The sequence below is a fragment of the Micromonospora sp. KC213 genome (genome assembly GCF_004348325.1).
In the GTDB taxonomy this organism is placed as follows: domain Bacteria; phylum Actinomycetota; class Actinomycetes; order Mycobacteriales; family Micromonosporaceae; genus Micromonospora.
On record NZ_SMKF01000009.1, the window covers coordinates 1 to 57,348 of the forward strand.

Annotated in this window: 50 protein-coding genes and 3 tRNA genes (1 of these 53 only partly in view); 20 read left to right on the forward strand and 33 right to left on the reverse strand. The window is 72.7% G+C overall.

Translation table 11 applies throughout. The features are described 5' to 3' along the window. Positions 1–80: 80 nt before the first annotated feature. The 4 genes from E1166_RS04085 to E1166_RS04100 all read right to left on the reverse strand — a co-directional run bounded on the left by E1166_RS04085 (position 81) and on the right by E1166_RS04100 (position 3,985). A complete protein-coding gene (locus E1166_RS04085) occupies positions 81–869 on the reverse strand; it encodes a putative protein N(5)-glutamine methyltransferase (RefSeq protein ID WP_132335898.1) in 789 nt (262 codons plus the stop codon). A 135-nt stretch (positions 870–1,004) separates the two neighbouring features. Beyond that, positions 1,005–2,138: a cystathionine gamma-lyase gene (locus E1166_RS04090; protein ID WP_132335900.1), complete on the reverse strand. Its 1,134-nt coding sequence runs from the start codon at positions 2,136–2,138 to the stop codon at positions 1,005–1,007. Between the two features lie 46 nt (positions 2,139–2,184). Next, positions 2,185–3,189: an NAD(P)H-dependent glycerol-3-phosphate dehydrogenase gene (locus E1166_RS04095; protein ID WP_132335902.1), complete on the reverse strand. Its 1,005-nt coding sequence runs from the start codon at positions 3,187–3,189 to the stop codon at positions 2,185–2,187. 70 nt (positions 3,190–3,259) lie between these two features. Beyond that, a complete protein-coding gene (locus tag E1166_RS04100) occupies positions 3,260–3,985 on the reverse strand; it encodes a lysophospholipid acyltransferase family protein (RefSeq protein ID WP_132335904.1) in 726 nt (241 codons plus the stop codon). Positions 3,986–4,096: 111 nt separating this feature from the next. On the opposite strand from E1166_RS04100, the gene cofC reads away from it, so the two are divergent. Genes cofC through E1166_RS04120 form a run of 4 tightly spaced genes read left to right on the forward strand, consistent with a single transcriptional unit; the run spans position 4,097 to position 8,209 of the window. Beyond that, complete coding sequence (gene cofC / locus E1166_RS04105; RefSeq protein ID WP_132335906.1) at positions 4,097–4,720, forward strand: 2-phospho-L-lactate guanylyltransferase; 624 nt, start codon at positions 4,097–4,099, stop codon at positions 4,718–4,720. 23 nt (positions 4,721–4,743) lie between these two features. Continuing rightward, on the forward strand, positions 4,744–4,941 hold the full coding sequence (locus E1166_RS04110; protein WP_132268823.1) for a cold-shock protein: 198 nt from the start codon (positions 4,744–4,746) through the stop codon (positions 4,939–4,941). Between the two features lie 54 nt (positions 4,942–4,995). Then, on the forward strand, positions 4,996–7,287 hold the full coding sequence (locus tag E1166_RS04115) for an RNA degradosome polyphosphate kinase (RefSeq protein WP_132335908.1): 2,292 nt from the start codon (positions 4,996–4,998) through the stop codon (positions 7,285–7,287). A gap of 37 nt (positions 7,288–7,324) precedes the next feature. Continuing rightward, complete coding sequence (locus E1166_RS04120; protein WP_132335910.1) at positions 7,325–8,209, forward strand: NUDIX hydrolase; 885 nt, start codon at positions 7,325–7,327, stop codon at positions 8,207–8,209. 56 nt (positions 8,210–8,265) lie between these two features. Here E1166_RS04120 and E1166_RS04125 read toward each other — a convergent pair whose 3' ends face one another. From E1166_RS04125 to leuC, 3 genes are all read right to left on the reverse strand, one after another. Continuing rightward, positions 8,266–9,012, reverse strand: a complete 747-nt coding sequence (locus E1166_RS04125) for an HU family DNA-binding protein (RefSeq protein ID WP_207914001.1) — start codon at positions 9,010–9,012, stop codon at positions 8,266–8,268. A 172-nt stretch (positions 9,013–9,184) separates the two neighbouring features. Then, entirely contained in the window at positions 9,185–9,772 is a 588-nt protein-coding gene (gene leuD, locus E1166_RS04130) for a 3-isopropylmalate dehydratase small subunit (protein ID WP_132335914.1), read from the reverse strand. Between the two features lie 15 nt (positions 9,773–9,787). Further along, a complete protein-coding gene (gene leuC / locus E1166_RS04135) occupies positions 9,788–11,230 on the reverse strand; it encodes a 3-isopropylmalate dehydratase large subunit (protein ID WP_132335916.1) in 1,443 nt (480 codons plus the stop codon). 49 nt (positions 11,231–11,279) lie between these two features. Here leuC and E1166_RS04140 point away from each other — a divergent pair, with 49 nt between their 5' ends. Further along, positions 11,280–11,966, forward strand: a complete 687-nt coding sequence (locus E1166_RS04140; protein ID WP_013284529.1) for an IclR family transcriptional regulator — start codon at positions 11,280–11,282, stop codon at positions 11,964–11,966. A gap of 167 nt (positions 11,967–12,133) precedes the next feature. Here E1166_RS04140 and E1166_RS04145 read toward each other — a convergent pair. From E1166_RS04145 to E1166_RS04160, 4 genes are all read right to left on the reverse strand, one after another. Continuing rightward, positions 12,134–12,206, reverse strand: a tRNA-Glu gene (locus E1166_RS04145). A gap of 215 nt (positions 12,207–12,421) precedes the next feature. Further along, positions 12,422–12,494: transfer RNA gene (locus E1166_RS04150), tRNA-Glu, on the reverse strand. A gap of 139 nt (positions 12,495–12,633) precedes the next feature. After that, a tRNA-Gln gene (locus tag E1166_RS04155) sits at positions 12,634–12,705 on the reverse strand. 107 nt (positions 12,706–12,812) lie between these two features. After that, complete coding sequence (locus tag E1166_RS04160) at positions 12,813–13,616, reverse strand: fumarylacetoacetate hydrolase family protein (RefSeq protein ID WP_132335918.1); 804 nt, start codon at positions 13,614–13,616, stop codon at positions 12,813–12,815. Between the two features lie 163 nt (positions 13,617–13,779). On the opposite strand from E1166_RS04160, the gene E1166_RS04165 reads away from it, so the two are divergent. Together E1166_RS04165 and E1166_RS04170 are read left to right on the forward strand one after the other, a co-directional pair. Next, positions 13,780–15,222 carry a hypothetical protein gene (locus E1166_RS04165; protein WP_132335920.1) on the forward strand — a complete coding sequence of 481 codons (1,443 nt, stop codon included), beginning with the start codon at positions 13,780–13,782 and terminating at the stop codon, positions 15,220–15,222. 33 nt (positions 15,223–15,255) lie between these two features. Beyond that, positions 15,256–16,119 (forward strand): 3-methyladenine DNA glycosylase, encoded by an 864-nt coding sequence (locus tag E1166_RS04170; RefSeq protein ID WP_132335922.1) that lies wholly within the window; start codon positions 15,256–15,258, stop codon positions 16,117–16,119. A gap of 45 nt (positions 16,120–16,164) precedes the next feature. On the opposite strand, the gene arfB is transcribed toward E1166_RS04170, so the two are convergent. The 7 genes from arfB to E1166_RS04205 form a co-directional block, all read right to left on the reverse strand. Continuing rightward, complete coding sequence (gene arfB, locus E1166_RS04175) at positions 16,165–16,590, reverse strand: alternative ribosome rescue aminoacyl-tRNA hydrolase ArfB (RefSeq protein WP_132335924.1); 426 nt, start codon at positions 16,588–16,590, stop codon at positions 16,165–16,167. A 9-nt stretch (positions 16,591–16,599) separates the two neighbouring features. Then, positions 16,600–16,905 carry a hypothetical protein gene (locus tag E1166_RS04180; protein ID WP_132335926.1) on the reverse strand — a complete coding sequence of 102 codons (306 nt, stop codon included), beginning with the start codon at positions 16,903–16,905 and terminating at the stop codon, positions 16,600–16,602. 106 nt (positions 16,906–17,011) lie between these two features. After that, positions 17,012–17,872, reverse strand: coding sequence for a trypsin-like peptidase domain-containing protein (locus E1166_RS04185; RefSeq protein WP_132335928.1), 861 nt, complete (start codon positions 17,870–17,872; stop codon positions 17,012–17,014). A gap of 96 nt (positions 17,873–17,968) precedes the next feature. Further along, positions 17,969–18,928 carry a VWA domain-containing protein gene (locus tag E1166_RS04190; RefSeq protein WP_132335930.1) on the reverse strand — a complete coding sequence of 320 codons (960 nt, stop codon included), beginning with the start codon at positions 18,926–18,928 and terminating at the stop codon, positions 17,969–17,971. Further along, positions 18,925–19,920 carry a DUF58 domain-containing protein gene (locus E1166_RS04195; RefSeq protein WP_132335932.1) on the reverse strand — a complete coding sequence of 332 codons (996 nt, stop codon included), beginning with the start codon at positions 19,918–19,920 and terminating at the stop codon, positions 18,925–18,927. Before E1166_RS04195 ends, E1166_RS04190 begins: the two co-directional genes overlap by 4 nt. Then, the gene (locus E1166_RS04200; RefSeq protein WP_132335934.1) at positions 19,917–20,966 is read right to left on the reverse strand and encodes a MoxR family ATPase; all 1,050 of its coding nucleotides are present in this window, start codon (positions 20,964–20,966) and stop codon (positions 19,917–19,919) included. The genes E1166_RS04195 and E1166_RS04200 overlap by 4 nt, the downstream gene beginning before the upstream one ends. A 190-nt stretch (positions 20,967–21,156) precedes the next feature. After that, positions 21,157–21,678 carry a hypothetical protein gene (locus E1166_RS04205; protein WP_132335936.1) on the reverse strand — a complete coding sequence of 174 codons (522 nt, stop codon included), beginning with the start codon at positions 21,676–21,678 and terminating at the stop codon, positions 21,157–21,159. Between the two features lie 343 nt (positions 21,679–22,021). Here E1166_RS04205 and E1166_RS04210 point away from each other — a divergent pair, with 343 nt between their 5' ends. Continuing rightward, positions 22,022–23,005 carry an endonuclease/exonuclease/phosphatase family protein gene (locus E1166_RS04210; RefSeq protein ID WP_132335938.1) on the forward strand — a complete coding sequence of 328 codons (984 nt, stop codon included), beginning with the start codon at positions 22,022–22,024 and terminating at the stop codon, positions 23,003–23,005. A gap of 69 nt (positions 23,006–23,074) precedes the next feature. On the opposite strand, the gene cimA is transcribed toward E1166_RS04210, so the two are convergent. Next, positions 23,075–24,658 (reverse strand): citramalate synthase, encoded by a 1,584-nt coding sequence (gene cimA / locus E1166_RS04215; protein WP_132262514.1) that lies wholly within the window; start codon positions 24,656–24,658, stop codon positions 23,075–23,077. Between the two features lie 360 nt (positions 24,659–25,018). On the opposite strand from cimA, the gene E1166_RS04220 reads away from it, so the two are divergent. From E1166_RS04220 to E1166_RS04240, 5 genes are all read left to right on the forward strand, one after another. Continuing rightward, positions 25,019–25,579: a peroxiredoxin gene (locus E1166_RS04220; protein ID WP_132262516.1), complete on the forward strand. Its 561-nt coding sequence runs from the start codon at positions 25,019–25,021 to the stop codon at positions 25,577–25,579. 2 nt (positions 25,580–25,581) lie between these two features. Then, positions 25,582–26,112 (forward strand): carboxymuconolactone decarboxylase family protein, encoded by a 531-nt coding sequence (locus E1166_RS04225; protein WP_132335940.1) that lies wholly within the window; start codon positions 25,582–25,584, stop codon positions 26,110–26,112. Positions 26,113–26,329: 217 nt separating this feature from the next. Next, entirely contained in the window at positions 26,330–26,788 is a 459-nt protein-coding gene (locus E1166_RS04230) for a PRC-barrel domain containing protein (protein ID WP_132262520.1), read from the forward strand. 146 nt (positions 26,789–26,934) lie between these two features. After that, positions 26,935–27,624, forward strand: a complete 690-nt coding sequence (locus E1166_RS04235; RefSeq protein ID WP_132335987.1) for a tyrosine-protein phosphatase — start codon at positions 26,935–26,937, stop codon at positions 27,622–27,624. Between the two features lie 64 nt (positions 27,625–27,688). Further along, positions 27,689–28,072, forward strand: a complete 384-nt coding sequence (locus E1166_RS04240) for a VOC family protein (protein WP_132335942.1) — start codon at positions 27,689–27,691, stop codon at positions 28,070–28,072. A 102-nt stretch (positions 28,073–28,174) separates the two neighbouring features. On the opposite strand, the gene E1166_RS04245 is transcribed toward E1166_RS04240, so the two are convergent. Both E1166_RS04245 and E1166_RS04250 read right to left on the reverse strand, forming a co-directional pair. Further along, positions 28,175–29,272, reverse strand: a complete 1,098-nt coding sequence (locus E1166_RS04245) for a branched-chain amino acid aminotransferase (RefSeq protein WP_132335944.1) — start codon at positions 29,270–29,272, stop codon at positions 28,175–28,177. A gap of 219 nt (positions 29,273–29,491) precedes the next feature. Further along, positions 29,492–30,523, reverse strand: coding sequence for a 3-isopropylmalate dehydrogenase (locus tag E1166_RS04250; RefSeq protein ID WP_132262528.1), 1,032 nt, complete (start codon positions 30,521–30,523; stop codon positions 29,492–29,494). Positions 30,524–30,766: 243 nt separating this feature from the next. On the opposite strand from E1166_RS04250, the gene E1166_RS04255 reads away from it, so the two are divergent. Together E1166_RS04255 and E1166_RS04260 are read left to right on the forward strand one after the other, a co-directional pair. After that, entirely contained in the window at positions 30,767–31,618 is an 852-nt protein-coding gene (locus tag E1166_RS04255; RefSeq protein ID WP_243710147.1) for an FAD:protein FMN transferase, read from the forward strand. Positions 31,619–31,981: 363 nt separating this feature from the next. After that, positions 31,982–32,341, forward strand: coding sequence for a hypothetical protein (locus E1166_RS04260; RefSeq protein WP_132262532.1), 360 nt, complete (start codon positions 31,982–31,984; stop codon positions 32,339–32,341). A 202-nt stretch (positions 32,342–32,543) separates the two neighbouring features. Here the strand turns inward: E1166_RS04260 and serA are convergent, their stop codons facing one another. The 5 genes from serA to E1166_RS04285 all read right to left on the reverse strand — a co-directional run bounded on the left by serA (position 32,544) and on the right by E1166_RS04285 (position 40,977). Then, complete coding sequence (gene serA / locus E1166_RS04265; protein ID WP_132262534.1) at positions 32,544–34,142, reverse strand: phosphoglycerate dehydrogenase; 1,599 nt, start codon at positions 34,140–34,142, stop codon at positions 32,544–32,546. A 533-nt stretch (positions 34,143–34,675) separates the two neighbouring features. Beyond that, positions 34,676–35,689 (reverse strand): ketol-acid reductoisomerase, encoded by a 1,014-nt coding sequence (ilvC, locus tag E1166_RS04270; protein ID WP_132335948.1) that lies wholly within the window; start codon positions 35,687–35,689, stop codon positions 34,676–34,678. A gap of 55 nt (positions 35,690–35,744) precedes the next feature. Next, positions 35,745–36,260: an acetolactate synthase small subunit gene (gene ilvN / locus E1166_RS04275; protein ID WP_132335950.1), complete on the reverse strand. Its 516-nt coding sequence runs from the start codon at positions 36,258–36,260 to the stop codon at positions 35,745–35,747. A 179-nt stretch (positions 36,261–36,439) separates the two neighbouring features. Continuing rightward, positions 36,440–38,326, reverse strand: a complete 1,887-nt coding sequence (locus tag E1166_RS04280; RefSeq protein ID WP_132262540.1) for an acetolactate synthase large subunit — start codon at positions 38,324–38,326, stop codon at positions 36,440–36,442. 239 nt (positions 38,327–38,565) lie between these two features. Further along, positions 38,566–40,977: a bifunctional diguanylate cyclase/phosphodiesterase gene (locus E1166_RS04285; protein WP_132335952.1), complete on the reverse strand. Its 2,412-nt coding sequence runs from the start codon at positions 40,975–40,977 to the stop codon at positions 38,566–38,568. Between the two features lie 110 nt (positions 40,978–41,087). On the opposite strand from E1166_RS04285, the gene ilvD reads away from it, so the two are divergent. Continuing rightward, on the forward strand, positions 41,088–42,935 hold the full coding sequence (ilvD, locus tag E1166_RS04290; RefSeq protein ID WP_132335954.1) for a dihydroxy-acid dehydratase: 1,848 nt from the start codon (positions 41,088–41,090) through the stop codon (positions 42,933–42,935). Positions 42,936–43,004: 69 nt separating this feature from the next. On the opposite strand, the gene E1166_RS04295 is transcribed toward ilvD, so the two are convergent. Together E1166_RS04295 and E1166_RS30735 are read right to left on the reverse strand one after the other, a co-directional pair. Continuing rightward, on the reverse strand, positions 43,005–43,355 hold the full coding sequence (locus E1166_RS04295; protein WP_132335957.1) for a hypothetical protein: 351 nt from the start codon (positions 43,353–43,355) through the stop codon (positions 43,005–43,007). A gap of 79 nt (positions 43,356–43,434) precedes the next feature. Next, positions 43,435–43,572, reverse strand: a complete 138-nt coding sequence (locus tag E1166_RS30735) for a hypothetical protein (protein WP_165944230.1) — start codon at positions 43,570–43,572, stop codon at positions 43,435–43,437. 208 nt (positions 43,573–43,780) lie between these two features. On the opposite strand from E1166_RS30735, the gene E1166_RS04300 reads away from it, so the two are divergent. Beyond that, positions 43,781–45,733: a hypothetical protein gene (locus E1166_RS04300; RefSeq protein WP_132335959.1), complete on the forward strand. Its 1,953-nt coding sequence runs from the start codon at positions 43,781–43,783 to the stop codon at positions 45,731–45,733. Beyond that, positions 45,730–47,250 (forward strand): ABC transporter substrate-binding protein, encoded by a 1,521-nt coding sequence (locus E1166_RS04305; RefSeq protein ID WP_132335961.1) that lies wholly within the window; start codon positions 45,730–45,732, stop codon positions 47,248–47,250. Before E1166_RS04300 ends, E1166_RS04305 begins: the two co-directional genes overlap by 4 nt. Here the strand turns inward: E1166_RS04305 and E1166_RS04310 are convergent. The 4 genes from E1166_RS04310 to E1166_RS04325 all read right to left on the reverse strand — a co-directional run bounded on the left by E1166_RS04310 (position 47,240) and on the right by E1166_RS04325 (position 53,042). Then, positions 47,240–49,717, reverse strand: a complete 2,478-nt coding sequence (locus tag E1166_RS04310) for a glycoside hydrolase family 2 protein (protein WP_132335963.1) — start codon at positions 49,715–49,717, stop codon at positions 47,240–47,242. The genes E1166_RS04305 and E1166_RS04310 overlap by 11 nt on opposite strands. Continuing rightward, a complete protein-coding gene (locus tag E1166_RS04315; RefSeq protein ID WP_132335965.1) occupies positions 49,714–50,616 on the reverse strand; it encodes a carbohydrate ABC transporter permease in 903 nt (300 codons plus the stop codon). Before E1166_RS04315 ends, E1166_RS04310 begins: the two co-directional genes overlap by 4 nt. Continuing rightward, positions 50,613–51,623: a sugar ABC transporter permease gene (locus E1166_RS04320; protein ID WP_132335967.1), complete on the reverse strand. Its 1,011-nt coding sequence runs from the start codon at positions 51,621–51,623 to the stop codon at positions 50,613–50,615. Before E1166_RS04320 ends, E1166_RS04315 begins: the two co-directional genes overlap by 4 nt. 138 nt (positions 51,624–51,761) lie before the next feature. Next, positions 51,762–53,042 carry an extracellular solute-binding protein gene (locus tag E1166_RS04325; protein WP_132335969.1) on the reverse strand — a complete coding sequence of 427 codons (1,281 nt, stop codon included), beginning with the start codon at positions 53,040–53,042 and terminating at the stop codon, positions 51,762–51,764. Positions 53,043–53,426: 384 nt separating this feature from the next. Here E1166_RS04325 and E1166_RS04330 point away from each other — a divergent pair, with 384 nt between their 5' ends. Beyond that, positions 53,427–54,446: a LacI family DNA-binding transcriptional regulator gene (locus tag E1166_RS04330; protein ID WP_132335971.1), complete on the forward strand. Its 1,020-nt coding sequence runs from the start codon at positions 53,427–53,429 to the stop codon at positions 54,444–54,446. Between the two features lie 33 nt (positions 54,447–54,479). On the opposite strand, the gene E1166_RS04335 is transcribed toward E1166_RS04330, so the two are convergent. After that, the gene (locus E1166_RS04335; RefSeq protein ID WP_243710145.1) at positions 54,480–57,059 is read right to left on the reverse strand and encodes an EAL domain-containing protein; all 2,580 of its coding nucleotides are present in this window, start codon (positions 57,057–57,059) and stop codon (positions 54,480–54,482) included. A gap of 206 nt (positions 57,060–57,265) precedes the next feature. Here E1166_RS04335 and E1166_RS04340 point away from each other — a divergent pair, with 206 nt between their 5' ends. Further along, a protein-coding gene (locus E1166_RS04340; RefSeq protein WP_132270991.1) for a PH domain-containing protein crosses the window boundary here: on the forward strand, positions 57,266–57,348 show its beginning. It continues 292 nt past the right edge of the window; 83 of the gene's 375 nt are visible here — the first part of the coding sequence; its start codon is at positions 57,266–57,268; its stop codon lies beyond the right edge, outside the window.

Sequence of the window (57,348 nt, forward strand, 5' to 3'; positions counted from 1 at the left end):
CCCCACGCCTGCTGCGAAGGCTAGTTCCCCCGACGCCCGCCGTCACCGGCGATCGGTACGGCCGCCGGTGGCGGTGCGGGTCAGCCCGGACGGCGGGCGGTCATCGCGATGGCGTCCCACTCCCGCGCCCGGACCACCCGGGGACGCAGCCCCAGCGTGCGCAACTCGCCGTCCAGCGCGTCCACCTGGCTCTCCCCCACCTCGACCACCAACCGCCCGCCGGGGGCCAGCCAGTCCACCGCCCCGGCCGCCACCCGGCGCAGCACGGCCAGGCCGTCCGCCCCGCCGTCGAGGGCCACCAGCGCCTCGTACCGCCGTGCCTCGGCCGGCATCAGCGCCACCGCCTCCGTCGGCACGTACGGGGCGTTCGCCACCACCAGATCCAGCCGGCCCCGCCAGGCGGCTGGCAGCGGGTCGTACAAATCGCCGCGCAGTACCTCGACGGGCCGGCCGGCGAGGTTACGGCGGGCACAGGCCACGGCCGCCGGGTCCAGGTCCACGGCGGCGAGCCAGCGCGGAGCCAGCCGCGCGGCCAGCGCCAGGGTCGTCGCACCCGACCCGCAGCACAGGTCGACCACCGCCGGGGCGGGTCCGGCCAACGCCGCCGCGGCCGTCACCAGCAGGGCGGTACGCGCGCGGGGCACGAAGACGCCGGGCGCGACGGCGACCCGCAGCCCACAGAACTCGGCCCAGCCGAGCAGGTACTCCAGCGGCTCACCGGCGATCCGCCGGTCGACCAGGGTGGTCAACGCGGCCGGGGTGTCGACGGCGGCGATCAGCAGATCCGCCTCGTCCTCGGCATAGACGCAGCCGGCCGCGCGCAGCCGCGCGACGAGGGCGGGACGGTCGGGGTGGTACGACGATGCCATGGGATACCTTCCGGGAACGCTCGGCGGCGCTCCCGCCGTCGCTACCGTGGCGACAGCGACGCGGAGAGGAGCGCCGGCCCTGCTGGCTGCGGGATCGGTCTCACCTCCTCCGGTCGGGGCCCGTTCGGGCCGGCCTCACCATAGCGGACCGGCCGGCCCCGCGGCGTCCAGCGCGGCGGCCACGTCGGCCACCAGGTCGGCCGTGTCCTCCACCCCACAGGAGAGCCGGACGAAGCCCGGTGCCGTGTCGTCACCCCACTGTGCCCGCCGGTCCACGGTGGTGTGCAGACCGCCGAACGAGGTGGCAGCGGCGACCAGCCGGGACGCCTCGACGAACCGGGCGACCCGAGCGGCGTCGCCCAGGTCGAAGGAGAGCACCCCGGGCATCCGCCGCATCTGCGCCGACGCCACCCGGTACGCCCGGTCCGCCGGCCACCCCGGCCAGCGCAGCCCGGTCACGTCGGCCCGCCCGGCGAGCAACTCCGCGACGGCCGCCGCGTTCGCCGACTGGCGGGCCAGCCGCAGGTCCAGCGTGGCCAGCGACCGGTGCGCCAACCAGGCGTCGAACGCGCCGGGCACCGCGCCGGTGGTGGTACGCCAGGCGGTCAGCGTCTCCAGCAACTCGGTCGAGCGGGCCGCGACGTAGCCCAGCAGCAGGTCGGAGTGGCCGGTCAACGCCTTGGTGCCGGAGGCGACGACGAGGTCGGCGCCGAGGCCCAGCGGGCGCTGACCGAGCGGGGTGGCGGTGGTGTTGTCCACCACCACCAGCGTGCCGGCGGCGTGCGCCGCGGCGGCGAGCGCGGCCACGTCGGCCACGTCCAGGCCGGGGTTGGCGGGAGTCTCGAGCAGCAGCAGCCGGACCCCGTCGAACGGCGGGTACGGCCCGGCGGTCGGCACCAACCCGACGTGGACCCCGATCGCCGCCAGCGTGGCGGTGGCGAAGGCGCGGACCGGGAAATAACCGTCGGCGGGGAGCAGCACCCGGTCGCCGGGGCGCAGCAGCGCCAGCAGCAGCCCGGTGACAGCCGCCTGCCCGCTGGCGAAGACCCGGCACTCGCCGCCCTCCAGCTCACCGATGGCCGCCTCCAGCAGCCGGCGGGTGGGATTGTCCGGCCGGCCGTAGCCGTTCGGGCCGGCGGCGGGCCCCTGCCACGGGTCGAGGTGGTACGGGGCCGCGAAGACCGGCCCGGGCAGGAACGGGTCACCCGGGGCGGGCTCGGGCAGGCCGGCGCGCACGCAGCGGGTCCCGTCGTGCCAGTCACCGCTCACCCGAGATCGGCCTCCGCTTTTCGCACACTGGGCGCGTAGAACCCGTTCACTCGTACGACTCGGGTTTGGCGGTCCGGCTCATCAGGGCGTCCACGGCGAGCCGCGGTTCCATGCCCTCGTGGCAGATCCGCTCGATCTGCTCGGTGATCGGCATCTCCACCCCGTGCGCCCGCGCCAGATCGCGGATCGACAGGCAGCTCTTGACACCCTCGGCGGTCTGCCGGGTCGCCGCCTGCGCCTGTTCCAGGCTCTCCCCCCGCCCCAGGTGCTCGCCGAAGGTGCGGTTGCGGGCCAGCGGCGACGAGCAGGAGGCGACCAGGTCACCCATGCCGGCCAGCCCGGCGAAGGTGATCGGGTCGGCGCCCAGCGCCACGCCGAGCCGGGCGGTCTCGGCAAGCCCACGGGTCATCAGCATGGCGCGGGTGTTGTCGCCGAAACCCATCGCCGTGGCGATGCCGTACGCCAGGGCGATCACGTTCTTCACCGCGCCGCCCAGCTCGCAGCCGATCACGTCGTCGTTGGTGTACGGCCGGAAGTACGGCGTGCGGATCGACGACTGCACCAGCGCGGTGCGGCGGGGGTCGGTGCCGGCGACCACGGTCGCGGCGGGCTGCTCGGCGGCGATCTCGGGCGCCAGGTTGGGACCGGAGACGACCACGACCCGGTCGCGGGTCACCCGGGCGGTCTCCACGATCACCTCGCTCATCCGCTTGGTGGTGCCCAGCTCGATGCCCTTCATCAGGGAGACCAGGGTCGAGTCGGGAGCCAGGTGGGGCGCCCAGTCGGCGAGGTTGCCGCGTAGCGTCTGGGACGGCACCGACAGCACCACCAGTTCGGCCCCGGCGATCGCCTTGGCGGCGTCACCGGTCGCGGTGACCCGGTCGGGCAGTCGCATGTCGGAGAGGTAGTCCGGGTTGCGCCGCCGGGTACGGATCGCCTCGGCGACCGACTCCCGGCGCGCCCAGATCGTCACGTCCCGGCCGGCGTCGGCCAGAATCTTGGCGAAGGCGGTTCCCCAGGAACCCGCCCCCAGCACCGCCACGTGGCTCACGCCGTCGCCCCCCCGCGGTCGGCGACGGTGTGCGGCGCCACCGCGCGGAGCCGGTCGGTTCGCTCGCGTCTCATTCGGTCACCTCGGAAGTGCGTGGACGGGCGGGACGGTCCCACAGGGGCGGCGGGGTGCCGCCCCTGATGTCGGCGAGCATGTCGCGCAGGGTCAGCATGATCTGGTCGGTCATCTCTTCCAGCACGGCCCGGCTCGGGGCGGCGCCCGCCCATCGGCTCAGGTCCACCGGCGGGCCGGCGACCACGGTCACCGGGGTACGGGGCCGCAGCCCGAGGCGCGCCGACCGGGGGTCGAAGAGCTTCTCCGGTCCCCACATCGCCAGCGGGATCACCGGCGCTCCCGTGGCCAACGCCAGCCGGGCCGCGCCCGTCTTGCCCTTCATCGGCCACAGCTGCGGGTGCCGGGTGGTGGTGCCCTCCGGGTAGATCACCACCGCGCCGCCGGCGTCCAGCGCGGCGACCAGCTTGTCCAGCGACCGGACCGCGTCGACGGTGCCACGCTCGACCGGGATCTGCCGGCAGCGGTGCAGGATCCGGCCGATCACGGGAAGCCGGAAGAGGCTGGCCTTGCCGAGGTACTGCGGCCAGCGTCCGGCGTCGTAGATGAAGTGCGCGGCGACCAGCGGGTCGGCGTGCGAGAGGTGGTTGGGCACGATGATGATGCCGCCGTCGCGGCGCAGGTGCTCGGCCCCGCGCCAGGTGCGCCGGGTCCATCCGAGCATCACGGGTTTGACCAGCACCACGGCGAACCGTCGCCAGAATCCCAGCCTGCGCCGTGTCACCCTGCCTCCTCGTCGCCCCGCCCCGCGGCGTGCCCGCAGCGGAAATCATGCCTGCTCGCCCCAGGCCCGGCCAGTGCGGGTACCAGCCGGTGACGCTGGCAGGATTGTCGCGTGCAGCCGACCTGGACCCTGGTGGTGCCGGTGAAGCGTCTCACCGCGGCGAAGAGCCGGTTGCGGGGCGCGCTGCCGGTCGTACCCCATGAGGAGCTGGCGCTGGCCCTGGCGGCCGACACGGTCCGCGCAGCGGTGGCCTGCCCCGCGGTGGCCGAGGTCCTGGTCGTCACCGCCGACGCGGCGGTGGCGGCGGCGGCCGGAGCCGTGGGGGCGCGGGCGGTGCCGGACCGGCCGGAGGCCGGGCTCAACGCGGCCTTCCGGCACGGTGCGCGGCTCGCCGGCCGCCGCTGGGTGGCCGGCCTGACCGCGGACCTTCCGGCGCTGCGCCCGGCCGAGCTGGCTGCCGCCCTGCGCGCGGCCGCCACCGGCCCGGCGGTACGCCGTTTCGTGCCCGACGCCCCGGGTACCGGCACGGTGCTGCTGGCCGCGCCGCCCGGGGTGCCGCTGGATCCCCGGTTCGGGGTCGGTTCGGCGGCGGCGCACCGGGCCAGCGGGGCGCTCCCGCTCACCGGCGACTGGCCCAGCCTGCGCCGGGACGTGGACACCGCCGCGGACCTGGCCGCCGCCGCCCGGCTCGGCCTCGGGCCGCACAGCGCGGCGTTGAGCGTGCCGTCGGGCTGACCCCACCGGTGTACGGTGCTGACATGCAGGGCACGGTGGCGAGCTTCGACGCGCAGACCCGCACCGGGTTGCTCCTCCTGGACGACGGCACCGAGCTGGCCTTTCCGGCGCGCGCCTTCGACGCCTCGGGGTTGCGGCTGGTGCGGCTCGGGCAACGGCTGAGGGTGGAGACCGATCCCGACGGAGGGGTCGTCCGGGTGACATTCCCGACGATGGCTTGAGCCGACCGGGGCAAGTTCATTTTGAGTTAACCGTGATCGGGTGATTATGAGGCGGTGAGCACCCCTCGCGAGCACCCTGGTTCCTCTGCCGCCGACCCGGCCGCCGCCCGCAACGGCACCCGGCGGCGCGACACCGCCGGGCGGTTCCGCCCGTCCCGTGACCCCGGCGACACCCCCGACACGACGCCCGGCTCCGCGGGCGCCAGCGCCGGCGGCGCCTCCGCCGGACTGGCCGAGGTACTCGACGCCGACGAGCCGGTGGTGCCGGACGCCCCCGCCGAGCCGCTGCCCGAGGACCGCTTCCTCAACCGGGAGCTGTCCTGGCTCGACTTCAACGCCCGGGTGCTGACCCTGGCCGAGGACCGGCGCACCCCACTGCTGGAACGGGCGAAGTTCCTGGCCATCTTCGCCAGCAACCTCGACGAGTTCTACATGGTCCGGGTGGCGGGGTTGAAGCGGCGTCTCTCCGCCGGCCTGCCGGTCCGTGGCGGGGACCGGCTGCCGCTACGTACCCAGCTGGAGCTGGTCGCCGAGAAGGCCGCCGGGTTGGTGGCCCGGCACGCCGCCTGCTTCGTCGAGGACGTGCTGCCCCGGCTGGCCGCCGAGGACATCCGCGTGCTGCGCTGGGCGGACCTGGACGACCCGGAGCGAGAACGGTTGCGCACCTACTTCCGCGAGCACATCTTCCCGGTACTCACCCCGCTCGCGGTGGACCCGGCGCACCCGTTCCCCTACATCTCCGGCCGCTCGCTGAACCTGGCGGTGGCGGTCCGCGACCCCGACGGCGGACCGGAACTGTTCGCCCGGGTCAAGGTGCCGAACAACGTGCCGCGCTTCGTCCGGGTCGCCCGGGACCGGCCCGGCCTGCGGATGCTGCCGGTCGAGGAGTTGATCTCGGTGCACCTGGGCCAGCTCTTCTCCGGCATGCAGGTGGTCGAGTGCCACCTGTTCCGGGTGACCCGCAACGCCGAGGTCGAGGTCGACGAGGACCGCGACGAGGATCTGCTCCAGGCGCTGGAACGGGAACTGGCCCGGCGTCGTTTCGGCCCGCCGGTACGCCTGGAGGTCGCCGCGTCCATCTCCGACCACATGCTGGAGCTGCTCGTCCGCGAGCTGGACATGGACGACCACGACGTGCTCCGGGTGCCCGGGCTGCTCGACCTGTCGGCGCTGTGGCAGCTGTACGGCGAGGCGGACCGTCCCGATCTGAAGGATCCGCCGTTCGTGCCGGCCACCCACCCACGGCTGGCCGAGGGAGAGGTGCCACGCAGCGTCTTCGCCACCCTGCGCGACGGCGACGTGCTGGTGCACCACCCGTACCACTCGTTCGCCACCAGCGTGCAACGCTTCATCGAGCAGGCCGCCGCCGACCCGAACGTGCTCGCCATCAAGCAGACCCTGTACCGCACCAGCGGCGACTCCCCGATCGTCGACGCCCTGGTCGACGCGGCCGCCGCGGGCAAGCAGGTGGTGGTGCTGGTGGAGGTGAAGGCCCGCTTCGACGAGGTGGCCAACATCGGCTGGGCGCGCACCCTGGAACGCGCCGGCTGCCACGTCGTGTACGGCCTGGTCGGCCTCAAGACGCACTGCAAGACGGCGCTGGTGGTACGCCAGGAGGGCAACCAGATCCGCCGGTACTGCCACATCGGCACCGGCAACTACCACCCCAAGACCGCCCGGCTCTACGAGGACTTCGGGGTGCTCACCGCCGATCCGGAGATCGGCGCGGACCTCACCGACCTGTTCAACGTGCTGACCGGGTACAGCCGGCAGACCGCGTACCGGCGGCTGCTGGTGGCGCCGCAGGGCATCCGCCGCGGCCTGGTCGAGCGGATCGAACGGGAGATCACCCACGTCCGCCTCGGCGTGCCCGGCCTGGTGCAGTTCAAGGTGAACGCGCTGGTCGACGAGGAGGTCACCGACGCGCTGTACCGGGCGTCCCGGGCCGGCGTGCACGTGGACCTGCTGATCCGGGGCATGTGCACGCTGCGGCCGGGGGTGCCGGGGCTGTCGGAGAACATCCGGGTCCGGTCGATCCTCGGCCGGTTCCTGGAGCACTCGCGGATCTTCCGGTTCGGCAACAACGGCGACGCCGAGTTCTGGCTGGGCTCGGCCGACCTGATGCACCGCAACCTGGACCGGCGGGTGGAGGCGCTGGTCCAGGTCAGCGACCCGGTGGCCCGGGCCGAGTTGGACCACGTGCTGACCGCCGCGTTCGGTCCCGAGGTGAACGCCTTCGAACTGGCGGCCGACGGCACCTGGACCCGGCGGGTCGGCACTCCCGAGGAGCCCCTGGCGGACCTTCAGGAACTGCTGCTGCGCCGCGTGGGCGGCACCGCCGGCTGAGCACCACCGCCGATGGCGGCGGACGTATGGTGTCCGGATGGTGGACGAGGAACCGGGGGGCATCCGGGCGGCGGGCGGAGTGGCCTGGCGGCCGGACGCCGGCGGCGGTGTCGAGGTCTGCCTGGTGCACCGCCCCCGCTACGGCGACTGGTCGCTGCCGAAGGGCAAGCTGGAGCAGGGCGAGCACCCGTTGCTGGCCGCCGTCCGCGAGGTGGCCGAGGAAAGCGACGTACGGGCCGTTCCGCAGGTCCGGCTCCCGACGGTCCGCTACCGCAGCGAAGGCCGACCGAAGACGGTCGACTACTGGTCGATGCGGGCGGTGGGCGCGGGCGGTTTCCAGCCGGGCACCGAGGTCGACGAGGTGCGCTGGCTCGCCGTCGAGGAGGCGGTGCGGCTGGTCAGCTACCCGCACGACGCGCAGGTGCTGGCGGCGTTCGCCGCGCTGCCCCCGGTGACCGCGACGATCGTTCTGGTCCGGCACGGACACGCCGGCAAACGGGCCACCTGGTCCGGCCCGGACGACAGCCGGCCGCTGGACACCGAGGGGTGGGCCCAGGCCGAGGCGTTGGCACCGCTGGTGGCGCTGGTCCGCCCGACCCGGTTGCTGTCGGCGTCGGTCCGCCGCTGTGTGCAGACCCTCGACCCGGCGGCGGCCCGGCTCGACCTACCGATCGAGGTCTGCGGCGACCTGGACGAGCCCCGTCCGGGCCAGCAGCGCGAGGAGTGCGCGTTGGCCGCCGCGGGCCGGTTGGTGTCGCTGGCCACCGCCGGCACCCCGGCCGTGGTGTGCAGCCAGGGCAAGGTGATCCCGGGGGTGCTGGCACGGCTGACCGGCCGCGCCGACGACTTCACCACCGCGAAGGGTGGCGGCTGGTTGCTCGCCTTCGCCGCCGACCGGCTGCTCGGCGCCGATCGGCTCTGACGCGCCGAGGGGCACCCACCGTCGCGGTGGGTGCCCCTCGCGTCGTACGCGATGGTTCAGCGCCGGGCGGCGGACTTCTTCGCCGGCGCCTTCTTGGCCGTCTTCGCCGCGGTGGCCTTGCTCGCCGCCGTGGTCTTCTTCGCCGCGGTGGTCTTCTTGGTCGCGGTGGTCTTCGCCGCCGCGGTGGCCTTCTTGGTCGCGGTGGCCTTCGCCGCCGCGGTGGCCTTCTTGGTCGCGGTGGCCTTCGCCGCCGGGGCGGCCTTCGTGGCCGCGGTGGTCTTCTTCGCCGCCGCGGCCTTCGCCCCGGTGGCCTTCGTGCCAGCGGCCTTCGCCCCGGTCGTCCTGGTCCCGGCCGCCTTCGCCCCGGTGGCCTTCGCCCCGGTGGCCTTCGCCCCGGTGGCCTTCGCCCCGGTGGCCTTCGCCCCGGTGGCCTTCGCCCCGGTGGCCTTGGCTCCGGTGGCCTTCGTGCCGGTGGCCTTGGCCGCCGCCGTGGCGGTCTTCTTGGCCGGGGCCGCGGCCTTCGGCACCTTGCCGCTGGCCACCATCTCCTTGAATCCGGCACCCGGACGGAAGGTCGGCACGGATGTCTTCTTGACCTTCACCGCCTCACCGGTGCGCGGGTTGCGGGCTGTTCGGGCACCCCGGACGCGCTTTTCGAACGCTCCGAAGCCGGTGATCGCCACCTTCTCGCCCTTGGTGACCGCCGCCTGGACCTCAGCGAGGACCGCGTCGAGCGCGGCCGTCGCCGTCTTCCGGTCCCCCAGGCGAGCGGCGAGCGCCTCGATGAGCTCGGCCTTGTTCACGACTTCCTCCTGATTGTGCGACTGACTCGACGCGAGCCATTCTGCGCGCACGGTATGCCCTGTGCTGCCTGGACACAAACATTCGGTGGAAAAAAGCCCTTGTGTCGTAACGGATTCGCCCCCGCCGGACGATCCGGTGGGGGCGAGAACCGAAGAAATGTGGGACGTTCGGCTATGCGACGGCGGGCTTGAACGACGGCCGCGACGCCTCGTACGTGCCGATCTCCGCCTCGTGCCGAAGGGTGAGTCCAATGTCGTCCAAGCCCTCCATCAGCCGCCAGCGGCTGTGGTCGTCCAGGGGGAACGACCAGCGGGACTCGCCGAGCCGGACCTCGCGGGCGGCTAGGTCGACGGTGACCGGCGTGGTCGGGTCGGACTCGGTCCGCGACCAGATCTCCTCGATCGCTTTCAATTCCAACTCGACCGGGAGGAGCCCTTCCTTGAGCGCGTTGCCCCGGAAGATGTCACCGAAGCGGGGAGAGATCACCGCCCGGAACCCCCAGTCGCGGAGCGCCCACACGGCGTGCTCCCGGGACGACCCGGTGCCGAACTCGGGACCGGCCACAAGAATCGACGCACCGGAATATGCCGGATCGTTGAGCACGAATTGCGGATCTTCCCGCCACGCGCTGAAGAGCCCGTCGGCGAAACCGGTCCGGGTCACCCGCTTGAGGTACACGGCCGGGATGATCTGGTCGGTGTCCACGTTGGAGCGACGCAGCGGCACGGCGGTGCCGGTGTGGGTGGTGAACTTGTCCATCTCTCGGCTGCCCTTCTACAGGTCGGCGGGGGCGGCGAGCCGGCCGACCACGGCGGTGGCGGCGGCGACCGGCGGCGACACCAGGTGGGTGCGCCCGCCCCGGCCCTGCCGCCCCTCGAAGTTGCGGTTGGAGGTCGAGGCGGAACGCTGGCCCGGCTTGAGCGTGTCGGGGTTCATCCCCAGGCACATGGAGCAGCCGGCGAAGCGCCACTCGGCACCGGCGTCGACGAAGACCTTGTCCAGCCCCTCCGCCTCGGCCGCCTCCCGCACGGCGGCGCTGCCGGGCACCACGAGCATCCGTACGCCGTCGGCGACCCGGTGCCCGCGCAGCACGTCGGCGGCGGCGCGCAGGTCCTCCAGCCGGCCGTTGGTGCAGGAGCCGACGAAGACCACGTCGACGGCGAGGTCCCGCAGCGGCGTGCCGGGAGCGAGGTCCATGTACTCCAGGGCCCGACGGGCGGCCGTCCGCTCCGCCTCGGTGACGAACTCCTCCGGGTCCGGCACGACCGCGCCGAGCGGCGCCCCCTGGCCCGGGTTGGTGCCCCAGGTGACGAACGGGGTGATCTGGCTGGCGTCCAGGGTCACCTCGGCGTCGAAGGCCGCCCCCTCGTCGGTGGGCAGGGTCCGCCAGTACGCGACGGCCTCGTCCCACTGCGCGCCCTGCGGGGCGTGCGGCCGGCCCTTGAGGTACGCGAAGGTGGTCTCGTCCGGCGCGATCAGGCCGGCCTTGGCGCCCCACTCGATGGACATGTTGGCCACCGTCATCCGGCCCTCCATGGAGAGCCGCCGGATGGCCTCGCCCCGGTACTCGACGATGTGGCCCCGCCCGCCGCCGGTGCCGACCTGGGTGATCAGCGCGAGCACCAGGTCCTTGGCGGTGACCCCGGGGCCCAGCTCGCCGGTGACGTTCACCGCCATGGTCTTCGGCCGGGCCTGCGGCAGCGTCTGGGTGGCCAGGACGTGCTCGACCTCACTGGTGCCGATGCCGAAGGCGAGTGCCCCGAAGGCGCCGTGGGTGGCGGTGTGGGAATCGCCACAGACGATGGTCATGCCGGGCTGGGTGACGCCGAGCTGCGGGCCGATGACGTGCACGATCCCCTGGTTCTCGTCGCCGAGGGGGTGCAGCCGCAGGCCGAACTCGGCGCAGTTGCGGCGCAGCGTCTCGATCTGCGTACGCGAGGTCGGGTCCGCGATGGTGAGCAGGTCACCGCGGCGCAGCCGGAACGACGGATCGTCGTACCCGGTCGGGGTGTTGTGGTCCTCGGTCGCGAGCGTGAGGTCGGGGCGGCGCACCCGGCGGCCGGCCAGGCGCAGCCCGTCGAAGGCCTGCGGGCTCGTCACCTCGTGCAGCAGGTGCAGGTCGATGTAGAGCAGGTCCGGCTCACCCTCGGCGGTCCGTACCACGTGCGCGTCCCAGACCTTCTCGGCCAGGGTCCTCGGTCGAGTGACTCCCACCATCTGGACATCCTAAATTCTGGGAGGTAAATTTCGGCTTGTGGGACACAGTATGAGCGGTGTCGGCGTCCTCGACAAGGCGGTGGTCATCCTGGCCGCCTGTGTCGACGGCGCCAGCCTGGCCGAACTCGTTGAACGCACCAAGCTGCCCCGGGCCACCGCGCACCGGTTGGCGCAGGCGCTGGAGATCCACCGGATGCTGGTCCGGGACACCCAGGGCCGCTGGCGGCCCGGGCCCCGGCTCGGCGAGCTGGCCAACGCCGCCCCGGACGTGCTCCTGACCGCGGCCGAGCCGCTGCTGGCCGCGCTGCGCGACGCCACCGGCGAGAGCGCCCAGCTCTACCTGCGCCGGGCCGACGAGCGGATCTGCGTGGCCGCCGCCGAGCGGGCCAGCGGCCTACGGGACACCGTGCCGGTCGGTTCGGTGCTGCCCATGACGGCGGGCTCCGCGGCGCAGATCCTGCTCGCCTGGGAGCCGCCGGAGGCGGTGATGCCGCTGCTGCCCCGCTCCAAGTTCACCGGCCGCACCCTCGCCGAGGTACGCCGCCGTGGCTGGGCGCAGAGTGTCGCCGAGCGGGAGGCTGGCGTGGCCAGCGTCTCCGCACCGATCCGGGACCGCACCGGCCGGGTGATCGCCGCGATCAGCATCTCCGGCCCGATCGAGCGTCTCGGCCGCCGCCCCGGCGAACGTCACGCGATGGCCGTGGTCCGCGCCGGCCAACGCCTCTCCGGCCTCTGACGATCCCCTGGGCGGCTGTGGTCCGGAGGGGTGGCCGCGCCGGATGCGGCCAAACGGAGGTTACCGGGCAGCGGGATACCGCAACCTGCCGCATTCGGCGAACCACCAGCAGGCGGTTGGCGCAAAAGGCAACGGCCCGTCTCTGCGAGACGGGCCGTTGCGGGGTGTAGCCCCGACCGGATTCGAACCGGCGCTACCGCCTTGAGAGGGCGGCGTCCTGGGCCGCTAGACGACGGGGCCAGGTGGTTTTCCTGCATCACCACCTCGGCGGGCGGTGCGGTTGTAGTCTAACGGCACCCCCTGCACGCCCGACGCGAGGGGTCATCCGCACCAGGCCGGCCGGCCCGGCACCACCCGACGCACAGCCAACCCGGAGGCCACAGCCAGCCAGGGCCACAGCCAGCCCCAGACACGAAGAAGCCCGCCCCAGTGGATGGGACGGGCTGTCAGCGCTGTAGCCCCGACCGGATTCGAACCGGCGCTACCGCCTTGAGAGGGCGGCGTCCTGGGCCGCTAGACGACGGGGCCAGAACATGTCTTGCTTCCTCACCGAGACCGGTGAGGAAGCTGCACTCTATCAGAGCGCCACCGGCCGCCCCCTGCGAGAGGGCACACGGTGGAACTCCACCAGAATCCAGCGTCCGGATTCTCGCGAACCACGGCTGCGCTGGGGTACCAGGACTCGAACCTAGACTAACTGAACCAGAATCAGTCGGGCTGCCAATTACCCCATACCCCATCGGCCCCTTGCGGCGCCGAGAAGAAACTCTACCCTCCCCGTGCCGACAGGCCAAATCCAATCCCCCGAAGCGCCTCTGACCTGCGGAAACGGGGACATCGGACGGATCAGGCGACCGGAACCACCGGGTTGGTGAGTTCGCCGATTCCCTCGATCCGCACGCTGACCGTATCCCCCTCGGTGAGCGGACTAACCCCCGCCGGGGTGCCGGTCAGCACCACGTCGCCCGGCAGCAGTGTCATCACGTGCGAGATGTACGACACCAGGGCCGGCACGTCGAAGACCATGTCCTTGGTCCGGCCCAGTTGGCGTACCTCCATCTCGTCGGGGTGCCGACCCACCTCGCAGCGGATCTCCAGGTCGGAGACGTCCAGACCGGTGGTGATCCAGGGGCCGATCGGGCAGAACGAGTCAAACCCCTTGGCGCGGGTCCACTGCCCGTCCGCGCGCTGCAGGTCCCGCGCGGTGACGTCGTTGGCGCAGGTGTAGCCGAAGATGGCCTGCTCGGCGGCGGCCCGGTCGGCCCGCCGCGCACCGGGAGCGCCGATCACCACGGCCAGTTCCGCCTCGTGCTCCACCTGCTTGGAGAAGACCGGCAGCCGGATCGCGTCCCGCGGCCCGATCACCGAGGTGGAGGGCTTGAGAAAGAGCAGCGGCTCCTTCGGTACCTCGCTGCCGTGCTCCGCGGCGTGCTCGGCGTAGTTGCGCCCCACACAGACCACCTTGCTGGGCAGGATCGGCGAGAGCAGCCGGACGTCGGAGAGCGCCCACCGGCCGCCGGTGAACTGGATCCGCCCGAACGGGTGGCCCTCGATCTCGGCGATGGTCAGGGCCTGCGGCCCGCCACCCGGCTCGCCCTCGACGACCCCGAACGACATTCCCTTGGCATGAGCAAAACGAGCGATACGCACCCGGTCAATCTAGCCCCGCCGACCGGCCCGGAGTCCGCCGACGCCCCGCCGGCCGGGTCGCCGGCGCAGCATACGCCGGACAGCGCCGGTGGGGGCGGGATTCGGCACTTCGTACCCGGCAGGAGGGAGCCGCCCCTAGCGTCGGCTCCGGAGGTTCGTTCGCATGCCTGCATCGAGACGACACCACAGAACCCTCGCCGCGTTCGTCCACGGCCTGGGCGTCCTCGCCGCCGTGCCGGCCCTGCCCACGGTGCCGCCCGCAACCGGCGCCGCAGCCACCCCGGCGGTGACCACGGTGACACCGGCGGCCCCGACCCCCGGGTCACCCCGCGCCGATGCCGTCGCTGGGCACCCGGCCGCAGTGGCCCGGCCTGCGCCCGGCGCGCACCAGGCACCGGGCGCCGCGGCCACCGGGGCGGTGATCCCGGTGACACCGGCGGTCCCGGCCTCCGGAATGGCCACCACGGCGAACCCGGGAGTGCCCCGCCCAGCCCCACCGGTCACCGTGTCGGTGACCGTGGCCGGGACAGCGGCGCCGGGCTACCGGATCCAGGTACGCAACGACGGCAGCCGACCGGTCGACGCGGTGGTACGGCAGGAACTGCCGCCGGGTACGTCGACGAGCGCGGTCAGCGCCGGAGGTCGGGTCACCCCGGCGACCGGCGCGCGGGGCACCGGGGAGGTCACCTGGCGGCTGCGGCTACCGGCCCAGGGCACCATCGCCGTCCAGACGACGCTGGCGCAGACCACCGCCGGCCGATCGGTCACCGCTCCGGCCTGCGCCTTCACCAGCGACGGCAACCGGCCGTACGACTGTGCCACCGCCACCTGGCAGCCGGCGGCGAGCCCGGCGACGGGGCAGGCCGAGACGGCTGCCCCGGTGTGGCGACGGCCGCCGATCCTGGCCGCCCTGGTCCTGCTGCCGATCCTGACTGTCGGCGCGCTCTGGGGTTGGCGGCACCGGCGGCGGCGTGGTGGTGGTGCCGGACTCGAACCGGCCGGGGTCACACCCGGTGGGCGCCGCCGTGGCGGCACCGGCACGGTGTACCCGCGACCGGCGGCTCCCGACCTGCCGGGTCGGCGTCGTCGGCCGCCGGCCCGTGCGGTCGGTGGGGTGGTGGCGGCGCTCTTCGTCGGGGTGGTCGCCACGGCGGGGTTCACCGCCACCCGGGAGGTGTCCGCCATCCAAGCGGGCAGGCAGCCCACCAGTGGCGCGTGGGTCGGAAGGAGTGCCACCGGCACGGTCGGGACCCCGGTGCGGGAGCAGGCGTTCGAGTTCACCGTCTACCGGGTCGTCTGCGACACCGGCACCGGCACCGGCCGGCGATGCCAGGCCACCGTCGGGGTACGCAACCTCACACCCGAGCAGCAGGTGTGGCACGGCGAGTTGCAGCGGGCCTACCTGCCCGGCGGCAACTGGGTCAGCGCCGACCAGGACGCCACCCGGCGACTCAACCTGGGCCGGGACGTCTTCGCGCAGCCGGTGGCGGCGGGCAGCCGGGTGGTGCTGCCACTGGTGTTCACCGTCAACGCAGCGCAGAGACCGGAACAGCTCGAACTGCGCAGCGGGGTGTTCTCCGCCGGGGTGCGGGTGGACGTGCCCTGACCGGCGGGGCAGCGACGGTCGTACCCTGGGTCGGTGACCGCCGCCCCCGCACCCGCCGCCCTCGCCGCGGCCGACTGGCGGACCCGCCGGCGCGCGCACGAGGAGCGGGTGGACGCGTGGCTGGCGCCGCACCTGGCCCGCCGCCGGCGGGGCGGGAAGCACCCGGTGGAGGACTTCCTCTTCACCTACTACGCGTACCGCCCGGCGCAACTGCGGCGCTGGCATCCCGGGCCGGGGGTGCTGCTGCGCGACGCCGATCCGGGCGAGTTCGGGCGCGACTACCGCGCCGACGCCGCCGGGGTCACCCTGGACACCGACCGGGTACGCGAGCGCCGCGCGGACTCGATCACCTGGATCCGTGCCCTGCTCGCCGCCACCGCCGGCCGTCCGGCGCACCTCGGGTGCTTCGGTATGCACGAGTGGGCGATGGTGTACCGGCAGACCCAGGAGGAGGTCCGGCACAACGCCTGGCCGCTACGGTTGACCCCGGAGCGGACGGCAGCGGTGGTCGAGGAGCGGGGCGTGCGGTGCAGCCACTTCGACGCGTACCGGTTCTTCACCGCGCCGGCCCGGCCGTTGAACCTGCTCACCCCGACTCGGGAGAGCCAGCACGCGCTGGAACAGCCAGGCTGTCTACACGCCAACATGGACCTCTACAGGTGGGCGTACAAGCTCTCCCCGTTGGTGCCGAGCGAACTGGTGGCCGACTGTTTCGCCCTGGCCCGCGAGATCCGGGCGCTGGACATGCGGGCCAGCCCGTACGATCTGGCCGCGCTCGGGTACGCCCCGGTGCGGGTGGAGACCCCGGAGGGCCGGGCCGAGTACGCGGCCACCCAGCGGGGCTTCGCCGAGCGGGCGGCCGTGCTCCGTACCCGCCTGCTGACCGCGCTGGCCTGATCTTCCCGCACCCGGGCGTCCCGGGCCGTAAACCCCCGCCCGGCGTCAGTCCCCGTCGACTCGACGGTCCCGCTTGCGCTGCGACTGGCGCTTCTTGTCGGCCAGCCGGCGTTCCTTGGCGCCTCGGGAGGGCCGGGTTGGCCGACGGGGCGGGGGTGGGGGCGCGACGGCCTCGCGCAGCAGCGTCGCCAACCGTTCCCGGGCCGCCTCCCGGTTGGCGAGCTGGGCCCGGTGTTCGCTGGCGGCGATGGTGAGCACCCCGTCCACCAGTCGCCCGGCCAGCCGGTCCATGGCGCGGGCCCGCAGCGTCGGCGGCAGGCTGGTGGTGGCGGCCAGGTCGAAACTCAACTCCACCCGCGAGTCGGTGGTGTTGACCCCCTGCCCACCCGGACCGGACGATCGGGAGAAGCGTTCCCGCAGTTCGGCGGAGGGAACGACCCACCGGTCGGTCACCCGCAGTCCATCGTCCACAGGGTCAGGCTAGCGCCCCGGCATGCCGGCTCTGGCGGAAGCGGTCGGGGACGGGCTCGGGGCCGGCTCGGCGCGCTCGTGGTCGGGGCCGACCGCGGCGTACGCGACGGCACCGACGAGCAGCAGCGCGATCACCCCCACCTTGGTGGTGACCGCCCGGACCAGCAGCCATGCCGTCCGGCGGGCGCCGGGCACCGCCTTCTTGGCGGCCTTGTAGTCGGTCCAGCCACGCTTGGCCCGGGCGTACTGCACGCCCACGCCCCAGCCGAGGAAGAGTCCCACCGCGAGCAGGACCGCAACGAGAGGAAGCTCCACCCACGCCAGTATCCACACTGACCGTGATATTTCTATGGTCCGATGGTCCCACGCCGCATATTTGACACTTCTACCGTTACGGCCGATCTAGGGGTTGTCCGTCCGTTCAACCGCCTTTACCGATGAGGGTGTCCGCGGTCTGCTGGACCTGGTCGATCGGGATGGCGAAGCCGATGCCGATGGAGCCGTTGCCGTCGATGGTGGCGATCGCGGTGTTCACCCCGACCACCTCGCCCCGGGCGTTCACCAGCGGGCCGCCCGAGTTGCCCGGATTGATGGACGCATCGGTCTGCACCGCGCTGCGGCGGTTGGTGCCCAGGCGTACCTGACGGTCCAGCGCGCTGACGATGCCCGCGGTGACCGTGCCGGGCAGCCCGAGCGGCGAGCCGACCGCCAGCACCGGCTCCCCCACCCGCGTCGAGCGGGGCTTGGCCAGCGGCAGCGGTGCGAGCCCGGCGTCCGTCGGCACCTTCAACACCGCCAGGTCGCTGGCCGGTTCCCGGCCGACCACCTCGGCGGCGTAGCGGCGGCCGTCGGGCAGCTCCACGGTCACCGTGCCACCACCCCCCTTGGCCAGGATGTGGTCGTTGGTGATGATGTGCTGCTGGTCATCGATCGCGAAGCCGGAACCGGTCGCCCCCGTTGCGGCTCTGCCGGCGAGGACCGACACCACGCCCGGCACGGTGCGCTGCGCGGCGGTCACCAGCTCGGCGGGCACCGGCGCGGCGGAGGCCGCCGTGGCGTCCGGTCCGCCGTCGCGGCCGGCCACCCAGCCGCCGGCCGCCGCGCCGGAAACGGTGGAGAGGGCGACCACCGCCGCCGCGGTGAGCAGCCGTCCACCCCAGCGCCGCCGGGACGGGTCCTCCCCCGACCCCGGTACGTCCCACCGGAACCGTCCGTCCGGCCCCAGTTCCGGTGAGACGAACCAGGGCCCCCGCGGCTCACCCAGACCGGTCTGCGCTGCCATCCACACGCTCCTCACTGTCGCTGTGCCCGGACTGTCGCTGTGCCCGGCCCACGCCGGTCGTCCGTGTTTCCACGCCCGGGCGGTCGTCGTACCGGCTCAGGGCAGGCGGGCGAACCACCGCATCGACCCGGCGGCGGCGGCCATGGCCAACACCAGCCCGAGGCCGATGAACCGGGCGGAGACGTCCTGGCGTTCCGTACGCCAGCCCACCGAGGAGCCGATGTCCTCGTACACCTCACGCAACTCCCGGCTGCTGCCGGCCTCGTGGAACCGGCCCCCGGTGTCCTCGGCGACCGCCCTGAGGGTCTGCCCGTCCACCGGCACCTGGATCGGTCGGCCGCCCCGGTCCACGAAGCCGCCGGGAGTGCCGAAGGAGATGGTGTGCACCGGCACCTTCGCGGTCACCGCCGCCGAGGCGGCCTCCATCGGATCCATGCCCGAGGTGTTCGCGCCGTCGGAGAGCAGGATGACCCGGGCCGGTGGCGGCTGTTCGGCCGCCTTCTGGTCCAGGCTCCGCACCGCGCCGAGGGAGGCGCTGATCGCCTCGCCGATCGCGGTGCCCTGCACGCCGGTGATCCCCTCGGCGAGCCGGTCGATCCCCTCGTGCAGCGCCTCGCGGTCGGTGTTCGGCGGCACCAGGACCGCCGCGCTGCCGGCGAAGGCGACCAACCCGACGTTGAACTCGTCGGGCAGTCCGTCGACGAAGCGGCGGGCCGCCTCCTTGGCCGCCGCCAGCCGGTCCGGCTCCACGTCGGTGGCGAGCATCGAGGTGGAGACGTCGACGGCCACCATGACGGTGGCCCGTTCCCGGGGCACCCGCACCTCGGCTTCGGGCCGGGCGAAACCCACCACCAGCAGCGCCAGCATCGCCAGGAACAGACCGGCCGGGACGTGCCGCCGCCAGCCGGGCCGCACCGGCGCGACCCGGTCGAGCAGCCGCAGGTTGGTGAAGCGGACGGCGTAGCGGCTGCGCCGCCGCTGGGCGAGCAGGTAGCCGACGGCCAGCGCGAGCACCCCGAACAGCAACAGCAGCCGGGCGGGTGACTGCCAGGTCACGCGAGACCTCCCCGGGTCGCGGCGGGCGCCGCCGCGAGGCGACGCTGGGTGTGCACGTGGCGCACGATGTCGGCGGTCCAGTCCCGGTCGGTACGCAGCGCCAGGTGGGTCGCGCCGCACCGGCGCAGCGCCCGGCGCACCTGCTCGCGTTGGGCGGCGGCGGCGCTGGCGTAGCGCCGCCGCAGGGCGGCGTCGCCGGTCCACACCTCCCGCCGGCGGCCGGTCTCCGGGTCCACCAGGGTGATCAGTCCGACGTCCGGGAGTTCCAGCTCTCGGGGGTCGGTGATCTCCACCGCGAGCACCTGGTGACGGGCGGCGAGCCGGCGCAGCGCCGGCTCCCAGGGGGCCGGGTCGGCGGGCCGGTCCGGCAGCCCGTCGAGGAAGTCGGAGACCAGCACGACCAGACCTCGGCGGACGGCGACCCGCTGCACCGCGGCGAGCGCCGCGCCCAGGTCGGGCGGGGCGGCCTGCGGCAGGTCGGCCCCGCCGGCCCGGGGGGCGGCCAGCAGCGCCCGTAGCAGGCTCAGCAAATGGGTCCGGCCGGCGCGCGGCGGGAAGCGGCGTAGCCCGGCCACCGTGAGCAGCTGGGCGCCGAGCCGGTTGCCCGTCCCGGCGGTGAGGAAGCCGACCGCGGCGACGGCGGCCACCGACAACTCGCGCTTGTCCAGTTCGGCGGTGCCGAACTCCATGCTCGGGCTGGCGTCCACCAGCAGCCAGGTGGTGAGTTCCCGGTCGGCGTCGACCTCGCGGACGTGCGGCACGGTGGTCCGGGCGGTCACCGCCCAGTCCATCCGGCGTACCTCGTCCTCGCCCGGCCGGTACTCGCGGCTGCCGGCGATCTCGCTGCCCGGTCCGGGCAGCAGACCCCGGTGCTGTCCCTGGAGCAGCCCGTCCAGGCGGCGGGTCACGGTCAGTTCCAGCCGGCGCAGACGCTGGTCGGGGGCGAGGTCGGCCAGTCCGGGGGCGGGCGTCGGCGCGGCGGCCGGCCTCATGCCGCCGCCAGGTCGCGGCTCTGCTCGGGCTGCCCGGCGGCCAGCGTGGGCGGTGGCACGGCCTGGACCAGCCGGCGCACCACCGCCTCGGGGGAGATCCCGTCGGCGACCGCGTCGAAGGAGAGCACCAGGCGGTGGGCGAGGACGTCGACCGCGAGTTCCCGCACGTCCTCGGGGAGCACGTACTCCCGACCGCGCAGCAGCGCCTGGGCCCGCGCCACGGCGACCAGGCCGAGCGTGGCCCGAGGGCTGGCCCCGTACGCCAGCATCGGGGCGATCTCGGGCAACCCGAACCGACCCGGGTCACGGGTGGCGAGGATGAGCCGGACCACGTACTCCGCGACCGCGTGGTGGACGAAGACCTGGGCGGCCCGTCGTTGCAGTTCGCGCAGCCGTCCGGGGTCGAGCACCGGGCGGGGCCGGGGCCGGTCGCCGCTCATCCGGTAGAGGATGGCCAGTTCCTCGGCGTCGTCCGGATAGTCCACGACGATCTTCATGAGGAAGCGGTCACGCTGCGCCTCGGGGAGCTGGTACACCCCCTCGGACTCGATCGGGTTCTGGGTGGCGAGCACCAGGAAGGGCTCCGGTACCGGCCAGCTCCGACCGCCGATGGAGACCTGGCGTTCCGCCATCGCCTCCAGCAGCGCGGACTGCACCTTCGCCGGGGCCCGGTTGATCTCGTCGGCCAGCACCAGGTTGGCCATGATCGGGCCCAGTTCGACGTCGAAGCTCTCGGTCGACGCGCGGTAGATACGGGTGCCGACGATGTCGGAGGGGACGAGGTCCGGAGTGAACTGGATGCGGGAGAAGGTGCCCCCGACGACCGTGGCGAGGGTCTGCGCGGCGAGGGTCTTGGCCACGCCGGGTACGCCCTCCAGCAGGCAGTGCCCGTCGGCGACCATCGCGGTGAGCAGGCGTTCGACGAGCCGATCCTGCCCGACGATCACCCGTTTGACCTCGAGGAGCGTCTGCTCCAACCCGTTGCCGGCTCGATCTTCTACGACCGGGGTGGGCAGGCTGGCCAGGGTGTCCGAGATGTCCGTCACGGTGCTTGCTTCCCGGGCCGCCCGGTGGACAAACCTCGGATATTCCGGCCCTTCGGGGGCGGTTGGGCGCAGATCGGCATGAACCGCCCGCCGGCCTCGCGCGGGATTCGAAAGTCGGGGTCGCCCGGGGCGTCAGTCGGACGGACTGGTGCCGGCCCCGGTGTCCCCGGGACCGGCACGTCGCCTGTGGTCAGTTGGCCACGAGGAGGTGGAACGGGCGGTCCGCCGGGGTGCCGGCCGAGTTGCGGGTCTGGACGAAGACCCCGTTGATGGTCGACCACCGCGGGGCGACCGAGATCTCGCCCGCCGGCGGGACGTTGAACTGGTCCGTGGTGCCGATCGTCGCCTGGTACGACTTGCGGCTCACGTCGTAGTTGAACAGCACCTGGTACTGGCCGGGGCCGTACCGGGTGACCGAGACCGCCTCGGGGGAGCCGCGCAGCAGGCTGCCGGCACTGCTGCCGACGGCCCAGGCCACGGTACCCGGAGCGGTCGCCTGCGTTTGGAGGTCGCCGAGCGCCGCGCGGGCCCGTGCGGCGTCTGCCGCCGAGACCGGCGGTTGGCTGGCGCCGGACGCCCGAGCCCCGGGCTGGGCGGCCTCGGCCGCGGCCTTGGTCGTCGGTTGGGCGGCGGCGATCCCGCCGCCGGCCAGGGTGAGCGTCAGGACGCCGAGCGTCACTGCCGCCGCCTTGCGCCTGAAGAATGTGGCCATAACAGGTCTCCCTTTGTGTGACCGTGGTGACACCGCCGGCTCGCACTTCCAGCGAGTCGGATAACAGCTGCGGAAAGGGCCGGGAAAGCGAAGGGTAAACCCTTGCCCCGCACCACGAGAGGCCGGTTCGCCACCTCTCGCACCCGGTCTGATCAGGCATTACTACGCTCTGTTGGGCACCTCAACCAGGAGGAACGTAACCCGAGTAAAGTCCCCCGTCAATAGTCGCTCAGCGCGTCTCGACACCCGATTGACAGTTGATGAAAGACGCGAGCCGGAAAGGGGGACCCACTCACGAAAGGGTGTCGCGATAATTGGCGGGAATTGCCGGTAGGCTGGCGCCATGATCGACACTGTCGTGCCGCACCGCATCGACCGTCGGGGCACGACCGTCGTGTGCCGGCTGGCCGTCGTACCGGGTGCGGTCTGGGCGGTGGTACGCCTCGGCGGGTGGGAACGCGGGCCGCTGGTGCAGGCGCTGGCCTTCACCCCGTACGCCGCAGCCGGCAGCGTGCTGGTGCTGGCGCTCACCCTGGCTCTGCGCCGGCGCTGGCCGGCGGTGGTGGCCGCCGTCACGGCGCTGGCCCTGGTCGGCGTGGTGACGCCCCGGGCCGTCGCCGACGGGCAACCGGCCGTCGACGGGCCGGCGCTGCGCCTGCTCACCGCCAACCTGCTCAAGGGCGGGGCGGACGCCGGCGTCCTGGTCGATCTGGTCCGCCGGAACCGGGTCGACGTCCTGGCCGTGCAGGAGTTCACCTCGCAGGCGCAGGACGCGCTGGACCGGGCCGGCCTGGCCGAACTGCTTCCCCACCGGCAGCTCAACCCCGAGGTGGGCACCACCGGCTCCGGCCTCTACGCGCGCCACCCGCTCACCGCCGGCGGGTTCCGGCGCAACAGCGGCTTCGCCTTCACCCAGGCGTACGCGACGATGCTGGTTCCCGGTGCGCCGCCGGTACGGGTCGAGTCGGCCCACCCGGCCGCCCCGTACGCGGTCGACGTGGTCGACGACTGGCTCACCGACCTGCGGGCGCAGCCGCGCGCCACCCCCGACGGACCGTTGAGCATCCTCGCCGGCGACCTCAACGCCACCCTCGACCACGCCCCGCTGCGGGCCCTGCTGGACAGCGGGTACGTGGACGCGGCCGACGCGGCCGGGGCCGGGCTGGTTGGCACCTGGGGGCCGTACGACGGCGACCCGATCCCGCCGGTCACCATCGACCACGTCCTGGTCGATTGCCGCATCGCGGTGGACGCGGTCGAGGTGCACCGCGTCCCCGGCACCGACCACCGCGCCGTCCTGGCCCACCTCCGCCTGCCCGGCGGGTGACCCGACCCGCCTCCGGCTGGCCCGCCCCGGCGGTACGGCAGTGCCGCACGACGCGCCGGGGGCGGCCGGTCAGACCCGGGTGCGGTCGAGTCCGTAGGTGAGGGCGTCGACCAGGGCGTGCCAGGATGCCTCGACCACGTTCGGGTGGACGCCGACGGTGGTCCAGTCCCGGCCCGCGCCGTCGGCGGTCTCCACCAGCACCCGGGTCACCGCACCGGTGCCGTGGCTGCCCTCCAGGATGCGGACCTTGTAGTCGGCCAGCTCGAAGTGCCGCAGCTCCGGGTAGTGCCGGGACAGCCCGACCCGCAGGGCCTCGTCCAGGGCGTTGACCGGACCGTTGCCCTCGGCGGTGGCGATCACCCGCTCTCCGCGTACCCGGATCTTCACGGTCGCCTCGGAGACCACCGAGCCGTCCTCACGGTGCTCGACCAGCACCCGGTACGACTCCAGCGCGAACGGCCGCACCGGTTCGGCGCCCGGCAGCTCGGAGCGGACCAGCAGCTCGAACGAGGCGTCGGCGGCCTCGAACGACCAGCCCCCCGCCTCCAGTTCCTTGACCCGGCTGGTCACCTTCGACAGCGCCTCCGGATGGCCGGCCAGGTCCAGGCCCAGCTCGCGACTCTTGAGCTCGACGCTGGCCCGGCCGGCCATCTCGGTTACCAGGATCCGCATGTCGTTGCCCACCACCGACGGGTCCACGTGGTTGTAGAGCAACGGGTCGACCTTGATCGCGCTCGCGTGCAACCCCGCCTTGTGGGCGAAGGCCGCGGCCCCAACGTACGCCTGGTGGGTGTCGGGGGCGATGTTGGCGATCTCGGCGATGGCGTGCGAGACCCGCACCATCTGCGCCAGGCAGCCGTCCGGTAGGACCGGCAGCCCGAGCTTGAGTTGGAGGTTGGCGACGACGGCGAAGATGTCGGCGTTGCCGGGGCGCTCGCCGTACCCGTTGGCGGTGCCCTGGAAGTGCCGGACGCCGGCCTCGACGGCGGCGATGGTGTTCGCCACGGCACAGGCCGTGTCGTTCTGGCAGTGGATGCCCAGCAGCTCCGGGGCGATCCCGGTACGCGCGGTGAGGTCGTCGATGGCGGCGGTGACCTGGGACGGCAGCATCCCGCCGTTGGTGTCGCAGAGCACGAACCGCTCGGCGCCCGCGGCGAGTGCCGCCTCCACCACCGCCGCCGTGTACGCGGGGTCGTACCGGAATCCGTCGAAGAAGTGCTCGCCGTCGACGAAGACCCGACGGCCCTCGGCCACCAGATGGGCCACCGTGTCACGGATCATCGCCAGGTTCTCCGCCCCGGTGGTGCGCAGCGCCCGCTCGACGTGCCGGATGTCGGCCTTGGCGACCAGTGCGACCGCCGGGGTCTCGGCGTCGAGCAGGCCGCGTACCTGCGGGTCGTCCTGCACCGCCACGCCGGCCCGGCGGGTGGCGCCGAAGGCGACCAGCACGGCGTGTCTCAGGTCCAGCTCGGTACGCGCCCGGCGGAAGAACTCGGTGTCCTTGGGCACCGCCCCCGGCCAGCCACCCTCGATGAAGCCCACGCCGAACTCGTCGAGCAACCGGGCCACCGCCAGCTTGTCGACCACCGAGTAGCTGAGCCCCTCGCGCTGGGCGCCGTCGCGCAGCGTCGTGTCGTACACCTGGAACGTCATGGGAGTCCCTTCTTCGCGGGCGGGGAGCAACGGGGGAGCAACAAAAAGACCCCCCGCGGGGTGCGGGAGGTCTGCGCGCTCGGCGGAGGGTAAGCCGGCGCGCTAGGTGCCAATAATCAGGACGGTGCTGCTCACGGTCGCCACTCTGCCACCGCGGACCGCCTTCTGGGAGCACAATCCACATGGCGGGACGATGACTCCGGGTGCGCCATACCTGATCCACCGCCGCATTGCGGGCAAAACCTGCCATTGGTGATCGAGTTCACAAGTCACCCGGTCGCCACCAGGAGGAAACATCGCTACGAAAGTATCCGGAACCGATCCAGTTACCGGCCCCGGTGCCGCTGTCAAGGAGGACCAGTGCTCACTGTCGGTGATCGCTTCCCCGAGTACGAACTCACCGCCTGCGTCTCCCTCGACGCCGACCAGGCGTTCGAGACGCTCAACCACAAGTCCCACGAGGGCAAGTGGCGGGTTGTCTTCTTCTGGCCGAAGGACTTCACCTTCATCTGCCCGACGGAGATCGCCGAGTTCGGCCGACTCAACGGCGAGTTCGCCGACCGGGACGCCCAGGTGCTCGGCGTCTCGGTGGACAACGAGTTCGTGCACTACGCCTGGCGCAAGGACCACCCGGACCTGCGCGAGCTGCCGTTCCCGATGCTCAGCGACATCAAGCGCGAGCTGAGCGCCGCCTGCGGCGTACTCGGCGAGGACGGCGTGGCGCAGCGGGCCACCTTCATCGTCGACCCGGACAACGAGATCCAGTTCGCCATGGTCACCGCCGGTTCGGTCGGCCGGAACGTCTCCGAGGTGCTGCGGGTGCTCGACGCGCTGCAGACCGACGAGCTGTGCCCGTGCAACTGGAACAAGGGTGGTGCCACCCTCGACGCCAACGCCCTCCTCGCCGGCGCCGGGGTCTGACGATGGGTCTGGACGCGATCAAGGCGGCGCTGCCCGAGTACGCCAAGGACATCAAGCTCAACCTCGGCTCCACCGTCGGCACCTCCACGCTCAAGCCGGAGCAGGCCTGGGGCACCGCCCTGGCCTGCGCCGTCGCCGCGCGCAACCCGCGGGTGCTGGCGGAGATCGCCGACGAGGCCGCCGCGCACCTGACGCCGGAGGCGGTCGCGGCGGCCAAGGGCGCCGCCACGATCATGGCCATGAACAACGTCTACTACCGGGCCAAGCACCTGATCGGCGACGAGCAGTACGCCTCGATGCCAGCCCGGCTGCGGATGCAGATCATCGCCCGACCGGGCGTGGACAAGGGCGACTTCGAGCTGTGGTGCCTCGCCGTCTCGGCGATCACCGGGTGCGGGGTCTGCCTGGAGTCGCACGAGAGGGCGCTGCGCGCCGCCGGGTTCACCCGGGAGCAGGTGCACGAGGGGCTGCGCATCGCCGCCGTCGTGCACGCCGCCGCAGTGGCGCTCGACGCGCAGGCCGCCCTGGCCTGAGCCGTACGGTCCGACGGGTCGGTGCCGCCACGTGCGGCGCCGGCCCGTCGGCGTGCCGGAGCGCGACGGGCAGCGGTACGCGTCGCCGGAGAACCGACCGGTCCGGGGCGCGACGGCGACCGAGGGTGTGGAGACAGCCGGACCGGGTACCTGATCTTCGGACGATGGCAGCCGCAGCGCCGAGACGGCTGTCGACAGCCGAGGCAGGAGTTCAGTGATGGACCGGCTCGACCCGCGCGCCACCCACGGCAGCACCGACCCGATTGTCGACGACGGCCAAGGCGCCGTCGCCGGTGGTGCGCCCGGCGGTGCCTTCCAACCGTGGAGCTACCGGGACGAGGCCGGGGTGACCGACGCCGACCTGGTCGGCTACAAGGTCGAGGCCACCGACGGCGGCATCGGCAAGATCGACAGCGCGAGCCACGAGGTCGGCGGCAGCTATCTCGTCGTCGACACCGGACCGTGGATCTTCGGCAAGAAGGTCATGCTGCCCGCCGGCACGGTCAACCAGGTCGACCACGCCGACCGGAAGGTCCACGTCGACCGCAGCCGCGACCAGATCAAGGCCGCGCCGGAGTACGACGAGACCGCACACAGCGACCCGGCGTACCGGGACACGCTGGGCGGCTACTACGACGACACGTACGGCAACCTGCCTCCGGGCACGGCCCGCTGACCCGACGGCCAGTGAGGCGGCCGACGGGCCGAACGCCAAGGCCGGGACCGGCCGAGCATGGACGACCGGTGACCGTGGCCGCACCACCCACTACCGTGTCCGGTGTGGACGACGTCGAGCCCGCCCGCCACCTCCCGTTCTCCGTCATGTTCAACTGCCGCGACGTGGGCGGCTATCCCGCCCGCGACGGCCGCACCGTCCGCTGGGGGCGGCTCTACCGCTCCGACACGCCGCACCGGCTCGACGGCACCGACCTGTCGGCGTTCGCCGCCCTGGGTGTCCGCACCGTCGTCGACCTGCGCCGGCCCGCCGAGGTCGAGCGGGACGGCCGGGTGCCCCACCTGGACGGCGTGGCGTACCGGCACATCCACCCGGAGCACGTCGACTGGGCCGAGAACCCCTACCAGCCGGGCAGCGACCTGGTTCGCTACCTGGCCGACCGGTACACCGCACTCGCCGAGACCGGAGCCGCCGGCCTGGCCGAGGCGGTCGGCCTGATCGCCGACGCGGCGAACGCCCCGGTGCTGGTGCACTGCGTGGCCGGCAAGGACCGCACCGGCGTCGTCTGCGCGCTGACCCTGGCCGCGCTCGGCGTGGCCGACGCCGACATCGCCGCCGACTACGCGCTAAGCGCCGCGGCGCTGGAACGCTTCCAGACCTGGTACGCCTCCGTGGGCGGGCGGTTGGGGCAACCCCCGCTCACCACCCCCGCCGAGGCGATGACGCTCTTCCTGGCCAGGCTTCGCCAGCGGTACGGCTCGGTGGAGGACTACCTGCGCGGAGCAGGGCTGACCGACGCCCAACTCGCCGCCCTGCGCGCCCACCTGCTGGCGTGACGACGCCGGCAGCCTACCCGGCGGAGCCGACCCTGCCGGGCAGCCGCGACGGTATCGTGCACCGATGCATCGAAGCCGAGTGCACGCGATTTTGATCGACACACCGCAGGACGAGGCCGCCGCGGCCAGCGCCTTCTGGTCGGCGGCGCTCGGCGCGCCGGCCCGGCCGCTCCCGGGTGAACCGCAGTTCGTCAGCCTGCACGAGGCACTCCCGGAGGTGGGCCTCGCGATCCAGGCGGTCGACGACGCGCCCCGGATGCACATCGACATCGAGACCGACGACGTCGACGCGGAAACGGCCCGCCTGCTCGCCCTCGGAGCCACCCAGGTGGCACGGTGGCAGGAGTGCCGGGTGCTGCGGGCGCCCGGCGGACACCTGATGTGCGTACTGCCGGTGGCGAGCCCGCCGCCGGCGGTGTTCGAGGCCCACGCACGGATCTGGCCCTGACCGAGCCGCCGGCACCGCCGGATGACGGACCCGCTGTGCAGGGTCAGCGCGAACGGTGTCCGCCGGTCCTCGCGGGGCGGGCCGGCGGACACCGTCGACGGCTCAGAGGATGCGCTGCACCCAGCCGTGCGGGTCCTCGGCCTCGCCGCGCTGGATCGCGACGAGCTGCTCCCGCAGGGCCATTGTGGCCCGGCCCGGCCCACCCTCGCCGATGAGGAACTCCCCGTCGGGGAACCGCACCCGGCCGATCGGGGTGATCACCGCGGCGGTGCCGCAGGCGAAGACCTCGCGCAGCCGGCCGCTGGCCGCGTCGGCCTGCCAGTCGGCGAAGCTGATCGGCCGCTCCTCGACCCGGTGCCCGGAGCGGGCGGCCAGGGCCAGGACGGCGTCCCGGGTGATGCCGGGCAGGATGGTGCCGGACAGCGGCGGGGTGACCAGGGTGCCGTCGTCATACACGAAGAAGACGTTCATGCCGCCCAGCTCGTCGACGAAGCGGCGCTCCACCGCGTCGAGGAAGACCACCTGCTCGCAGCCCGCCTCGATCGCCTCGGCCTGCGCGGCCAACGAGGCGGCGTAGTTCCCGCCGCACTTCGCCGCGCCGGTGCCGCCCGGGGCGGCCCGGGTGTAGTCCGGGGAGACCCAGACCGTGACCGGCTTGACCCCGCCGGCGAAGTACGCCCCGGCGGGCGAGGCGATGACGCAGTAGAGGTACTCGTTGGCCGGACGGACGCCGAGGAAGACCTCGCTGGCGAACATGAACGGGCGCAGGTAGAGGCTGGCGTCGGAGCCCTCCGGGATCCAGTCCCGGTCGATCTCCACCAGCCGCCGCAACGACTCGACGAACGTCTCCGCCGGCAGCTCCGGCATCGCCAGCCGGTGCGCGGAGGCGACGAACCGGGCGGCGTTGGCCTCGGGCCGGAAGAGGGTGACCGCGCCGTCCGCGCTCCGGTACGCCTTCAACCCCTCGAAGATCTCCTGCGCGTAGTGCAGGACGGCGCTCGCCGGGTCCATCGGGATCGGGGCGCGGGCCTCGACCCGGGCGTCGTACCAGCCCTTGCCCTCGGCGTAGCGGATGGTGACCATGTGGTCGGTGAAGACCCGACCGAAGCCCGGGTTGGCCAGCAGGGCGGCCCGGTCGGCGGCGGATACCGGGGCGGGATTCGGACGGATCTCGAAATCGAGCTTGTCACCACCGCTCATCGCGCTGACCTCCCTGAGGGTTCAACGGCGCACGGGACCGCACGCCGACGTCGTGCCAGAAAACCTACCCGGAACGGTCGTTCAGCGGATAGCTCCGCGCAGGCGGTCCGGGGTATCCGATCGGCGGGCACGAGGGTGCCGGCCGCCGGACAGCGGGGCGACCCGGCCCGGGCGGACCCGGGCGACGGGACCGGTGGGGACGGGCGACGCAACGCCCGGTCAGGATACGGCGTACCCGGCGAGCCGGTCGCCGACCTCCTCCGTGCGCAAGGGTACGCCCGGGGTTCGGTTGGCCAGCTCGGTGGCGACCGCGGCGGTCACCCGGGCGGCGGCGTCCGGATGACCCAACTGGTCGAGCAGCAGGGCGGCGGAGAGCACCGCGGCCACCGGGTCGGCCAGCCCCTTGCCGGCGATGTCCGGCGCCGAGCCGTGCACCGGCTCGAACATCGACGGGTACGCCCCGGTGGGGTTGATGCAGCCGCTGGCCGCCAACCCGATGCCGCCGGTGACCGCGGCGGCGATGTCGGTCAGGATGTCGCCGAAGAGATTGTCGGTGACCACCACGTCGTACCGCTGCGGCTGGGTGACCAGGAACATCGCGGCGGCGTCGACGTGCTGGTACTCGGTGGTCACGTCCGGGTGCTCGGCGGCGACGGCCTCGAACGTGCGCGCCCACAGCGACCCGGCGTGGGTCAGCACGTTGGTCTTGTGTACGAGCGTCACCTTGCGCCGCTCGCGGCGGGTGGCGCGGGCGAAGGCGTCCCGGATCACCCGCTCCACACCGTGCCGGGTGTTCAGGCTCTCCTCGGTGGCGACCTCGGCAGGAGTGTCCCGGTGCAGGGAGCCGCCGGCGCCGGCGTAGAGCCCTTCCGTGCCCTCCCGGACCACCACCAGGTCGACCTCCCCCGGCTTGACGGCGGCCAACGGCCCCGCCACGCCCGGCCAGAGCCGGGAGGGGCGCAGGTTGACGTACTGGTCGAAGGCGAAGCGCAGCTTGAGCAGCAGACCGCGCTCCAGCACGCCCGGCGGCACCGTCGGGTCGCCCACCGCGCCGAGCAGGATGGCGTCGTGCCCGGCCAGCTCGGTCAGCACCGAGTCGGGCAGCACCTCGCCGGTGCGGTGGTAGCGCGCCGCGCCGAGGTCGTACTCGGTGGCCTCGATTCCGGGCAGCACGGCGTCGAGCACCTTGCGGGCCTGCCCGACCACCTCGGGCCCGATCCCGTCCCCGGCCACCACCGCGATCCGTGCCACCTGGCGCTCCTCACCTCGTCGTTCCCGTGCACCGTACGCCGCCGTCCCGCTTCCCGGTACACGTCTTCCAACATGCGGGAAATCGACCATGCTCAGAGGGCTCACAGCTGGCATTCATGGTGCGGTCATCTCCACTACCTAGGGTCAGGCCACAGGCGGGTCACGGGGGCTCGCACGGATCCGCCGCGACGACGCGGCGCGATCAGCGAAGGAGCAACGATGCGGATCGACCAGCGCCGCGGGATGGCCGGACTCGACGAACAACCGCGCACCCGATGGCTGGACCAGGCGGCGTTCACGCTGCGCCGGCCGGATCTGCGCCTCGGCACCCGCAGCCACCACGTCGACCGGGCCGCCGACCCCAGCGGGGACCGGATCGCCGCCACGCACACCGTGCGCACCCGCACCGCCGAGTACACCCTGCTGCTCAACGCCGCCGCGCACGTCGGCCGCCGGGTCGTCGGTGACGCGCTGCGCGACGCCGTCGCCGAGTTGCGCGCCGTCGACCTCACCTACGGACCGGGCCGTCCGGACAGCCTGGTCTCCCGGCTGCGCCGAGGCGAGATCAGCCCCCAGTCGTACCCGCCGCTGGCCGATCTGGTGGACCGGTGCGCCGCGATGCGCGCGGCCACCGACGGATGGTTTGACGCCTGGGCGGTGCCCGGCGGCTTCGACCCGGGCGGCCTGCTCAACGGTTGGGCGGTGGAGCGGGCCGCGGCCCGGCTGCGCGCCGCCGGCATCACCGACTACGCGGTGCTCTCCGGGGCCGACCTGACCGTACGCGGCCACGCCGCGCACGGCGGCCCGTGGCGGGTGGCCGTGCACCACCCGACCGACGGGCGACGCGCTCCCCTGGTGCTGGAGATGACAGCCGGCGCGGTCGGCACCTCCGGGGTGACCGGCCGGCAGGGGCACGTGGTCGACCCGCACACCGGTGAGCCGGCCGGGCAACTCGTCGCAGCCACCGTCATCGGGCCCGACCTGGCGGTCGCCGACGCCTACGCCACGGCGCTGTACGCCGCCGGTCCGACCGGACTGGCATGGTTCCGCAACGAATCGGGATACCAGGCTCTCTTCGCCCACCGGCGCCGCTGAGGGGCGCCGGGGCGCGTCGGCCGGCGGAGTGGAGGGGGTCCACTCCGGTGGCGCGGTCGACGGGCCCGCGATCGGCCCCCACGGTCTCGGCAACGACCGTGGGGGCCGATCAGCGACGAGTGCGCGTGGCTCGCGCAATCGAGGGGTGCGGGCCGGTCGGCCGGGCGCCTGACGTCGCCACCCGAAGACGAGCCGGGAACCTCCACTCCGGCCGGTGACCGCACGGGTACGCTAGCGAATCGACGCAACTCGACGCAAGAGCCTCCACAGCGGACCCCCGCGGCGGCCCTCGACATCACCCTCCCCGATGTCGTCGGCGGGGTCGTTGCACGGGCGTGAACAGCGGATGGCACGCTGTCCGCCGTGAGTTTCGATCTGAGCGTGTGGGCGCTGCCGGCCGAGGCCACGCCCGAGGACGTCCGGGCGGCGGTACGACAGTGCCGTGAGGGGGTACGCCACGGCGACCGGCACCCCGACCCACGCCTCGTCGCCTTCTACCGGGCCATCACCGCCACATACCCCGACCGCCCCGCCAGGGTGGGCACCCCGTGGGCGACCCTCCCGCTGCACACCGCCAACGACCACATCGAGCTGTACCTCGTCCCGACCTGCGAGGACCAGGTGCTGCTCGACATCGAGCGGCTGGCCGGCGAGTGCGACCTGATGATCTTCGACGCCCAGGACGGCTCGGTCTATCCCCCGCCGTCACGCCTCGCGCGCTGAACCGACACCGCGCGTCTCGCGCTGAGCCTGCGCGCGTCTCGCGCTGAGCCTGCGCGCGCCTCACGCTGAGCCTGCGCGCGCCTCGCGCGCTGAAACCGACGCCGCCGGTCGTGCGCTGAACCGGCCCGTTGCGGATCACTGGCCGACCTCGGACACGCGGGGCCCGGCCGATCCGGCCGGGCCCCGCGACGTCGGATCCGGGCTACTCGTCGCGCAGGTCCGCCGCACTCGCCGCGGTGGCCCCGATCGAGTCGGCCGCCGAGGTGAGCAGGTCCGCACCCAGGGCCTGGTCGACGGTGAGGGTCATCAGCGTCTCGCCGCCGGCCTCCCGGCGCGCGACCTGCATCGCGGCGATGTTGACGCCGGCCTCGCCGAGCAGGGTGCCGACGGTGCCGACCACACCCGGACGGTCGACGTAACGCAGGAAGACCAGGATGCCCTCCGCGCCGATCTCGACGTCGAAGCCGTCGACCTCGGTCAGCTTGGGAACGTCACGGGCGCCGGCCTGGGTGAGGGTGCCGGAGACGCTGACCGTACGACCGTCCGGCAGCGCGCCGCGGACCGTGACCAGATTGGGGTGGTCGGTCGTCTCGGCCTGCGTGACCAGGCTGACCTCGACCCCCCGCTCGGCGGCCAGGTGCGGGGCGTTGACGTAGGTGACCTGCTCCTCCACCACGGAGCTGAACAGCCCCTTGGTGGCGGCGAGCTTCAGCACCGACACGTCGTGGTTGACGATCTCGCCGCGTACCTCGACGGTGACGCTGGCGGCGACCCCGCCGGCCACGGCGGTGAACGCCCGGCCCAGCTTCTCGGCCAGCGGCAGCAGCGGACGGACGTCCTCGGCGACCACACCGCCGGCCTGCACGTTCACCGCGTCCGGCACGAACTCGCCCTGCAGGGCCAGCTTGACGCTCTTGGCCACGGCCAGGCCGGCCTTGTCCTGCGCCTCGTGGGTGGAGGCCCCCAGGTGCGGGGTAGCCACCACGTTGTCGAAGGCGAACAGCGGTGAGGAGGTGCAGGGCTCCTTGGCGTACACGTCGACGCCGGCGCCGGCCACCCGGCCCTCGGCGATCGCGTCGGCCAGGGCCTGCTCGTCGACCAGCCCACCCCGGGCGGCGTTGACAATCCGCACGCCCGGCTTGACGATCGACAACTCCTTCTCACCGATCAGCCCGACGGTCTCCGGGGTCTTCGGCAGGTGGATGGAGATGAAGTCGCTCTCCCGCAGCAGCTCCTCCAGACCCACCAGGCGTACACCGAGCTGGGCGGCACGGGCCGGCTGGATGTACGGGTCGTACGCGATCAGCCGGGTGCCGAAGGCGGCGATCCGCTGGGCGAACAGCACGCCGATGCGGCCGAGGCCAACCACGCCGACCGTCTTGCCCTGCAGCTCGACGCCGGTGTACTTGGACCGCTTCCACTCCCCCGCCTTCAGCGCGGCGCTGGCGGCGGCGGTGTTGCGGGCCACGGCGAGCAGCAACGCGACCGCCTGCTCGGCGGCGGAGACGATGTTGGAGGTCGGGGCGTTGACGACCATGACGCCCCGCGCGGTGGCGGCCGGCACCTCGACGTTGTCCAGCCCGACGCCGGCCCGGGCCACCACCTTCAGCCGCGGCGCCGCGGCGATCGCCTCGGCGTCGATCTGGGTGGCGCTGCGCACGATCACCGCGTCGGCCTCGGCGAGCGCGGAGAGCAGGGCCGGGCGGTCGGCGCCGTCGACGTGGCGGACGTCGAAGTCGTGCGCGAGCACCTCGATGGCGGCGGGAGCGAGTTCTTCGGCGATCAGTACGACAGGATTCATCGGTCCTCGTAGACGTCGTATGTGGTCGGCCTGGAGCGTCAGGACGCCGCGCTGCGTACCGCGCTGATCCGTGCCATGGCCGTCAGGTGCCGGCTACGCACCTCTTCATGGATCGTAGGTGGCCCACCGGCCCAGGTGTCCCGGGGCGTGGGGTGAGTGCCCTCACACACTCTGTCGCACGCTTGTCATCCCCTGTTCATCCGCCGCCCGCGCCTTGACGTGCCCCACCGCGGCCGGCCGCGCTCTGCGCCCACCGCAACCGCTGTCGGGGCCGTCGGGTCGGCGGGGACTGCGTCACGCGTTTCTCGCCGCCACGACGGACCGAGGCCCTGGTCACCTCTCCCAGCAGGTGGGAAGCCGGTCGGCATCGGGCTTGATTCACTCGGTATGCGGCATCTCGCGGTGACCCTGGATGTCCGACAGCGCGTTCTGGCGCAGCCGGAGCCGATCATGGTGGCGACATCAGGATGCGCGACGGCCCGCGACCCGACGCCGGGGAGAGCGTCGGGTCGCGGGCCGTGGCTGGCCGGGTGTCAGGCCGTCTCGGTGATCGGACGGTCCACCCAGCTCATCATGGAACGCAGCTTCTGGCCGGTCTCCTCGATCGGGTGCGCCGCGCCCTCGGCCCGCCACTTGGCGAAGTTCGGCCGGCCGGCCTCGTCCTCGGCCACCCACTCGCGGGCGAACTCGCCGGACTGGATCTCGCCGAGGATCTTGCGCATCTCCTCCTTGACCCGCGCGTCGACGACCCGGGGGCCACGGGACAGGTCGCCGTACTCGGCGGTGTCGGAGACGCTGTAGCGCATCCGCGCGATGCCACCCTCGTACATCAGGTCGACGATGAGCTTCAGCTCGTGCAGGCACTCGAAGTAGGCCACCTCGGGTGCGTAGCCGGCCTCGGTGAGCACCTCGAACCCGGTCTGCACCAGCGCCGCCGCGCCGCCGCAGAGCACGGCCTGCTCACCGAAGAGGTCGGTCTCGGTCTCCTCCTTGAAGGTGGTCCGGATCGCCCCGGCGCGGGTGCCACCGATGCCCTTCGCGTACGACAGGGCCAACTGGAAGGCGGTGCCGCTGGCGTCCTGTTCCACGGCGACCAGGCAGGGCACGCCCTTGCCGTCGACGTACTGGCGCCGGACCAGGTGGCCGGGGCCCTTCGGGGCGACCATCGCCACGTCCACGTCGGCCGGCGCGGTGATCAGCCCGTACCGGATGTTGAAACCGTGGCCGAAGAAGAGCGCCTTGCCCGGAGCCAGGTTCGGCGCGATCGCGTCGGCGTAGAGCGCCCGCTGCGCGGTGTCCGGCGCCAGGATCATGATGACGTCGGCCTCGGCCGCCGCCTCGGCCGGCGTGAGCACGCGCAGGCCCTGCTCCTCGGCCTTCGGGCGGCTCTTGGAACCGGCCGGCAGACCGATCACCACGTCGACGCCGGAGTCGCGCAGCGACAACGCGTGGGCGTGGCCCTGGCTGCCGTACCCGATCACCGCGACCTTGCGGCCCTGGATCAGGCCCAGGTCGGCATCGTCGTCGTAGTAAACCTCAACGCTCATTGACTTCCCTTTCGTACGGCGGTCCGGGTCGGCCGTCGTGGACTTGTGCGGTTGATCAGGCAGCGCGCAGCGCGGGACCGACGGTGATGGAGCGCGAACCGCGCCCGATCGCCACCGTGCCGGACTGGACCATCTCCTTGATGCCGAACGGCTCCAGGTCGCGCAGCATCGCGTCCAGCTTGTCGGGGGTGCCGGTGGCCTCGATGGTCAGCGTGTCCGGGGCCACGTCGACCACCCGGGCCCGGAACAGGCTGACCGTCTCCAGCACCTGCCCGCGGGCGTTGCGGTCCGCGCGGACCTTGACCAGCAGCAACTCCCGGGCCACCGAGACCTGCGGATCCAGCTCGACGATCTTGAGTACGTTGACCAGCTTGTTGAGCTGCTTGGTCACCTGCTCCAGCGGGGACGACTCGGCGTTGACCACGATGGTGATCCGGGAGACGTCCGGGTTCTCGGTCTCACCCACGGCGAGACTGTCGATGTTGAAACCGCGCCGGGAGAACAGGCCGGAGACCCGGGCCAGGACACCGGGCTTGTTCTCCACCAGCACGGAGAGCGTGTGCATAGTCATTGCTGTGCCTTCCTCGTCATGCCCTCACGGCCCTCGCTTCGCTCGGTGCGATCGGTCATGACCGAGCCTTCCTCGTCATGCCCTCACGGCCCTCGCTTCGCTCGGTGCGATCGGTCATGACCGAGCCTTCCTCGTCATGCCCTCACGGCCCTCGCTTCGCTCGGTGCGATCGGTCATGACTAAACCTCGTCGTCGTCGAAGGCCGGGCGGACGCCACGGGCGAACATGATCTCGTCGTTGCTGGTGCCGGCCGGCACCATCGGCCAGACCATCGCGTCCTTGCCGACCACGAAGTCGACCACCACCGGGGCATCGTTGATCGCCATGGCCGCCTCGATGGTCTTGTCGACGTCGTCGGCGTTCTCACAGCGCAGGCCCACGCAGCCGAGCGCCTCGGCCAGCTTGACGAAGTCCGGGATCCGGTGCTTGTGGGTGCCCAGCTCGGTGTTGGAGTAGCGCTCGCCGTAGAACAGGGTCTGCCACTGCCGGACCATGCCGAGGTTGCCGTTGTTGATCACGGCGATCTTGACCGGGATGCCCTCCAGCGCGCAGGTGGCCAACTCCTGGTTGGTCATCTGGAAGCAGCCGTCGCCGTCCACCGCCCAGACCACCGCGTCAGGCCGCCCCACCTTCGCGCCCATCGCCGCCGGGACGGCGTACCCCATGGTGCCGAGGCCGCCGGAGTTGAGCCAGGTGCTCGGCTTCTCGTACGAGATGAACTGACTGGCCCACATCTGGTGCTGGCCGACGCCCGCGACGTAGATGGCGTCCGGGCCGGCGATCTCGCCCAGCCGCTTGATCACGTACTGCGGGGCGAGGGTGCCGTCGGAGGGCTCCTCGTAGCCCAGCGGGTACCGCTCACGCAGGTCGTCCAGCTGGGTCCACCAGTCGGTCAGGTCGGTCCGATGGCCGGCCTTCTGCTCGGTGGCGACGGCCGTGAGCAGCTCGTCGATGACGTGCCGGGCGTCGCCGACGATCGGCACGTCGGCGTGCCGGTTCTTGCCGATCTCCGCCGGGTCGATGTCGGCGTGCACCACCGTGGCGTCCGGGGCGAACGAGTCCAGCCGGCCGGTCACCCGGTCGTCGAAGCGGGCGCCGAGCGCCACGATCAGGTCGGCCTTCTGCAGGCCGTAGACCGCGGCGACGGTGCCGTGCATGCCAGGCATGCCCAGGTGCTGGCGGTGCGAGTCGGGGAACGCGCCCAACGCCATCAGGGTGGTCACCACCGGGATGCCGGTCAGCTCGGCGAGCCGGCGCAGCCCCTCGGTGGCACCGGCCTTGAGCACACCGCCGCCGACGTAGAGGACCGGACGGCGGGCGGCGGCCAGCAGCCGTGCGGCCTCTCGGATCTGCTTGCCGTGCGGGTGCAGGGTCGGCCGGTAGCCGGGCAGGTCGAGGGTGGGCGGCCAACTGAAGGTGGTGGGCGCCTGGAGGACGTCCTTGGGGATGTCGACCAGCACCGGCCCGGGCCGCCCGGTGGAGGCCAGGTGGAACGCCTCGGCCAGCACCTGCGGGATCTCCTCCGCGGTCTGCACCAGGAAGTTGTGCTTGGTGATCGGCAGGGTGATGCCCTGGATGTCCGCCTCCTGGAAGGCGTCCGTGCCGATCGACGGGCGGGCGACCTGGCCGGTGATCGCGACGATCGGCACCGAGTCCATGTACGCGTCGGCGATCGGGGTGACCAGGTTGGTCGCGCCCGGCCCGGAGGTCGCGATGCAGACCCCGACCCGGCCGGTGGCCTGCGCATATCCGGTTGCGGCGTGACCGGCGCCCTGCTCGTGGCGGACCAGGATGTGCCGGACCGTGGAGTCGTACAGCGGGTCGTAGGCGGGCAGGATCGCCCCGCCGGGAATGCCGAAGACGACGTCGACGCCGAGCGCCTCGAGGGACCGCACGAGCGAGCCGGCGCCGGAGACCTGGGCCGGCGCGGACTGCCGTACGGCCGGGGCGGCCGGGACGGCGCCGGGGCGCGGCGCGGCGGTCTGGTCGGCGTCGCCGGTCGGCTCGGCGACCGTACGCGCCCGGCGGGCGGAGTGGGCGAGTGTCTCTGGCGTGGGTCTCGTCATGGCGGTTCAGGCCTTCGGCTGGAGTGGGTGGAGCTTTTCGACAGGTGCTACGGGGGCGGCGGCCGCCCCGACAGGATCCGACGGCAATAAAAACGGCCCTCGTGCAGAAGCACGGGGCCAGCGCACAACTCTCGACGGAGAGCGTGCGCTCAGGTAAGTACTCGCAGCGACCGGTTCGACGACATGGGAACCAGCCTGACGCATCTCACGCGCTGAGTCAACTGATCCCACATCTTGGTTCACGAACGAGGGGCGCCATCCCCCGTTCGGGGTTCTGCGGGTGGCCCCACCTGCGGGGATCCGCCCTCAGGAGGGCGGGACGTGGGCACCTGCGGCACCGGTGTCGGCGAGCCGGGGCGCAGCCGCGGCAGCAGCGGTGACGGGACCGCCCGCACCGGCACCGGCGGCGGTGCCGGTGGTGCCGACGCGGGTCGTGCGCCCGGTGAGGTGGCGGCCTCCAGCATCGCCTCCAGGTGCTCCGCCGGCACCCCCCACCCGAAGAGCGCGCCCTGACCGAACCGGCACCCGGCGGCCACCACCGCGGCCAGTTCGGTGGGGGACGTCACGCCCTCGGCGATCACCTCCAGGCCGAGCTGGTGGCCCAGCCGCATCACAATGTCGACCATCGGGGCGAAGGCCGGACCGTCCCGGTCCACCGGACGGACCGGCTCGTGCTCGGCGACCAGGCTGTGGTCGATCTTCAGGATGTCGATCGGCAGCCGGCGCAGCTGTCCCAACGACGAGTAGCCGGCCCCGAAGTCGTCCAGCGCGATCCGCACCCCGGTGCGCCGCAGCGCGGTCAGCCGCCGGATCAGCTCGTCCAGGTCGGTGGCCACGGCGTGCTCGGTGACCTCCAGCACCAGCCGCTGCGGCGGCACGTGGTGGGCGCGCAGCGCGTCGGCCACCTGCACGACGTACTCCGGGGCGTGCAGCTCACGCGGGGAAACGTTCACCGACACCCAGACGTCGTGCCCGTCGGCGAGCCAGCGGGACAGCTGCCAGCATGCCTGGTGCAGCACCCACGCGCCGAGTTTGGCGATCATCCCGCACTCCTCGGCCAGCGGGATGAACTCGTCGGGGCGGACGTTGCCCAGCTCCGGGTGGTGCCAGCGCAGCAGCGCCTCGGCCCCCACCGGGCGCACCGAGGGCAGCGAGGCGACCGGTTGGAACACCAGGCGCAGTTCGTCGCGCTCGATCGCGCCGCGCAGCTCGTGCTCCACCCGGGTACGCCGCAGCAACTGCTGGTCGTGCGCACCGTCGTAGCGCTCGATCCGGTTCTTGCCACGCTGCTTGGCGTAGCGCAGCGCGAGGTCGGCGTGGCGCAGCAGGGCCGCCGGGTCGGGCTCGCCGCACTGGCCGGCCACCCCGATGCTCACCGACAGGAACACCGCCCCGTCCGGCTGGTCGTAGGCCCGACCCAGCACCCCGAGCAGCCGCTCGGCGACGGCGTGGGCCTCGGCCGGGCGGCCGCGCATCAGCACCGCGAACTCGTCACCGCCGAGCCGGGCGGCCAGGTCGCCGGGGCGCAGGTTGCTGCGCAGCCGCCGCCCCACCTCGGCCAGCACGAGATCACCCACGTCGTGCCCGCGCATGTCGTTGACGTTCTTGAACCCGTCGAGGTCGAGACCGAGCAGGACCCGGTCGCCCCCCTCGTCGCCCCAACGCTGCAGCTCGCGCAGCAGGCCGCGACGGTTGGCCAGGCCGGTCAGCGGGTCGGTGTGGGCCAATTCCCGGAAGTGCGCCTCGCGCTCGGCCAGCCGGCCGGCGTACCCGCGCATGTCGTTGAGGGTGAGGTACTGCCGGGCGACCAGCGCGAAACCCTCGATGCTGCCCACCAGCACGGCGAGCGCGTCGAAACCACCGCCCTGCACGAGGTGGTACATCGCCGAGGCGGCCATCGCGAACATCGGAACGAAGGCGTACTCGCCGTCGCGGCGGATCAGGTCGACCTCGACCTGCCCGGGCGGCTCGGGCCGGTGCACGGCGAGTGACACGGCGAGCAGCCCCAGGGCGAGCAGCACCGCCCCGGCCAGGGCCACGTTGTTGCCGGTCTGGCACACCCCGGCGACGACGCCGAGCCCTCCGGAGGCGGTGGCGCTGATGCCCGCGCCGAGCACCGCGATGCGGGCCCGGGGCGGGCCGGCGCGGAGCATCACGATCAGGGCCAGCCCGACGGTCAGTGCGGCGTTGGCCGAGGCGAGCAGGATCGCCCGGCAGGCCACCGGGGTGGCGTCGCCGAGCAGCCGGGTCGGCTCGGTGAAGATCACCCAGCCGACGAACCAGAGCGCGGCCGCCATGATCAGCCCGTCGAGCAGCAGCCGGGCGGTGGCCGCCCGGCTCACCACCACGCCGGGCAGGCGGAGCAGCCCGACGGCGGCGACCAGCCCGCTCGACGCGACGATCACCGCCACCAGCAGCGGCCAACCGGAGAGCCGTTCCGGCCCTCCGAGGTGCGGGTGGGCGTACGCCACGGCCATCCCGGCCAGCAGACCGACCAGCGCGATGGCCGCCGCCACGGCGAGCAGCACGTACGCGCGCCGACGCGGGCAGGATCGCCGCCGGCCCGTCGACCCGGCGAGCAGAGCGGTGGCGGACACGGCGACCAGGGCGCTCAGCACCGCGACAGCGATCATGCCCGGGGGGAAACGCACGACCTCAACTGTGCCGGATCCGGACCCTCCGTGGGGGACCGGGTGTGCATCTGTTGGGACACGACCGGACCGGGTGGGGGCGGCGTGCTCGCGGTGCCACACTGGTACGCATGCCTGAGCTGCGGTCGAGGACCTCCACCCACGGTCGGACGATGGCCGGCGCCCGGGCCCTGTGGCGGGCCACCGGGATGACCGACGACGACTTCGGCAAGCCGATCGTCGCCATCGCCAACAGTTTCACCCAGTTCGTGCCGGGGCACGTACACCTCAAGGACCTCGGCGGCCTGGTCGCCGACGCGATCGCCGAGGCCGGCGGGGTGGGCCGGGAGTTCAACACGATCGCGGTCGACGACGGCATCGCGATGGGTCACGGCGGCATGCTCTACTCGCTGCCCAGCCGCGAGTTGATCGCCGACGCGGTGGAGTACATGGTCAACGCGCACTGCGCCGACGTCCTGGTCTGCATCTCCAACTGCGACAAGATCACCCCGGGCATGCTGCTGGCCGCGCTGCGGCTGAACATCCCCACCGTCTTCGTCTCCGGTGGCCCGATGGAGGCCGGCAAGACGGTGGCGATCGAGGGCGTGGTGCACTCCAAGATCGACCTGATCGACGCGATGATCGCCTCCTCGAACGAGGCGGTCACCGACGACCAGCTCGGCGAGATCGAACGCTCCGCCTGCCCGACCTGCGGCTCCTGCTCCGGCATGTTCACCGCCAACTCGATGAACTGCCTCACCGAGGCGATCGGCCTGGCCCTGCCGGGCAACGGCTCGACCCTGGCCACCCACGCCGCACGCCGGTCACTCTTCGTCGAGGCCGGCCGCACCGCCGTGGAGATCGCCAAGCGGTGGTACGACCACGACGACGCCTCCGTGCTGCCCCGGTCGATCGCCAACCGCGCCGCCTTCGAGAACGCGGTCGCCCTGGACGTGGCGATGGGCGGGTCGACCAACACGATCCTGCACCTGCTCGCCGCCGCCCGCGAGGCCGAGCTGGACTTCGACGTGGCCGACATCGACGCCGTCAGCCGCCGGGTGCCGTGCCTGGCCAAGGTCGCGCCGAACTCGCCCCAGTACCACATGGAGGACGTGCACCGGGCCGGCGGCGTCCCGGCGATCCTCGGTGAGCTGGACCGGGCCGGGCTGCTCAACCGGGACGTACACGCGGTGCACTCCCCGACCCTGTCGCAGTGGCTGGCGGACTGGGACGTACGCGGCGGGTCACCGCGACCGGAGGCGGTGGAACTGTTCCACGCCGCCCCGGGCGGGGTGCGTACCACCGAGCCGTTCTCCACCACCAACCGCTGGTCGTCGCTGGACACCGACGCGGCGCAGGGCTGCATCCGGGACCGGGAGCACGCCTACAGCGCCGACGGCGGGCTGGCCATCCTGCACGGCAACCTGGCCCCGGCCGGCTGCGTGGTGAAAACCGCCGGCGTACCCGAGGAGTGCCTGACCTTCCGCGGACCGGCCAAGGTCTACGAGTCCCAGGACGACGCGGTGTCGGCGATCCTCGCCAAGCAGGTCGTCGCCGGCGACGTCGTGGTGATCCGGTACGAGGGGCCGAAGGGCGGCCCCGGTATGCAGGAGATGCTCTACCCCACCTCGTTCCTCAAGGGCCGAGGGCTGGGCCGGGCCTGCGCGCTGCTCACCGACGGGCGTTTCTCCGGCGGCACGTCGGGCCTGTCCATCGGCCACGTCTCCCCCGAGGCGGCCTCCGGTGGGCTGATCGCCCTGGTCGCCGACGGCGATGAGATCGTCATCGACATCCCGGGCCGGACGATCGAGCTGAACGTCCCGGCCGACGTGCTGGACGCCCGCCGGGTCGCCCAGGAGAAGCGGGACCGCCCGTACACGCCGGTGGACCGGCAGCGGCCGGTGTCGGCGGCGCTGCGCGCGTACGCCTCGATGGCGACCTCGGCCAGCGACGGCGCGTACCGCCGGGTGCCGGAGTAGGACGACCCGTCGCCGCTCGGCGGCAGGTGGTCCGGGGCGAACTGATCACCCCGGACCACCATTCGTCCGCTACGTGCCGCCGAACGGATCGGGGAGGAACAGGAATTCCTTGGCGAGGGCGCGAACCTCGACCCACTCCGGGGCCATCGAGAGTGCCTCCGGCTCCCACAGGTGCGCCTTCTGCGCACCGCTCATCAGGTCGAGCATCTCATCGATGCGGCGGGCGAGCGCGGCCTGCGCCGGGTCGACGAGGCCGGCCTCTTCGAGCGGTTCCAGGAGAACGACCACGGCTTCGAGCTGTAGTGCCAACTCGTCCGCCAGGCCGCCGGTGCCAATCCTGCGCAGATACTCCCGCTGGTCGTCCGCCGCCAGGGCGAGCCGGGCCACCACCCGTGTCAGTCCACACAACACCGAGGTCACGCGGGTTGGGTGAAGGAGGTCGCCAGGGTCGTAGCTCGGGGCCTGGTGCATCGGATCACCTCTCCGGACCCCGGATGCGTCACGTCAGCTGGTCGAGCTTCCACTGCGGCAACTTCTCCCGGGGCTGGGGCAGCCTGGCCGCGGGCTTGTTCGGTGCCTTGACCTTCCAGTAGGGAAGCTTCCCGTGATGGCCGACGCCGGGATGCCACTGGATCATTCTACCGGTCGTGACCGCCGGGTGCCGGACTGACCGGGCCGCCGCCGGCCGGCTGAGGGTGGGACGGATTCCCGGCAGCCGCGGACGCGAGGCGCGGCTGTCGGCAATCGGTCATCGATCGACGACGGTCATGTCTTGACCGGCCGGTCGACGGGACTCGACCATGAGCGGACTGGGCCGGAGGTCCGACCGCCGCGGGGGAGGCTCGATGACCATCCACCACCGTCGCCACGCCGTGGAACTGGTTCGCGAGGTGATGACCCGTGGGCAGGGCGACGCGCCCCCGCCGGTGCTGATCTTCGAGGGCGACCGGGGCAGCGGCAAGACGGCCCTGCTGAACGGCCTCGCCGGCCTCCTCGACGGCCGGGTGCCGTACGCGCACATCGACCTGGAGGCCGACGGCCGGACGGGCACCCCGGAGGTGCTGTACGCCCTCGCCTTCCACCTGGGCCGGCCCTGCCCGCTCTACGGCACGCTGCACTTCCCCCGGCTCGCTGTCGGCAAACTGGTGATGGACGACGACACGCTCGACCTGCGGGACCGCGACCGGGCCCGGCAGCAGATCAACGCGCTGCTGCGCGAGCACCGAGGCGTCGACCGGCTGGTGACCACGCTCAGGGAGGGCGCCGGGGACCTGCCCGCCGTCCTGCCGGCCGCCGTGCAGACGCCGGTGCGCCTGTCCACCCGGCTCCTCGCCACGGTCATCCACCGGCTCGCGTCCTGGACGTGGAGCAGCAGGCTCGTCCTCGGCCGGGCGCAGAAGTGGTACGGCACGCAGGGCGGCCCGCGCCCCCGCCCACCGGTCGAGACGCTGATCGACCTGAACCGGTGGCACCGCCGGCCGGGTGAGGCCAACAACGCCCGTCAGCGCGACGAACTGCTCTGGGCGGCGTTCCGCGCCGACCTGACCGCCGGGCTCGGTCGGCGCCTGCGCCGGCCCTGGATGCCGCGCTGCGTCGCGTTGATCGACAACGCCGACACCCGACTCGGGCGACACTTCCTGATCGAGCTGGCGCGCGGACGCGAGACGGTTCAGGACGAGCCGCTGGCCGTGGTGGCGACCAGCCGGGCCCCCTTCCTCGGCCACCTTCCCGAGGCGCAGCAACACCTGCTGGCGGCCGAGGAGTCGCTGCCCACCGGGCGGGACATCGAGCAGCCTCGGCCCCGTTGGGTCCGCTACCCGCTGCCCGCCCTCACCGAGGCGGACGTCGTGCACCGGATGGCGCGGGAACATCCGGATCTGGAACCCCGGATACCACGGCAGATCCAGCAGCTCGGCCAGGGCAACCCGCTGGTGGTGAGCATGCTGCTGACGGCGGCCCGCGAGGTGTCGTCGTGGCCCGAGGGCGGCGAGGAACTGGCCCTCGCGCTGGCCCGGCTGGAACCCGCGCCGGCCGACGACACCGACCGGAGACAGTTCACCGTCGAGGAGCGGCTCATCCGGCACCTGCTCGGTATCCCCGATGCCAACCCGCTCCCGGTCGACGAGATGGACATCCTGACCACCTGCGCCGCCGCCCGGACCGTCGAGCAGGCGACCGCGCTGGCGATGCGCAGCGGGCTGCTCACCGCCGACGGGTACGCCGGCCGGCTCGGCCTCATGTTCGACAGTCTGCGGTCGGCCGATCCCGACGCCGACCCGCCACCGTTGCGCCGGCTGCTGCTCCGTCGGCTCGCGGCCCGCGACCCGGACGGCGGGGACGGCTGGAACCGGGTACACGCGCTCCTGCGGGACGAGTGCCGGGCACGCGACGACCGGACCGGCGAGCGGTACCACGCGTTGGCCCTCGACCAGCTCGAGGAGGTCAGCGGCCAGTTCGCCGCCGAGGTCGGGACGGTACCAGCGGCCGACTGGCTGGCCACGCTGCGGGCCGTCACCCGAGCCCCCACCCGCCGGCCGCACACCGCGCCACCGGCCCAGGAGGCGCACCGCCTCGCCCGGTCGACCGGCGTGGACCCGGAGAGCCGGCTCGGCCGGGTGACCCGACTGGTCGTCGGTCTGCGGCTCGCCGCCGACCCGTTCACCGGCCGGCTCCGGGCCGATCTGCACGACGGGCTCAAGCGCGACTACCGGGCGCTGGCCCTGCACTTTCCCGACGACCAGTCGCTGCTGGTCGCCGAAGCGGACCGACACAAGGGATGGGCGGACCAGTGGCGGTGAGAGAAACAGCCGGCAGCCCGGTGGCCGGCGTTCCCACGGACTTCTTCACTCCCCGGGTACCCCGGTCGCGACGGGTGCTCCGGCTGGCCACGGCCACGGCGGCAGTGGCCGCTCTGGTCGCCGCGTCGGCCCTGGTCGTCAACATCGTGGTCACCTCGTGCGGCAGCCTGCGCTCCGGCCTGACCCGGGTCGGCGGCGAGTGTGTCGGGGTGCTGACCGACGTCGGCGCCCACACCTTCGAGGGCCTCGGTGACGTCCAGCAGAAGATCAGGGAGCAGAACGAGATCGTCCGGGCCAAGTCGGCCGCGGAGAACCAACCGTACGTGCGGGTGGCGCTGCTGTCGCCGATGACCTCCGCGGAGAAGAGTTTCATGTCGAAGGCGCAGGTCCGGCACGCGGTGCAGGGCGCCTACGTCGCACAGGTGCGCGCCAACGGCAGCGACGGCACGAACGACCCGCCCCTGATCGAGTTGGTCCTGGCCAACGTGGGCAGCCGGCAGGAGCAGTGGCGCCGGGTGGTGCGCACCCTGGAGCAGTTGGCGGACGACGAGAACCCGCTGGTCGCCGTCATCGGCATGGGCACCAGCATCGCGGCGACCCGGGACGCCGCCCAGTACCTCGCGGCCTCCGACTCCGGGCTGCCCATGATCGCCGGTGTCGCCACCGCCGATGACTTCCGTGACATCGAGGGCTTCGTCCGTGCCTCACCGAGCGACACCGACTACGTCCTGGCGCTGAACGCCTACCTCCAGACCCGCACGGATCTCCGCAAGGGCATGGTCGTCTTCGACGAGTCGGAGCCGGACCTGTACGTCCGGAGCCTCCTGGCGGCGTACCGCAGGATCCTCAAGGACTACCTGCTGCCCTACGAGCGGTCCTTCGTCGGCGCCGGGGACCCGGGCCAGCGGGCCCGCTTCCTCGAACCGATCGCCACCAGCGTGTGCACCGACCCGAAGCCGGACATGATCCTGTACGCCGGCCGCGTCCTCGATCTGGACGACTTCGTCAACACACTGGCGAGCCGGCAGTGTTTCACGCAGAAGCCCCTGACCATCCTGGTGGGCGCCACCGGACTGACCGTCTCCGACGAGACCGCCGCGCGGATGGCGCAGACCGGGATCACCATCGTCACCGCCGCGTCGGTACACCCCTCCTGGTTCACCGGCGACGCGGTCGTGCCCGCCCCCAAGGGCCTCGCGGCGTTCGTGGAGGCGTTCCGGGCCGCGAGGTTCGGGGACGAGGCAACGCTCACCGACGGCTACGCCCTCACCCACCACGACGCCATGGCGACGGCGGTGACGGCCATCCGGATGGCGAAACGCAGCAAGCTGTCCGCCGCGGACGTGCGCGGGCAGTTGCTCAACCTGAACAAGGACGTGGTGATCCCCTCGGCTGGCGGCGAACTGAGCTACACCACCGGTCGTCGGGCCGACCCGGTGGGCAAGTGGGTGCCGATCACCGTCCTCCCGGCCGGCGCGGCCCCGATCCCGAAGGGGACACCGTTCATCACGGGTTGAGGTCGCCCGGCGCACCGCCGGCAGGGGCGATGTCGTTGACGCAGCGCAGCACCGGCCGGCTGGTCAGTGCGGCCGGGTCCAGCGGCCCGTCGGCCGTCACGGTGAAGGTGGTCGACTCCCCCGGCAGCAGGGTCACCAACGCCCGGTCCACCTGGGCAGACGGGTCGAGTCGGTCCGGGAAGAGGGTCAGGTCGCGCAGCACCGTCCGGGCGGTCACCCGGACCCGCAGGCCATCGCCCGCCGGCTCGACCGCCGCGTCCCACTCCGCCGCCGGCCACCGCGTCTCGCGGTCCTCGGCGAAGAACCACAAGGCCCGCTCCGCGGTGTCACCGGCCGCCGCGACCAGCAGTTCACGGCGGGCCTCGTCCGGCCGCGTCAGCTCCGCCGGCAGCGCCAACACGACGCGGGAGTACGCGGGGACGTCGAGGTCGACCGAGGTCTTCGCTCTCGGCTGCCCGGTGAGGGTGAGCCGGGTGACCGTGGCCGGCGCGGTCCACGCCTGCCCGGTCTCGTTCACCGCGACTAGGGCCAGTCCGCCGTCGCGGGGCTGGACGGTGAGCAGCCGGTCGGCGTACGCCCGGCGCAGCGCGTACCAGAGCGGTTTGCGCCGGCCGTCGCCGTCGACGGCCGACCAGGAGGTCACCGGCCAGCAGTCGTTGAGCTGCCAGACGATGGTGCCGGCGCAGACGTCCCGGTGGGATCGGAAGTGTTCCACCCCGAGTTGGATCGCCCGGGCCTGGTTGAGCTGGGTCAGGTAGTGCCAGTCGTCGAAGTCGGCCGGGGCGGGCAGGTGAGCGTCGAGCCCGCGCTGGAGCTTCAGGTCGCCGTCGATCGCCTTCTGGTGGTGGGCCATGCCCGGGGAGTCGTGCGCCAGCGGCTCGTCCGAGATGGACCGGCGCAGCGTCGCGTACGCCGGGGGCGCCTGGTAGCCGAACTCGGCGACGAAGCGGGGAACGTACTCCCGGTACTTCGTGTAGTCGTCGGTGTTCCAGACGTCCCAGATGTGTGTGGTGCCGTGTGCCGGGTCGTTGGGGTGGATCTCCTCGGTGCCGGACCACGGGCTGCCCGGCCAGTACGCGACGGTCGGGTCCAGTTCCCGCACGATCGCGGGCAGCATCTCGAGGTAGTAGCCCCGACCCCAGGTGCGGCCGTCCAAACACATCTGCCAGCCCCAGTCGTGCCAGCCCCAGATGTTCTCGTTGTTGCCGGTCCAGAGCACCAGCGACGGGTGACCGGCGAGCCGGGCCACCTGCTCGCGTGCCTCCGCCTCGACCTCGCCGCGCAACGGCTCCTCCTCGGGGTACGCCGCGCAGGCGAAGAGGAAGTCCTGCTGTACCAGCAGGCCGAGGGAGTCGGCCAGTTCGTAGAAGTCCGTCGACTCGTACCGGCCACCGCCCCACACCCGGAGCAGGTTGACGTTCGCGTCGACCGCCTGGCCGAAACGCTCGGCGAGCCGCGCCCGGGTGACCCGGTTGGGAAACGCGTCGTCGGGGATCCAGTTCACTCCCTTGACGAAGACCGGCACCTCGTTGACGCGCAGCGTGAACGGGGTGCCGTGCGCGTCGGGGGTGGTGTCCAGCCGAAGCGAGCGGAAGCCGATCCGGCGCGACCGGGTCTCCAGTTCCCGGCCGTCGGGGCCGCGGAGGGTCACGTCGAGGTTGTGCAGGGGCTGGTCGCCGTACCCGACGGGCCACCACAGCGCGGGGTCCGGGACGTCGAGGGTGAGCACGGCGGTCCGCTCGCCGGAGGCGACGGCGACCTCGACGGCGACCCCGGCGACGACCGCGTGCACGGTCAGCGGCGCGTCACCGGCCCGCTCGACCTCGACGTGCAGTTCCACCCGCCCGGTGCCGTCGGCGACAGTCACCAGGGGACGCACGGACGCGAGCCGAGCCGTGGACCAGGCGTGCAGCCCGATCTCCTGCCAGATGCCGGCGGTGACCACCGTCGGCCCCCAGTCCCAGCCGAAGTTGCAGGCGGTCTTGCGGATGAAGTTGAACGGCTCGGGGTACGCGTTCGGCAGTTCACCGAGCCGGTCCTGCTGCGCCTCGGCGTAGCGGTACGGCGAGTCGAACCGGATCGCGAGCGTGTTGTCGCCCGCACGCAGCAGCGACCGGACGTCGAACCGGTAGGAGCGGTGCTGGTTCTCGGTGCGCCCGACCTCGGTGCCGTTGACGGTGACCGTGGCGACCGTGTCCAGGCCGACGCAGACCAGGTCGATCCGGTCGTCGTCGCCCGGTTGCCAGCCGAAGGTGGTCTCGTAGCTCCAGTCGGTGCGCCCGATCCAGGTGAGCCGGTTCTCGTTGTCGTCGAGGTACGGGTCGCCGATGAGGCCGGCGGCCAGCAGGTCGGTGTGCACGCAACCGGGCACGGTCGCCGGCACCGCCGAGCCGGCGATGTCCGGCGGCACCGGTGCACCCGGTACGGCCCGCAGCGTCCAGCCGTCGTGCAACGTCCGGTGGGTCACGATTTCACCGCACCTTCCATGATCCCGCGGACGATCTGTCGGCCGCCGATGAACAGCATGATCAGTAGTGGCACGGTGGCGATGAACGCACCGGCGAGCACCCGCCGGTAGATCACGTAGTTGCCACTGGCCAGGTCGGAGATGGCGACCATCGAGGTGGGGTAGTCGCTGCCGCTCAGTGTGATCAGCGGCCACTGGAAGTCGTTCCAGGTGGCGACGAAGGTGAGCAGCCCGAGCACGGCCAGGGCCGGGCGGATCGCCGGCAGCACGATGTTCCAGTAGACGCGCATCGTGGAGGCGCCGTCGACCCGGGCCGACTCGACCAACTCGTCGGGTACCGAGTTGACGATGAACTGTCGCATGTAGAACACGCCGAACGCGGTGACCAGGCCCGGTGCGATGACGGCGAGCAGGGTGCCGTTCCAGCCGAGCTTGCCCATCACGATGTACAGCGCCACGATGCCGAGCTGGTTGGGCACGGTCAGGGTGAGCACCACGAAGAGCATCAACGCGTTGCGGCCGGCGAACCGCAGCTTGGCGAAGGCGAACCCGGCCAGCGAGCAGAAGAACAGCACCGAGGCGGTCACCACGACGGAGACGATGACGCTGTTGACCATCGAGGCGGCGAAGAAGACGTCCTGGAGGGAGAAGACCTCCTCGACGTTGGTCATGAACCGGTCGCCGGGAACCACCGCGGGTGGCAGCTTGGCCAGCGCCTCGTCGTTGCTGGTGGCGATGACGAACATCCAGTACAGCGGGAAGACCGCGAAGAGCATGGTGACGGCGAGCAGCAGGTACGTTCCGGCCCCGGCCGGGGTGTCCTGCGGCGCCCGGCCCATCAGGGCCGGGCGGTTGCGCCGTACCGGGGCGGCGGGGCGCGGCGGGGCGACGGCGGTCATCTGCGACCTCCCGAGAGACGGTTGGTCAGCAGCGTGTTGATGCCGGCGACGACCAGGATGATCAGGAACAGCGCCCAGGACATCGCGGCGGCGTAGCCGAGGTTGAGGTCCTTCCAGCCGACCTTGTAGATGAGCTGCGCGATGGTCTGCCACTCACCGTTCGGGCCGCCGGTGGCGGTCTGCGCGTTCGGGTCGAACAGCATCGGTTCGGTGAAGAGCTGGAGACCGCCGATGGTGGAGAGCACCACGGTGAACACGATGATCGGCTGGATCATCGGCACGGTGATGCGCCAGAGTTGCCGCCACGGGCCGGCGCCGTCGATCGCCGACGCCTCGTAGACGTCGCGCGGGATGGACTGCATGGCGGCCAGGTACAGCAGGGCGTTGTAGCCGATCCACTTCCAGTTCACCATAGTGGCGATGGCGATCCAGGAGTGGGTCTTGTCGGCCCGCCAGTCGATCGGGGCCTCCGGGCTGCCGTAGCCGAACAGACCGAGCGCCCAGTTGGCCATGCCGAAGTCGCGGGAGAAGAAGACGCTGAACACCATCGACGAGGCGACGATCGGCGTCACGTACGGCAGCAGCATGCCGACCCGCCACCAGGTCTGCAGGCGCAGCTTGCGGTTCAGCAGCGAGGCCACAATCAGGGCGAGCAGCAGTTGCGGCACTGACGAGAGCAGGAAGATGCCGAAGGTGTTGTAGAGCGCGTTCCAGAAGTCCTCGTCGCCGAAGAGCCGGGTGAAGTTCTCCACGCCGGCCCAGTACGGCAGCGTGGGGTCGTCCAGCCGGTAGTTACGCAGCGCGACCACACCGTTGAAGATCAACGGGAACAACCCGAAGAGGATGAAGAGCAGGAAGAACGGCGCGATCAGCAGGTACGGCATGTAGCGCATGTCGAAGCGGTACAGCCGGTTGCGCCAGGACAGCCGCCGCTCGGCGGCTCCGGAGCCGCCGCGTCCGGGGGCGGCTCCACGGCCCGACGCGGGCGCGGCACGGGTGGTGGACATGGGAAACGCTCCAGGGCCGAGAGGTGAGGGGGCGCGGGTGGTACGGGTGCCCACCGGCCTCCGGCGGGCGTCGGGATGCGGCTCACGGCCGGTGGCGGAGCGGGTTGGTCCCGCTCCGCCACCGGTCACCGGAAAGCGTCAGGACGTGGCGACCTTCTCGGCTTCCTTGACCGTCTCGGCCCAGGCGGCGTCCGGCTTCAGGGTCTTGTTCTCCACCCGGCGGATGACGTTCTCCACCGCGACCCGGGTCGGGCCGTTCTTCTTGCCCAGGTACTGCGGGGTCAGGCCCTGCGCCATCGTGGGGAAGATCTGGCCGACCGGGGCGCCACTGAAGAACGGGTTCTTGAACTCGGTGATCGCCGGGTCGGTGTAGAGCGCCGGTTGCGAGGGCAGGTTGCCGACCTTCTTGAAGATCTCGACCTGCTGCTCCGGCTGGACGAGCCACTCCAGCAGTTTGTAGGCCTCGTCGGCGTGCTTGGTCTGCTTGGGGATGGTCAGGAAAGATCCGCCCCAGTTGCCGCCACCGCCGGGCACCGCCGCGATGTCCCACTTGCCCTCGGTGCCGGGGGCGGTCTGCTGGATGTGACCGAGCATCCACGCCGGGCAGGCGAGCACGGCGAAGGCGCCGCTGGTGAAGCCCTTGTCCCAGTCGGCCTGGAAGCTGACCAGGTTGGCCGAGATGCCGGCCTGGATGGCCTTGACCGTGTAGTCGAAGGCGACCTTCGGACCCTGCTCCATCTGGAGCTGATCCTGGTCGTTGTAGAAGCCGACCGGCTGCTGACCCAGGATCGGGTTGAACAGGTTGGTGCCCGCGTCGATGAACTTCTTGTTGGTCTTGGTGGTGTACTGCTGACCGACCTCGATGAACGTGTCCCAGGTGGGCCAGAGCGCGGAGACCTGGTCCCGGTCGGTGGGCAGCCCGGCCGCCTTGAACAGGTCCGTCCGGTAGCACATGGCCAGGCCGCCGACGTCGGTGCCGAGGCCGATCTGGGTCTTGCCGTCGGCCGACAGCGACTGCTTCCACTTCCACGGCAGGTACTTGCTCTCGTAGGAGCCGGCGCCCTTGTCGAGCAGGTTGACGAACTTGTCGGACTGGCTGCGGAACTGGACCATGAAGCCCTCGTCGACGGCCGCGATGTCGGCCGCCCCGTTGCCCGCGACCAGCTTCTTCTGCAGGTCCTCGTGCTGGGCGTTGTACTCGCCGGAGTTGAGCTGGATGCGGATGTTGGGGTTGGCGGCCTCGTACTTGGCCTTCAGGTCCTGCAGCCCGAAGTCGCCCCAGAAGTTGATCTTCAACGTGACGACACCTCCGGAGCTGGAGTCGCCGGTGCTGCTCCTACCACTGCAACCGGCGACCATGAGCAGGCCGACGGCACCCGCGGTCGCCGCGCGGGCCCAGTGCCTCCAGGACCGTTTCATGCCATCCTCCGCACCATGTGGAAACGCTCTCGACATCGAGAAACGTCGACTGAACCGGGTAAGTGAGGCCACCGTACGGGCCACCCCTTGCACTGTCAACGGTCGATCACCGCCGCAGCCGACCGGCAGTCTGGGGCCGGAAGGCGGAGAGCACGACCATGCGCGGTTGAGCGCTCTTTTGTGCACGGTGAGACCCAGCTGGCGGGCTGCGGCAGCCCGCACAGGCCGTACGCTTAACCGTGCAAGCAGCCCCAGGGTGAACGGGTTTCGCAGCCGTCGCCCCATGATCACCACCGATCACCGGGGCGCGGTAGCGTGGGGGCGGCCGGTCGACCGGCGCCCTGGACCGGCCGCAGGGCCGTTGAGTAGTTGAGGAGCACGCCGGTGAAGCGGCCGACCATCGCCGACGTCGCCCGACGCGCCGGGGTGTCCAAGGGCGCGGTGTCGTACGCGCTGAACGGACAACCCGGCGTCTCGGAGGCCACCCGCCAACGAATCCTGGCCATCGCCGCCGAGATCGGCTTCAGCCCCAGCAGCGCCGCCCGCGCCCTCTCCGGCGCCACCGCGAACGCGGTGGGCCTGGCCCTCTGCCGACCGGCCCGGACACTGGGCATCGAACCGTTCTTCATGGAGCTGATCAGCGGCGTCGAGGCGGAGCTCTCCGCCCGGTCGTACGCGCTGACCCTTCAGGTGGTGGCCGACCCGGAGGCGGAGATCGCGGTCCACCGGCGCTGGTGGGCCGAGCGGCGGGTGGACGGCGTCTTCGTCTGCGACCTGCGCACCGATGATCCCCGCATCCCCGCGTTGGAGACGCTGCAACTGCCGGCCGTGGTGATCGGTGGTCCCGGCCACACCGGAAACCTGACCAGCGTCTGGTCCGACGACGCGGCGGCGCTGGTGGAGACCGTGGAGTACCTGGTCGCGCTGGGACACCGCCGGGTCGCCCGGGTGGGTGGACTGCCCGCACTGCTGCACACCGAGATCCGCACCGACGCGTTCGACGAGGTGTGCCGGCGGCTCGGGCTCGACACGGCGGTCACCGTCTGGTCGGACTACACCGGCGAGGAGGGTGCCCGGGCCACCCGGCGGCTGCTCAGCTCCGCCACCCGCCCGACGGCGATCATCTACGACAACGACGTGATGGCGATCGCCGGGCTCTCGGTGGCGCAGGAGATGGGACTCACCGTCCCGGGCGACCTGTCGATCGTGGCCTGGGACGACTCCCCGCTCTGCCAGCTCGTGCATCCGCCGTTGACCGCGCTCGGGCGGGACATCCCGGCGTACGGCGCGCACGCCGCCCGGCAACTGCTCGCGGTCATCGCCGGCCAGCCGGCGACCGGGCTCCAGGACGAGACGGCGCATCTCACCCCGCGCGGCAGCACCGCCCCGCCCCGGGAGAGGTGAACCGGTTAAGCGCGCAGGGCGCCTGCGCGTGGATCAGCGGGACGCCGACGGGAACTCCGCGAAGAACGCCTCCACCCGCTCGGCGGTGGCCGGGCGAGCCAGGGCGAATCCCTGGCCGTACCGGCACCCGGCCCGATAGGCCCGGTCGACGTCGGCGTCGGACTCCAACTCCTCCCCCACCACCGCGAGGCCGAGCCGCTCGCCCAGGCTCACCACCACGTCGATCATCGGCCGGCCCGGCCCGTCCGGCGCCGCCACCAGGTGCGGCCGGACCTTGAGCAGGTCGATCGGGAGCCGACGGAGCTGGGCCAGGGATGCCTGCTCGGCCCGGAACCCGTCCAGGGCGGTCCGCACCCCCAGCGAGCGCAATCCGGCCAGCCGGGCCACCACCGTGGGCAGGTCGGTGCCGAGGCGGTGCTCGGCGACCTCGACCACCAGTCGGTCGGCCGGCACGCCGTGGGCGGTCAGGACCGCGGCCACCCCGGGGATGAACTCCGGCGCCAGCAGCTCCCGCGGTGTCACGTTGACCGCCATCCAGAGCCGCCGACCCCCGGCCGACCATTCGGCGAGTTGCCGGCAGGCCCGCTCCAGCACCCACCGGCCCAGCTCACCGACGAGACCCAGATCCTCGGCCACCGGCAGCAACTCGGCCGGCAGCACCGTGCCCAGGGCCGGGTTGCGCCAGCGCAGCAGCGCCTCCGCTCCGACCGGCAGTCGGTCTTCCAGCCCGAGCACCGGCTGGAAAACCATGTCCAGCTCGCCCCGGGCGACCGCACCCGGCAGCTCCCGTTCCAGGTCCAGCCGGCGGACCAACTGCTCCTCCAGGTAGGCGTCGTACCACTCCACCCGGTTGTGACCGAGCTGCGCGGCCCGCCGCCGGGCCAGGTCCGCCTGACGCAGCGCGTCCTCGGGACCGGCCGTGGCCAGTTCCGCCAGCCCGACACCGACCCGCAACCGGATCATCTCCCCGGCCACCAGGCAGGGCTCGGCCAGCGCGGTCACCAGCCGGCTGCCCAGCGCGTACGCCGGTACCGGCCCGAGGTCGCTGACCACGGCGAACTCCTCCGCGGCGACGCGGGCCACCAGGTCGTGCGGGCCCACCACGTCGCGCAGCCGGCGGACCGCGGCACGCAGCACCGTCTCCCCGGCCGTCGACCCGGACCGCTCCCCGACCGCACTCAGACCGTGCAGGTCGATCAGGAGCAACGCCCCCGGCTTCGGCCGCCGTTCGGCCAGCACCCGGACCAGTTCCAGGCGGTTGGCCAGGCCGGTGCTCTGGTCCACCGCGGCGAGCCGGTGCAGTTCCCGCTCCAACCGGCGACGCTCACCGATGTCGCGTACGTGCAACACCAGCGCGTCGACCTCGGGAATCGCGCGCTGGTCGCTCACCGTGGCCTCCGTCTCCCGCCAGCCACCGTCGCCGGTGCTCATCCGGGCCACCAACAGCGCCGGCCGAGCGTCGGCCGGGGCGGCGAGCCCGGCCAGCGCCGCGGGGACGTCCTCGGGATGCAGCAGGTCGGCGAGGGGTCGCCCGCGTACCTCGTCGTCACGCAGCCCGAACCAGCGCGGCCCGGCCGCGGAGAGCCACCGCACCCGCAGCTCGTCGTCGAGGATCAGGATCAGGTCACGGGCACCGGCGATCAGCGCCCGGAAGTGCGCCTCCCGGGCGGCCAGCCGCCGGGCCTGGTCCCGGTTGTCCGCCGCGGTGATCAGCTCCCGGCCGATCAGCGGCGGAACCACCGCCAGCCCGAGCAGCACGGCGGTCGGGGTGAAGTGGCCGACGGCCCACAGATGGTGCCCGGCGGCGAGAGCCGCCACGGCGGCCGGGGCGGTCACCCGCGGCCAGGCCGGGGCGGGCCCGTCACCGTGCGGCGGGTCGCCGGCCGCCACCCGGGTCGCGCCGGCGGCGGTGAGCAGCACGCCGGCCACCAGGAACGGCACCATCGTGAGGCTGGCCTGCGGCGGCACCGGATAGCTCGACAGCACCACCAGATCGGCCAGCCCGACCAGGGTGGCCGCCGCGCCGACCCGACACAGCGCCGCGCCGGGCCGACGCCGCCGATCGGCGAGCGCGCTCACCAACAGGGCGGCCAGCCCCACCGCGCCGCCCACCGTGACCAGCCGGACCAGCACCGGGACCTCGCCCGGCGGGAGCAGCACCCAACCGGCGAAGACCAGGGCGGTGCCGAGACCGGCCATGTCGACGGCGCGGCGCAGCCGGGCCCGGGCGGTCAGCCGGGTGTGCCCGGGAAGGGTGAGCAGGCCGCCGGCGTAGCCGACGGCCATGGCGAGCAGGCCGGCGGTGGCCACCTGCGGGTGTTGCGGCGGGGCGGACAGCGGCAGAACGGCCACGGTCAGGCCGACCACCAGGACGGCGGCGTCCAGTTGGGCGGCGGCCCGCCGGCACCGCCGGGCCCGCCGGCCACGAACGCCGACGGCCGCCAGCCGGGACAGCCGGATCCCGGCCAGGGCGCAGCCCAACGCGCCGGAGAGCGTGGCGGCGGCCAGCGGCGGGAGCACGCCGGCCAGTGCGGCCACCGCCAGCATCGTGGTCGCTCCCAGCAGGGCGGCCAGCGCGGGCGAGGGACGACGGACGAGGTACGGAAGTGGCACGGCGGGCGCCTTCGTGAGGGGGACACGGGGCGGTGCGGCGATGCGTGACAGCGACGGATATCCGACACACGTCACACCGTGGAACGAGCCCCACCCGCCCGGGTTACGCTCCGCCAGATGTGACCCGCACCACTTGACAGTGAGCCACGGCCGCCGGCCACCCGCCCACCCGGTCCGACTCCTCAGAGGGGTGGGATCATCGGGGGGTGAGTCGCGCCGACACGATCCGCTTCCGACACCACCAGGCCATCCTGGCGGCGGCCATCGTCGCCGTCGTCGGCGCGCTGCC

What these genes read in the sequence shown, in the direction of transcription:
- E1166_RS04315 (WP_132335965.1), bottom strand. Translation starts at nt 50,616, where the DNA reads ATGACCGCCGTCGCCCCGCCGCGCCCCGCCGCCCCGGTACGGCGCAAC.
- E1166_RS30735 (WP_165944230.1), bottom strand. Translation starts at nt 43,572, where the DNA reads ATGATCCAGTGGCATCCCGGCGTCGGCCATCACGGGAAGCTTCCCTAC.
- E1166_RS04280 (WP_132262540.1), bottom strand. Translation starts at nt 38,326, where the DNA reads ATGACGAGACCCACGCCAGAGACACTCGCCCACTCCGCCCGCCGGGCG.
- ilvD (WP_132335954.1), top strand. Translation starts at nt 41,088, where the DNA reads ATGCCTGAGCTGCGGTCGAGGACCTCCACCCACGGTCGGACGATGGCC.
- ilvC (WP_132335948.1), bottom strand. Translation starts at nt 35,689, where the DNA reads ATGAGCGTTGAGGTTTACTACGACGACGATGCCGACCTGGGCCTGATC.
- E1166_RS04165 (WP_132335920.1), top strand. Translation starts at nt 13,780, where the DNA reads ATGCCTGCATCGAGACGACACCACAGAACCCTCGCCGCGTTCGTCCAC.
- E1166_RS04140 (WP_013284529.1), top strand. Translation starts at nt 11,280, where the DNA reads ATGAGCGGTGTCGGCGTCCTCGACAAGGCGGTGGTCATCCTGGCCGCC.
- E1166_RS04110 (WP_132268823.1), top strand. Translation starts at nt 4,744, where the DNA reads ATGCAGGGCACGGTGGCGAGCTTCGACGCGCAGACCCGCACCGGGTTG.
- E1166_RS04185 (WP_132335928.1), bottom strand. Translation starts at nt 17,872, where the DNA reads ATGGCAGCGCAGACCGGTCTGGGTGAGCCGCGGGGGCCCTGGTTCGTC.
- ilvN (WP_132335950.1), bottom strand. Translation starts at nt 36,260, where the DNA reads ATGACTATGCACACGCTCTCCGTGCTGGTGGAGAACAAGCCCGGTGTC.
- E1166_RS04120 (WP_132335910.1), top strand. Translation starts at nt 7,325, where the DNA reads ATGGTGGACGAGGAACCGGGGGGCATCCGGGCGGCGGGCGGAGTGGCC.
- E1166_RS04230 (WP_132262520.1), top strand. Translation starts at nt 26,330, where the DNA reads ATGGACCGGCTCGACCCGCGCGCCACCCACGGCAGCACCGACCCGATT.
- cimA (WP_132262514.1), bottom strand. Translation starts at nt 24,658, where the DNA reads ATGACGTTCCAGGTGTACGACACGACGCTGCGCGACGGCGCCCAGCGC.
- E1166_RS04205 (WP_132335936.1), bottom strand. Translation starts at nt 21,678, where the DNA reads ATGGCCACATTCTTCAGGCGCAAGGCGGCGGCAGTGACGCTCGGCGTC.
- leuD (WP_132335914.1), bottom strand. Translation starts at nt 9,772, where the DNA reads ATGGACAAGTTCACCACCCACACCGGCACCGCCGTGCCGCTGCGTCGC.
- serA (WP_132262534.1), bottom strand. Translation starts at nt 34,142, where the DNA reads ATGAATCCTGTCGTACTGATCGCCGAAGAACTCGCTCCCGCCGCCATC.
- E1166_RS04255 (WP_243710147.1), top strand. Translation starts at nt 30,767, where the DNA reads ATGGCCGGACTCGACGAACAACCGCGCACCCGATGGCTGGACCAGGCG.
- E1166_RS04300 (WP_132335959.1), top strand. Translation starts at nt 43,781, where the DNA reads ATGACCATCCACCACCGTCGCCACGCCGTGGAACTGGTTCGCGAGGTG.
- E1166_RS04325 (WP_132335969.1), bottom strand. Translation starts at nt 53,042, where the DNA reads ATGAAACGGTCCTGGAGGCACTGGGCCCGCGCGGCGACCGCGGGTGCC.
- E1166_RS04240 (WP_132335942.1), top strand. Translation starts at nt 27,689, where the DNA reads ATGCATCGAAGCCGAGTGCACGCGATTTTGATCGACACACCGCAGGAC.
- E1166_RS04210 (WP_132335938.1), top strand. Translation starts at nt 22,022, where the DNA reads ATGATCGACACTGTCGTGCCGCACCGCATCGACCGTCGGGGCACGACC.
- leuC (WP_132335916.1), bottom strand. Translation starts at nt 11,230, where the DNA reads ATGGTGGGAGTCACTCGACCGAGGACCCTGGCCGAGAAGGTCTGGGAC.
- E1166_RS04235 (WP_132335987.1), top strand. Translation starts at nt 26,935, where the DNA reads ATGTTCAACTGCCGCGACGTGGGCGGCTATCCCGCCCGCGACGGCCGC.
- E1166_RS04320 (WP_132335967.1), bottom strand. Translation starts at nt 51,623, where the DNA reads ATGTCCACCACCCGTGCCGCGCCCGCGTCGGGCCGTGGAGCCGCCCCC.
- E1166_RS04245 (WP_132335944.1), bottom strand. Translation starts at nt 29,272, where the DNA reads ATGAGCGGTGGTGACAAGCTCGATTTCGAGATCCGTCCGAATCCCGCC.
- E1166_RS04085 (WP_132335898.1), bottom strand. Translation starts at nt 869, where the DNA reads ATGGCATCGTCGTACCACCCCGACCGTCCCGCCCTCGTCGCGCGGCTG.
- E1166_RS04225 (WP_132335940.1), top strand. Translation starts at nt 25,582, where the DNA reads ATGGGTCTGGACGCGATCAAGGCGGCGCTGCCCGAGTACGCCAAGGAC.
- E1166_RS04195 (WP_132335932.1), bottom strand. Translation starts at nt 19,920, where the DNA reads ATGAGGCCGGCCGCCGCGCCGACGCCCGCCCCCGGACTGGCCGACCTC.